Raw genomic sequence first — 57,671 nt, 5'->3', positions numbered from 1 at the left:
TTGAAGGAAACGTCAGTAAATTTTCAAAGTCTTTATTGACAATGGCAGCTTTTTGAAGTGATAAACCGGACACCGTCTGAGCCTTTTTCTTACTCACAGTACATTCATATAAATCACCTAAACCTATTATTTTAGCATCTTTGGCAGTTTGCTGAATATGAGCTAACACCGCCCTTGTATCTTCTATATTAGAATGTAAATCTCCTAAAAGTGCGTACTGCATTTTAACCAAGCCTTTCTTAAAATATTGTACAAGTATCATACACCTAACAGAAATTGATAGAAAAGTAAAATGTCTAAGTATATTTTGAAGCATGTCTTTCATATTTTCGAATAGGTAGAAAAATTGCCACCTTTTTGATAGCCTGCTAGAATATAATCATAATTTTCTGAAAATTATGCAGAGCCAAGACTAATTAGTGGTAGTTGATGTTAAAAATAAAAAATTGGGGGCTTATAATGACAATGCTAATGACGGATATTTTACAAAACTATGCTGTGCAACAACCTGAAGGAATTGCAACGTTGTATGATGGAAAAAGGTTAACCTATCAAGAATTTTTCAAATGTGCCGAAACTTTTGCGGCTTATTTACAAGAGCAAGGTTATAAGAAAGAAGATGTAATAGCCTTATATACATTGAATTCAGATTTATTTTTAATTGCGTATATCGGAGTTCAATTAGCAGGTTTTGTGGTTATGCCCATAAATACAAAATTAGCGGCTCCAGAAGTCGAATTTATTTTTAATCATTCAGAAGCAAAAGGACTCATTTATGATGAGCGATTAAATGAAATACTGGCGGATATTCCATATTCTTTTTCACATGCTGTTGGGTTTAAGGAAATGGAAAAAATTATAGAGAGTCATACTTGTCAGCGACGTTCTGTCAAATTGGTGAATGATGATACAGCAGTTGTTATGTATACATCTGGAACGACAGGTAAGCCAAAGGGAGTAATGCTAACACATCAAAATATTGTCTCAACGGCGAAAATATGGTCATCCTCGATGGATATGACGAAGGAAGATAGAATGTTTATTTGTACACCTTTATTTCACTGTGCAGGGCTTCATGTATTTGCAATGCCAATGTTTTATCAAGGCGGTACAGTTATCATTGAAGAAGCCTTTTCACCAGTAAATACATTAAAACAGCTTGCTACGACAGATGCGACAATCTTTTTCGGTGTTCCGTCGATGTATACGATGATTTTAAATACACCTGGCTTTATGGAACATACTTTTAAGCATTTGCGTTTATTATGTTATGGAGCAGCTCCGATGCCTTATGAGCTTGTGAAGCAAGTGAAAGAGGCATTTCTAAATGTCAAAGTTCAAAACCTATATGGTCAAACTGAAAATTCCCCCGCGGCTACTTCTCTTTTAGATATGGACGCATTAACAAAAATTGGGTCAGTAGGAAAACCATTGGCACAAACAGAGGTACGTGTAGTGGATAGCTTTGGAGAGTCTGTGCCGGCAGGTGAGGTAGGAGAAATTTGTGTAAGAGGACCACAAGTAATGAAGGGCTATCTTCGAAATACAGAAGAAACAGCTAGAACGATTAGAGATGGCTGGCTCTTATCAGGAGATTTAGGCCGTTTTGATGAAGAGGGCTACCTTTACATTGTTGATCGTAAAAAGGATATGATTATTCGCGGCGGCGAAAATATTTATCCAATTGAGGTAGAAGAAGTTTTATATCAGCTGTCTGAAATTTTAGAGGCAGCGGTAGTTGGACTGCCACATGAGGTATATGGTGAAGTACCAAAGGCATTTGTCGTATTAAAGGAAGGAAAAGCCCTTGATGAAGAATCCATATTGGCCTATTGTCAAAAGCAGCTTGCAAAATATAAAGTACCTTATGAGATTGAATTTTTAGCTGAACTGCCGCGTAATGCCTCAGGAAAGGTTTTAAAACATACCTTGCGTCCAAAGGTAAGTACGCATTAAATATTGTTAAAATAGAAAAAGGAAATCTCTGTGGATTGCGTTTCTTTAAAAAGACATAGATATTGTGTCTTGGGCTTCCGCTACCCTGTGTAAAAGCCTTGCAGAAAAGCAAAAAAAGTCGCAACATACACAAAGATTTCCTTGCGCATTTTGAAGCAGGTTCATTAAAGAAAGATAAAATAGGAACGACTATGAAATTAGCGTATAATAGAGTCTACGACAAATTGAAATATAGATTTGAAGTGAAGGTCTTCAAAATAGAATAGGAGCGGAATTTGTCTTGTGGACGGGGTATAAACGCTTTTTATTAATAAGTATTATCATCATTATGCTACTTTCAGGCTGTAATCAATTTTCGCAGCAGGAAAAGCAAAAAAGTGAACTAACTGTTTTAACTGTAGAGTTTAATAGTGGTGCACCTATCCCGAATCTTTATATAACGGTCACTGATGTGAAGACGGGAAAAATAGTTGAGGATGTAATTGGCTCTGATGAGGGAGAGGCAACCTTTTCAAAGTTAGTAGAGGGACAGAAATATGCTATTGCTGCAACTACGCTTGAAAATAGTATGGAAAATAACGGTTATACAACAATCGAAAATTTTACATACGATTCAACAAAGCCATATTATCGATTACAAACACACTTTTCAAGAGATGAGCAGGAATTGGATGTACCAGTTGTTATGCAAAATCCTGAGCTGCCACATGGCTGTGAAATTACATCGTTAACAGCTGTCTTAAATTATTATGGTATGAAAGTTACGAAGCTTGAAATGACTGATACGTATTTACCAAAGAAAAAAATTGACACTGAAAATGGGCAACGAATTGGCCCAAATCCAAATCAGGCTTTTGCAGGTGATCCTAGAGATAAAGCAAATGGTATGTATGTCTTTGCAGCTCCAATTGTCAAAGCAGCAGAGGCAGCAATAGCTGATAAACAGGCAAATTTACGTGTTACAAATATGAGTGGAGCCTCACAGGACGAAATTTTACAGCTTGTTCGGGAGGGCGTTCCCGTTGTGACTTGGGTTACATTGGATTTATCAGAGCCAAAGATAAAGTCAGACAAGGGCTGGATCTATGAGGGTGAATCAAAGTCGAGTGCCGCGTATATGAACTTGCATGCGGTTGTTTTAACAGGGCATTTAGGCGATAAAGTAGTTGTGATGGACCCATTAAAAGGCTATGTTACATACAATGTCGATCAATTTTTCAAAAGCTATAAAGAGCTAAGAAAACAAGCTGTTGCTGTGCATAAATAGATTCTAAGAAGCGTCAAAATGCAGGAGTATGTTAAACTTAGAAAAAAAGCTAAAGTGAGTTGAGTAGAATGGCTGTTACCCATGCTTTTTTACCGGTTTTATTAGGAGATGAAATGAATGCTTATGGCATGGCTAGAGCATTTTACGAATCCTATGGTGTAAAACCACTTGCAGTAAATCATACAAATATGGCGAAAATACAACAAAGTGATTTACTCACATTTCGTGAAGTACCAAGACTGAATATTGAAGAACGTTTTGTAATTGCTTTAAAGGCAATCGCAGAGGAATTTGCTGATAAAAAACTACTATTGTTGGCCTGTGATGAATTTTATGTGAAAAAAATAGTGCAACATAAAGAGGAGCTAGCAGAGCTTTTTATCATACCTTATGTAGATATTACACTAGCCAATCAACTATTAACGCGTGAGAGTATGTATGAGCTTTCAGCAAAATTTGGCTTTCAGTATCCTGCGATGCATGTTTGTACGGTTAATGACTATGAGGAATTTGAAATTCCCTTTGAATATCCAGTTGTCATTAAACCAATGAATATGACAAAGTATGCTACATGTATTTTTCCAGGTAAGAAAAAGGTATATATTGCATATGATAATGAGGAAAAGGATGCAATTTTCCAGGCTATATATAAGGAATCTGCCTATAGAGATGACTTGATGGTACAGCAATATATTCCAGGTGAGGATGCCAATATGCGTGTCGTTAATGCCTATGTAGGGCAAGATGGACAAGCGAAGCTACTAGCTATAGGTAATCCCATTTTAGAGGAGCATTCTCCCGATGGAATAGGTCGCTATGTAGCGATTATGACGATATATGATAGGGATTTAATGGATCAAGTCAAAGAATTTTTGGAGGAAATACAATTTCAGGGCTTTGCCACGTTTGATATGAAGTATGATGAACGTGATGGGCAATATAAGCTATTAAGTATTGAATTACATAATGAGCTTTCAAATTATTATGTGACAGCAAGCGGTTATAATTTAATGCAATACGTTGCAGATGATTTTATCCGTGGTAGCAAGCTACAGCTGACTTATGTGCAAAACAAGCATCTTTGGACAATTGTGCCAAACGGTGTACTTTTTAAATATGTTCAAAATGAACAACTTGTGATTGAGGCAAAGAGCCTGATTCGACAAGGGCTAGCAACTGACTCCATTTTCAATTATAAGGATATGAATGCTAGGCGTTGGCTGAACATAACGCTCGATAATTTAAGTTTTTATCGAAAATATAAGAAATATTTTAACAACAAAGGTCTGTCTAACTCATGAAAAAACAAACTTTAGGTATTATTGGTGGCGTCGGTCCACTTGCAACAATGTTTATCGGTGAAATGATTGTAAGACGTACAAAGGCAACGAAGGATCAGGAGCATCTGCATACTATTATTGATAATGATACAAATATTCCTGATCGTACTGCCTTTATTTTAGATCAAACAAAAGAAAATCCTGTTCCAGTAATTATAGATGATGCAAGAAAGCTTGCTTCAATTGGGGCAAATATGATTGCTATTCCGTGTAATACGGCACATACCTTTTATGATGAAATTGCTGAGGGCTCTCCAGTTCCAGTGCTTCATATGATACGAGAAACAGCAAAACGAGCCTATGATTTAGGTGCAAAGCGTGTGGGTATTTTAGCAACAACCGGCACTTTAACATCACGTATGTATCAGACTGCATTAGAGGAATACGATCTAACACCTGTTGTTCCAGATGAGCCAATCAAGGAAAAAGTGATGTCAATTATTTACGACTTTGTTAAGGCTGGAAAGGATGTCTCTTCAGAGGAATGGCAGCCGATAGAAGAGGCCATGCTAGCACTTAATTGTGATCGTATTGTTTTAGGCTGTACTGAATTATCGATTGTAAATAGAGATTTAAAACTAAGTGACAAATATATTGATTCATTAATTGTTTTGGCAGAATGTGCAATTTTGTCATGCGGCTATGAATTAGTAGATTAACCAGATAAAAATCTGCTCGCTTTTCGCAGGTAAGCCCCAAGCCTTCAATAGAGCGCAAGAGGCTTACATTCCATGCGTGAGGTTTGCAGATTTTTTAGTTATTAGGTTTCACTTAATGAATTTGTGAAACGATTATCAAATGGTTTACGTACATATGAAGTAGGAAAATGCTTAGTGTGTTAAACTAGTCTCAAGCAGATAGAAGGTGGGAAATAACATGTCAGTAATAAACTTATTAAATGAAGTATTACAAGCAAAATGGAAATTTGAAGAACCGATGAAAATTCAAGAGGAAATGATTCCAGCAATGCTTGATGGGAAAGATATTGTGGCAGAATCGCCGACTGGATCGGGAAAGACTTTAGCCTATGTGTTGCCTTTGTTAAATAAGGTAAATGGTGCAAAAAAACAAACACAAGGACTTATTGTAGCCCCATCACAGGAGCTGGCTATGCAAATCGTAGAGGTTATCCGTGAATGGACAGTAGGCTCAGATATTACAGTTCAGCAATTAATTGGTGGCGCAAATGCTGCACGTCAAATTGAAAAGCTAAAGAAAAAACCGACAATCGTTGTTGGAACGCCTGGTCGATTAAATGAATTAGCACGTGCAGGAAAATTAAAGCTTAAAGAAATTGAAACAATTATTCTAGATGAATGTGACCAGTTGCTTAGCCGAGAATATCGTGTGGTTGTAAAATCCTTTATCGAAGGCTCAGCATATGGGCGACAAGTAGTTGTTGTCTCTGCAACGATTACAGAGGAGATTGAGTTAGTGGCTAGCCGCATGATGTTCGAGCCAGTACGCTTTAAAATAAAGCCAGAGGATATGGTGAAGGTTGGTAAGGTAGTACATTCCTTTATCAAGGTCGAAGAGCGAGATAAAACTGATTTCCTACGTCGCTTATCACATACAGAAGGGTTACGTGCATTAGCTTTTGTAAACAATATCGACCAATTATTAATGAAAGAAACGAAGCTACAATATCGTTCTGCACCAATTGTGACACTACATTCTGACATGAAAAAAGAAGAGCGTAAAAAGGCATTAGATGCATTCCGCAAGGGAGAGGCACGTATTTTAATTGCTACAGATATTGCAGCACGAGGTTTAGATATTGCAGGTTTAACACATGTTATTCATGTTGATGTACCAAGAACGATCGAGCAATACTTACATCGTTCAGGACGTACAGGGCGTGCAGGAGCAGATGGTGAGGTATTAACGTTATTAGCTTATCGAGATGAAAAAACGTATAAAAAATGGACAAGAGAAATTCCAGGCAAACCTGTGCAAAAGGTATGGCATGATGCCAAGCTAGTAGAAGGAAATTCAAAAACAATTGGACAAAAGCGAGGTTAACTAATATGACATTTGAAGAAAAATTACAAGCATATGCAGAGCTTGCAGTAAAAGTTGGTGTTAATATTCAACCAGGGCAATACTTATTAGTCAATACTTCAGTGGAAGCACTAGATTTTGCTCGTTTGGTAGTGAAAGAGGCTTATAAGGCTGGAGCAGGACGTGTTCACGTAAACTTTTCTGATGATGTAATGGATCGAGCTTATTTCGAGCATGCCTCAGATGAAGAATTCAATCGTTTCCCTGAATGGGTAGTGAAAATGCGTGATGAGCTAATCGAACGTAAGGGTGCTTTATTGTGGATTGATGCAGCAGATCCAGATAAATTAACAGGTATTCCAGCTGAACGTCTTGCAACACATCAAAAAGTATCTGGAGCAGCACTGAAAAATTATCGCAATGCTGTGATGAAGGATTTAATCGCGTGGTCTATTGTTGCAGTTCCTTCTCCGAAATGGGCAGCGAAGGTTTTCCCAAATTTAACAACTGAGGAACAGGTGCCAGCTTTATGGGAGGCAATTTTTAAAACTGTTCATATTGGTGAGGGCAATGCGGTTGAAAATTGGCGTGGACATGTTGTGAATTTAGAATCTCGTGCGGCGCTGCTTAATCAAAAAAAATATGCAAAGCTTCACTATACAGCACCTAGTACTGATTTAACAATTGCATTAGCTCCACAGCATAAATGGCTTACTGGTGGAAGTAAAACACCAGAGGATACTGTCTTTATTGCGAATATGCCGACAGAAGAGGTATATACGTTACCATTAAAGCAAGGTGTAAATGGTTATGTAAGCAATACAAAGCCATTAGTATACCAAGGTAATATTATTGATGGCTTTAAACTGACATTTGAAGAAGGCAAAATTATCAAGGCTGAGGCACAGGTAGGCCATGATTTATTACAGGAACTTATTCAGGTAGATGAGGGCTCATGCTATTTAGGTGAAGTAGCGCTAGTACCACATGAGTCTCCAATTTCAGCATCTGAGATTTTATATTTTAATACATTATTTGATGAAAATGCATCCAACCATTTGGCCATCGGTGAGGCGTATCCAACTTGCCTAGAAGGTGGCAGAGATTTAGAAAATGGACAGCTTGAGGCATTAGGTGCAAATATTTCAGTCACACATGAAGATTTTATGATTGGCAGTGGAGAGATGGATATTGACGGTATTTTACCAGATGGTACTGTGGAGCCAATTTTCCGCAAAGGTAGCTGGGCTTTTTAAATTCTGTTGATGTAAGGGAGAGGAGTTGAGCAGATGAAGCACTTACTAATGTTTGGTATAGCTCTATTTACAATGGTATTTGGTGTTTCATCTGCCTTTGCTCAAAGTGAAAATTACGTGGCTATCGGAGATTCCTTGGCAGCCGGTCAAACGCCCTATCAAGAGATTGATCGCGGCTATAGTGATTTTATTGCCATGAGGTTGGGCATGACTGGGCAATTAAGTAACTATACAAAGGAGCTCGCTTTCCCAGGCTTTACAACAACAGATGTACTGAAACGGATAAAATCTAAGGAAGCAAGTGATCTTTTAGCAGATGCTACTCTAATTACAATTTCGGCAGGCGCCAATGATTTATTGCGTCTTGTGCAGGTCAATCCAACTGCTGGTACTTTAGCCTTTTCACAGCTGCAAACGGATTATGCGTTAAACATTGCCAGAAAAAATATGGTGGAGATCTTAAAGGAATTAACAGTACGTGCACCTAAAGCAAAGGTCTATGTGATGGGGTATTATTTTGCTTATCCAAATGTGCACACTACGCAAAAAGAAGGCACAAATAAACAGCTAATAAAGCTAAATACAATTTTACAACAGCAGGCAGAACATGCTGGAGCAACTTATGTAAATGTGTATGATGCTTTTGGCTTAAACGCTACAAATTTTTTACCAAATATTGCTGATGTACATCCGAATTTTGAGGGTTATCGTCAAATGGCCAATGCATTTTTGTATGAATTTAGTGGAGGAAGTGCATTAGCAATATCCTCTAATGAATTGCCTAAGCCTCATCCTAAATCGTTTGAGGAGATTTTAGAAAAACAAGAAGAATCTCCGGATACGCGAGAAGAGAAGGAGAAATCTGATCCTATAGCACGAACCATTCGAGGATTTATCGGATATGCAGCCTTTATAGAAAAAGTGAGAGCAATTTAATAAAAAATTAAAAGGGTATCTATTTAATTAGAGATGCTCTTTTTTTCATGGAATATTGGATAGAAGAGCAAAAGTGACGGATAGAACTTTCAAATCAACGGATAGAAGAACTGAAATGATGGATAAAACAATACTAATAAAAGGTAAATCAAACATTCTAGTAGTCGTGATAGAATGGAGATAGATTGGAGGCGCAAAGAATGAAAATATTTCATACAGCAGATTGGCATTTAGGAAAGCTGGTACAGGGAGTCTATATGACGGATGATCAGCGCTATATTTTACAGCAATTTATGCAAGCCATTGATGAAGAAAAGCCTGATGTTATCATTATAGCAGGTGATTTATATGACCGTTCAATGCCCCCTATAGAGGCCGTTAATTTACTAAATGATGTTTTGGCAGAAATTGTGCTTGATAAAAAAATTCCGGTGTTAGCGGTTGCTGGGAACCATGATAGTGCTGGTCGATTGAATTTTGGTAGCAGCCTGATGCGTGATAGTGGATTACATATAAAAGGTCAATTTACGAAGGATCATGCTCCAATTATTTTAACTGATGACTTTGGTGATGTACATTTTCATCTTGTACCATATGCTGAGCCTGCGTCAGTACGTACAATTTTAGGAGATGATACAATTCGTTCTCACCAAGATGCGATGCAAAAAATTATCGACCATATTGGACAGAGCTTAGATTCAACAAAACGACATGTATTTGTAGGGCATGCCTTTGTAACGAAGTATGGTGAGGAGGAAGCGAATACGAGTGATTCAGAGCGCCCGCTATCAATAGGAGGCTCTGATTGTATAGATGCAACGTTATTTAAGCCATTTCATTACACGGCACTTGGCCATTTACATAAAGCACATTTTGTGTTGAATGAAAAAATTCGCTATGCTGGCTCTCCATTGAAATATTCATTGTCTGAGCATTTACATGAGAAGGGTTTTTTAATCGTTGAGCTAGATGCACAGGGAGATATTACTGTTACAAAACGAAAGCTTCTACCGAGACGAGATTTACGCGTAGTAGAGGGCTTGATGGATGATTTATTAACATTACCTTCAAATGAAGATTATATATTTGTCCGTTTAACAGATACGACGCCAGTGGCTTCACCGATGGAACGTATTCGTACGGTGTTTCCTCATGCAATGCATGTCGAGCGTAAAGCCATGCGTCCAGAAATACGACATGAAATTCAAGCAGTTGAGACGGAAAAGGTAGATGACATTGATTTATTCCGTTCATTTTTTACAGATATAATTGGTATAGAGCCGGATCAAGATACAGAGCGTCTATTTACAGAGATGTTGCAGGAATTATTAGATGAGGAGCGAGAAACAGTAAAATGAAGCCATTAATGTTAACAATTACTGCATTCGGTCCATATAAAAACACAGAAATAATTGATTTTCAACAGCTTGGTGACCATCGCTTATTTGCGATTTCTGGTAAAACAGGTGCTGGCAAAACAACTATTTTCGATGCTATTTGTTATGCACTTTATGGATCAGGCAGCGGTGAGGATCGTCAGGATACAGCTATGCTACGAAGCGGTTTTGCAGAGGATGATGTTTACACTGCGGTAGAGCTCACTTTTGAAATGGATGGTAGAGTTTATCAAATTTTACGCCAGCCTGGCCATATCAAAGCAAAAAATAAAAGTGTTACAGGTAAGAAAATTGAATTGGCTGAAGTTAAAGAAGGTAAACTTGATTTTGGTATTGTAGAAAAGCAGCAAACACTTGAGGTAGATAAAAAGTTACAGGAAATAATAGGTCTGACAAAGGATCAGTTTAGTCAAATTGTTATGCTGCCACAAGGAGAGTTCCGTAAGCTATTAACCTCTGATTCTACAAACAAAGAGGTTATATTACGTAAAATATTTAAAACAGATCGCTTCGGTGCAATGACTAAAAAACTAGATGCAAAACGGAAAGAAGCAGAAAGTGATTTACTACGAGCTCAACAATTAAAGGAACATTTACTTGGTCAAATTGCAGGAGCCTTACCACAGCGAGCATCCTTTTTATTTACTTGTATAAATGATAATACCGAAAACATGCATCAAGTGAAAAAGGCACTAGAAGAGGAACATGCCTACTATGTCGAGTGTATTCAAGTAGAACAGCAACGCTATGATGAAGCCTATGCTCATCACCAAAAAGAACAAGAATATTATAGTATGGCAAAAACGCTGAATGAGCAGTTTGATGAGCAATCCAAACGCCAAAACAAACTGCAAGCATTACTACAGGAACAGGATGTGTATGCTGTAAAGGAACGTGAGATTGCTTTGGCAGAGAAAGCTGAACGTCTAGTGTTACTTGAGCAACAATGCATTGATTTACGCAATGAGCAAAATAGAAAAGAACAATCCTATCAGCAAGCGGTGATAGAACAGCAAAAGGCGGAGACTCAGCTGATAGTTGCACAGGAACAGTTTAACGTTGAAGAGGAAAAAGAGCCTGAACGTCAGCAACTTCTACAGCAAGAAATACAACTCCAAGCATTATTACCGAAATTTGAAGCGTATGAACATAATCTTCAGCAAATGCAAATAGCTGAGCAATACGTCGTAACAGCCAAACGGGCACTGGCAGATAATGTTGCATTGCTAGAAAATGAACAAAACCAATTAAAGCAATTAACAATAACAATGGAACAATATGAAAAACAACTAGAACCGTATGAAGGATATTTAGAGCAGCTGCCGAAGCTAAAGGAGCAAGTATCATTATTAGCGCAAGTTGAAAAATATACGAAAGCAGTAGAGACAATAGAGCAGGATGTAATGACTGCTAATGTCCATAACCGAGAAAGTAAACAAGCACTTCAAAAGCTGGAGCAGCAATGGATTACTAGCCAGGCAAGTATTTTAGCACAGCAACTTAAAGATGGGGAGCCATGCCCAGTTTGCGGTAGCACAACACACCTCGAAACACATTTAGAACAATTTGAGGGTATTGAATTAGCACAAGTGGAAGCTCTACGGTTAAGGGCAGCAACCGATGAACGTAAGTTTTTGGAAAAAGAAGCTTTATTGAATTCAACCAAGGAGCTTTTACACGGTGCACTTGCGCAGTTGGAGACTAATCATATCGATCAATCCAATCAAACAGAAATAGTTACTTCCTTACAAAATGTAGAGCAGCAAATTACCATTTTAAAAGTAGTGAATCAGCAATTAGCTAGTGTACGCATAAAACAAAAGCATCAACGTGGAAGTCTGGAGTTGCTACAAGAAAAGAACATAAAGCTGGAACAATACTTTGTTGATCAGACGAAGGAATTAACAAAACAACAGGCAATTGTGGAGGAGCAGCAAAATCATATCCCTAAAAATATTAAGACGTTACAGGCGTTAAAACAGGCAATTGGGGATATATCGTCACAAAAGGCAGTATTACAAACTGCATGGCATGCCAGCCAGCAAAACCTACAATCTTCGAAGGAAGCAGCGAATAGTGCTAAAATGGCTGTAGAAATAACTAAACAGACTTTCGAGGAATTAAAGCTGAAAATGGATGAAAAGCACGAGCATTTTTCAGAAAGTATGAAGAAGGCAGGCTTTGGAAGTTTTGAAGAGTTTACTGTAGCAAAGCGTAGTGAGTTTCAATTAGAGGCTTTACGGAAGGCTTGTAGCGATTATGCTCTACAAATACACACATTGCAGGTACAAATTACTGAGGGAACAAAACATCTTCAAGGAAAAGAAAAGCAAGATTTAACGTTAATGGAAGAAAGGCTAGAAATGCACCGTGCAGCATATGAGGAAGCATTTAAAATATTGCAGCAAATGAAGGGATTTGCAAAAGCTTGCGAAGATTTTGTTGAAAGAATTGAAGAAACAGCACAAGAGATTCGTTTACTTGAAAAAGAAGCGGGGCGAGTAAAGGAGCTTTATGCAATGCTAAATGGTCAGAATACGAAAAAGCTATCCTTTGAACGCTATATTCAAATTAACTATTTAGATAAAATTACAGAAGCAGCAAATGTACGTTTACTGCATTTATCCAATGGACAATTTGAGCTTCGACGTTCTGATCGATTAGAGAAGCATGCTAAGCAAAGTGGTTTAGGGCTAGACGTTTATGATGCCTATACAGATCAATTACGAGATGTGAAAACATTATCTGGTGGAGAAAAGTTCAATGCATCATTAAGTCTTGCTCTCGGTATGGCAGATGTGATTCAAAGCTTTCAGGGGAATATTCATATTGAAACAATGTTTATCGATGAGGGCTTCGGGTCACTTGATGAAGAAGCGTTAAATAAAGCAATTGATACATTGATTGATTTACAGGATTCTGGACGCATGATCGGTGTCATATCTCACGTTGCAGAGTTAAAGGCTACAATGCCTGCTGTGTTACATGTTGAAAAAACAATGAATGGCTATAGTCAAACTTATTTTGAAGTGAAATAGAGGCTGGGACATAACTAAATGGTTCTTTAATAAAGTCGAATAATCTCTAAATTAACAAAACAGAAAAATAGATAAACCGAACTATTCCGAAACACTTCATGAGCGTTTCATAGGATAGTTCGGTATTTTTGTTGGCTGAAAAACTTTTGTTCCTGCCTCTTTATTCTATAAATCCTCAATAATAATATAGGTCATGTAAATTGGACCATGAACTCCAACGACTAAAATCATTTCAATATCAGCAGAGTTACTAGGACCAGAAATAAAATTAACGCAAGAGGCGAGAGTTTCTCCATTTTGTAGACGCTCTCGAATTTGTATTGCTGCCTGTGTCATTCGAGGCACAATAGAGCTTTTTGGTATTAGGATAATAGACTTGGTAGGTAAGAAACTAACAGTACGACCGTGATTTGGATTGCTAAAAAGTACAGCTGTACCGGATTCCGCTAGCGTAATATCACTAATTGTAATTCCAATATTTGATTTCTCTACTAGTGCTATATTATCCCTGCCAATCGTTGGGTCCCAAGTGTGTAGTTCGATTTGCTTTTTAGGTAATGTATCTGAAAACAGCCCCGTCAGACCATAAGCGTCAAATCGTTCATCCTGCCAAGTCATAATTGACCCACCATCATATTCGTCAATGACTTTTTCCAGTGTCATAGCTAAATCAGAAGAGGATGTGACAACGCAGTTCGTATTGATACGTGTGCATTGTTTTTGTAAGATGATCAACAGCTCATCCTGAGATAAGTTTTGTAATGTTTTATGTTGTGGTGAATATCGCCATTGAGGACGCTCTACATGCACTGGTATAGATAATCGTTGAAGTCTAGAAGATAATTGACGAATAAATGTCTCACGATTTTGAATTTTGCCTACCATTCCTTATTCATCTCCTTTTTGTCGATTTTCGAACCAGTCACGGAAGCGCTCTTTTTTAGGCGCAGGGAATTCACGAATATTTGTCCAATTTTTTAACGGACCGATACCTTTTGATAAATGGTCATTTTTTGTTAATGGCTTTAAAACACTTGAAGCAACCTTAGATCCAAATTTATACATACCGCTTGATGAGGTACCAATACCGAAAATAGACATAAGGAAGCGTTCCGATACAGGTGCACGACCTTCTTTTTCGACAATGGTTTGTCGATGCTTATGCAATAATTCATGTAAAGGAATTTTTACTGGGCAAACATCTGTGCAAGCGCCACAAAGTGTTGAAGCAAACGGTAGTTCCTTATAGTCATCATAGCCACCTAGCAATGGCGATAAGACCGCTCCTACTGGTCCAGAGTAAATTGAGCCGTATGAATGGCCACCTACATGTCGATAAACAGGACAAATATTAGCGCAAGCACCACAGCGAATACATTGTAAGATAGCTTGGAATTCACTACCTAAAATTTCAGATCGCCCATTATCAACAATAACTAAATGAAACTCTTCTGGCCCATCTACATCACCATCTTGACGAGGACCACTTAAAACAGTTACATAACTAGGAAGTTTTTGACCAACTGCACTTCTTGTTAGCATATTGACGAGTACTTCAAGCTCTTCAAATGTTGGTACAAGTCTTTCCATTCCCATTACAGTAATTTGAGTTTTTGGTAGTGCTGTTGATAAGTCAGCATTTCCTTCATTTGTTACGATGCAAACAGAGCCAGTTTCAGCCACCGCAAAGTTACAACCCGTAATGCCGATATCAGCTGATAAATAATCATCTCGCAGCATTTTACGAGCATGCTTTGTTAGCTCCTCAGGACGTGCAGAGCCTTCATATTGGTGATGAGATTGGAAGCTTTCCCGCACCTGCTCTTTCTTGCGGTGTAAAGCGGGTGCCACGATATGTGAGGGTAAATCATTATCTAGCTGTAAAATATATTCTCCTAAATCGGTTTCAACAACCTGACAGCCAACATGTTTTTCTAAATAATGATTTAAGTCTATTTCCTCTGTTACCATTGATTTTGATTTGACAATTTTTTTAGCCTCTTTTTCCTTAGCGACATTAGCAATATAAGCTTGGGCTTCCTCAGCAGTAGTCGCAAAGAAAACATGTCCACCTCGTGCAGCAACCTGTTCACTTAATTTCGTTAAGTAATAATCAAGATTTGCAAGTACATGCTGACGGATCTCCTCACCAAGAGAACGCCACTCCTCCCAATGACCAAGCTCATCTGTAGCCAATTGACGATTTGTTTCTAAACGATCTTGTGCACCTGAAACGGCACTGCGCATAAATGTATTTTGAATACCTTCTCCAACACGATTGTTAAATGGCTCATTACCGACCTTCATTGGCATTATGCACGCACCTCCGTTTTGCGAGAATTCAAAATTTCAGCTATATGAAGTACTTGTATATGGGTACCTAATCGTTCTGCACGCCCACGAATATTCATTAAACAGCCTTCATCCGCACCTACTAAATAAGTGGCACCAGTTTCAATGATATGTTGTACCTTTTCATCAACCATTTGCTCGGAAATAGGTGTCATTTTTACTGAGAAGGTTCCACCAAATCCACAACAAGTTGTTTTATTAGGAAGCTCAGTATATGTTAAGCCTTTAACATTTTCTAGTAACGTTAAAGGTGCGCTTTTTACACCAAGCAAACGTGTCATATGGCAAGACATATGATAGGTCACATTTCCGTTGAAGCTAGCACCCACATCCGTAATACCAAGAACTGCTACGATAAATTGTGTTAATTCATACGTTTTTTCAGCTAATTGCTTTGCATTAGATGCCCATTCAGCATCGTTCACAAAAACCTTTTCATATTCTCGGAACATGTAAGCACAGGAACCAGAAGGGCAAACCACGTAATCAGCACCATCAAATGCTTTTATCATATTTTTCATGGCTTCCTTTGCTTCCTGAACATAGCCTGAGTTATAGGCAGGTTGTCCACAGCAAATTTGCCCCTTTGGAAAAATAACTTCACAGCCAAGATGTTCTAGAAGTTCTACAGTTGCTTTGCCCACATTTGTTTGAAACATATCTACTAAACATGTTGCGAAAAGTGAGACTTTCATGTTTGTTCATCTCCTACTGTTTAAATAATAATTGAGAGTATTTACTTAAGAATAAAGTAAGATCGCAGTAATTAATGCTGGTATTGCCGCAATAATGGGCCCAATTACTGAAACAAAAAAGATATGTTTGTAGGCATCTTTATGTGTTAATCCTATAACAGCCAATACAGTAATAACGGCACCATTGTGCGGTAATGAATCTAAACTACCGGAGGCAATTGTCGCAACGCGATGAAGTGCCTCTGGATCAACCCCTAAATCTAAATACGTTTGAGCAAGTGTTTCCATTGCGATTCCAAGTCCACCAGAGGCAGTACCTGTAATCCCTGCAAGTGCTGCAATAGCGACATAAAGAGAAATTAAGGGACTTCCAGGTATGTTGGCAAGCATTTCTGTTATCACACCAAAGCCTGCAGTTGCTGCAATAACTGTACCGTACCCGACATCAGCACTTGTGTTGACAATTGGTAGAACGGTATTTGTTGCACCCACATTAATTGCTTGTAGCTTGTTGTCTATGTATTTCCAAAAAATAATGATAGAAAGAAGCACAGTAAGCATCAATGTATAAAGGATATCTACCTTAAAAACGTTTAACGTAACAATTAAGAAGATAGGTGGCAAAATACTTAAGATAAATGGCGGATATCTTCTAACACTTGCCTCAAAAGCTTTTGAATCTTGTTTTTCGGGATTTTTCATATTTTCATATGTTTCACCACGTGCCTCTGTTTTAGATAATTGTCTTTTTAAATAGAAGCAATTAAAAAGAATAATGGTAATAGTAGCAACAATTCCAACAACAGGTGCTGCAGTAGCTGTTGTATCTAAATATTTTGTTGGAATGATATTTTGTACAGATGGTGAACCAGGTAGCATGGTCATTGTAAATGTTGCCATTCCGAAGAAAAATGCCCCCGTAAATAAATGCCAAGGTATATTCATAGCTTTAAATAATGGTTTAGCAATTGGTAAAATGGCGAAAATTACGACATATGTATTAATGCCACCTAATGTTAAAAAGGCACATATAATTACGACTGCCATTAGCGCGTTAAATTTACTATGACGTCCCATAATATTCAAAAGTTTTTCAGCTATTGAACGAGCAGCACCACTTTCTTCCATAAATTTTCCGAAAATTGCGGCAAATAAGAAGATAAGGTAGTAATTTTTCATAAAATTTATAAACCCACTCATATAGTTGCCTTGTAATGAATCTAAAATAGGCATTTGATTTAAAATGATGACGATTAAACTTGCTACTGGCGCAATAATAATGATACTGAAGCCACGTAATGCTAAAAATATTAATAAAGCCAGTGACGCAATAATCGTAAATAAACTCCATATTTCCATACCTAGACAGCCCTCCTGCTTAATAAAAATATTCTGAAAATTCAACAAGTAGGGTTTAGTATAACAATGAATACTATGAAAATACTATGTAAAAACAGACAAAGATAAGAACTATCCTTTGTCTGTTTTGGCTAATTTTATATTTTGTAAGTAAGAAAACATATAGATAGCAAGATTTAATTCGAACATAGTTTTCCCATTCTGCTCGTCAATCCCTATTAATGAAAAAATCGTTTGGAGTCTATATTTAATGGTGTTTAGGTGTACAAAGCATGCCTCAGCTGTTTTTTTTCGGTTTTGATTATGTTCAAAAAATAGCTTTAGTGTATATAACAAATCAGTTTTATGTTGATTATCGTATTCCATAATTGGTCCAAGCTTCAACTCAACATATTCTGCCATTTCCTGTGGGTCATTATTTAAAAAAAGTGTATAAGGTCCAAGCTTATCATAGGAAATGATGAATGGTGCCTGTTCTAGTGTCTGTAAATAGTCAATACACTTTGTGGAGTCCCGATATGAACTGAAAATGTTTTCAATTGTGTCAAAGTGTCTTCCGAGACCAACCATAAACGATAGTGAATTGTACTTTGTCGAGTCTTTTTCGAGGAGTACAAAAAAATATTGAATACGCTCTTTAAACTGTTCGACTGAAACTCGCAAATTGTTCATAAATAAAAAATGATAGTGTAAATCATGCTCCGAGATGAAAACTGGTAAGGAAAATAAGCGAGTTAAACGATATAGTAGTTTACTAAATTGGTGCTGCATTTTATTAGTCTGAGCAACATGATATGTTCTTCCATCAAGTTGTAGAGTAGCACATAAGTAATGAGAAGTTTGTTGCACTTCTTGACGTTTATAAAAGGCATTGAAATTTGAGTTTAAAAGCTGTTGTAACAAATATCCGTCGTATTTAAAGGAATTTTCTAGCTCCTTTTCCTCCTCAGCTAACTGTAAGGCAAATAATGCACCTGCCTGTTCTACTGCAAATAAATCTAAAGGATCCATTTGTAAATGTTGATTCATCACAATCAGTAGTATTCCTATAACACCTCGTTCTGTATGGATAGGAAATAAGTAACTTACATACGTTTCATCTTTAAATGGTATGTATACTTGATGTCTTACACATTGCTGTACAACTGTATCAAGATGCTGTGATTTTTGCTCTTTTAAAATGTCAGTAGCAAGTTTAGCTACAGGAGATGATGCAAACAATAGATCGTAAAAATCTGTCATAATTGCTACAGATTGGTCTAGTAATGATGCAAGCGTATCAATCATATCGCTGAGTCGGCCACGTGTTAAGGAAACCTGTGTTAAAGCATTATAAATGCGCTTAGAGCGTTCGTTTTGAGTAAATAATTTTGCATTTTCAATAGCAATTGAGGATTGGTTTGCAAATGCCTGTAACATCGTTAAATCACTATTTTCAAACTGTGTATCTCCTGAAAAATTGACAATTGTTAAAACGCCTATACATGAATTACTTTTATCAAGAAGTGGAGCACAAACAGCACTTTTGGGATAAGTTAAATCACCAACTGCTTTTGTATAGTTTTCTTCATACTGTGGAAATAAATCCGCCATGCTTTCTGTAACATCATTGCTAGAGTGAAATCTAAATGCTTGTTTTTGAGAGAATACCTTTCCAGTCATCCCTTCATTTGAGGCAAGGTGAATCTTTTTTAAATAAGCCAGGTTATAACCAATGGCATGCTTGGCAACTAGACGATTAGTTTCTGTATTTAACATAAACAATACCCCTGCATCAGCACCGTCTATCACATGAAGTACCTCATTCATTAATTTTTCTAATACTTGGTTAATATCGAGTGTTGAAGTAAGAACCTGTGCTGCCTTAACCAAGCTCATTAATTGTTTTTCACTATTTATTTTTAACAACCCCTCATCTGTAGTGCTAAACCCTATTTTAATATAAATCTGCTATGCCAAGTACAAATTAGAAAAAAGTTATAGAGTCAAAAAAAAGAATCTGCTGGGAAAAAGATGAGCAGATTCTTTATTTGGGATGTATTATTTCTTATAGCTGTTTTTTGGAGAAGAGGGGGCTCCTTTTTTCGCAGCAATTACTTTTTTGACAATTGGTATAACGATAGGTGCTAATTTTACGGCGGTTTTGACAACTTTAGATACTTTCATAAAAAAACAGCTCCTTTTACTAAAAGTTCTACCTGTTTATCTTCATTCAGCAGAAGACTCCCACCTCTATAGGGTGAGATGAATGCGGTTTTGGTTTCTTTTCAGTGGGTGTCCAAACACCTACTGAAATAGAGGAACTCAGTCTAAGAACGCCACGTCCTGTGGCAATTTATCTGTGCGAAAGCGAAGCGACAGCAACACACAACTGAGTGACCAACATCATGTTGCTGCCGCTGCGTTAGCACTACACTTTCGCACAAAAAACATCATGTTGCTGCCGCTGCGTTAGCACTACACTTTCGCACAAAAAACATCATGTTGCTGCCGCTGCGTTAGCACTACGCTTTCGCACAAAAAACATCTGTTGGCCCAAAGCCTCCAGCGGATGTCACGGATTTTCAAAAGAATGAATTGTGCCTGCACAATTCAAAATCCGGACGCAATTACGCCAAGGCGAAATTGATATTAAAAATGAAACATTAACGAATAACGCGAACAGCTTGCACTATATTCCAAATAACAATCCCTAGTGAGACAAGTAAGTAAATGGCAAATGATGCAAACCAAACGATCATAAACGTATTGCTACCTGATTGTGGATCAAAGGTGTTAAACGATATGGTTGAGAAGACAAAGACAGCAAAGAAGATGATACCAAATACAAACGGGATTAAATGCGATATAAGTGCTCGAATAGAGTGTCTTTTTACGTCGCTATCTTTAGAAACAAAGTAAACAATTAATGGCACAATAAAGGGTGCAAAAAAAACGCTGAGATAACTAAAGGCAGATAAAATTTTTTGGTTCTCCATAGTTGTACCTCCTTTTTTAATATTTACGCATGAAAAACAGCAAAGTTTCAAAAAATATTGTGAAAGAGAGTTGTAATCATATCCATGTTTGCGTACAATGAGGTTGTTCAAATAAAAAAGATGTAACGACCACAAGGGGAGCTGATGATGTCAGCTGAGACTAGGCACGTAATGCCTTAACTCTTTGAACCTGTAAGTTAACACTTGCGTAGGGATGTGGATAGAAACCGACACTTGTACGATGTGAGGCTCTGTCCTGGCATTGTTTTTTTTTGCCAGATAGAGTCAAAAAGTAATTTGATTTCTATTCCTGCTCTTGTATCCTACATCGGAACAAAGGAGAGAATAATATGGACAAAAAAAGACTTTTAATGCTTGTGGAGATCGCGATATTCGCAGCGATTGGCCTTGTGCTTGATCAGATTTCCTTTAAAGTATGGGCACAAGGCGGCTCTGTTAGTCTAGTGATGGTACCAATAATTTTAATAGCCTTTCGCTGGGGTCTTTTACCTGGTCTGACAACGGGCTTACTTATTGGTGTTATGCAAACAATGTTTGGTGCTACAGTTGTGCATTGGTTACAAGGCTTACTCGATTATGGCGTTGCCTTCACAATAGTAGGCTTGGCTGCAATCGTACGTCAACCAGTTCTTGAGGCTGCAAACAATCTAAACAAAACGAAAATGGCGGTATATATTATTGTTGGAACTGTATTAGCAGGATTTTTACGCTATGCAGCACATACCATTGCTGGCGCTGTATTTTTCTCGGAGTATGCTGGCGATCAAAATGCATGGATTTATTCAATTATTTATAATGGAACATATATGCTACCAGCAACAGTTTTAACTGCCATTGTTGGTGTTCTGTTATTTACAGCAGCACCACAATTAATGCAGCGAAAATCATAAATAATCTACCCTTCACAGTAGTGGAGGGTTTTTGTATCGTATTTAACTACTCGCTGTGAAATATTGCTACATTTTAGCACTTTGCAATTTATGAGGGCATACAATATTTAAAGCGTTTAACGTTTTATGTCAAACAAGTTATGTTATATTAAAGAGTAGATATTAGATGAAAGGGACGTTAAAAATGATTGTAAAAACGCAAGAAGAGATTGAAGCCTTTAAAAAAATCGGTCGTATTTGTGCTGAAATTCGTGAGGCAATGAAGGCTGCGACAAAACCTGGTGTAACAACACTTGAACTCGATGAAATTGCTGGCCGTATGTTTGCTGAGGCAGGAGCAATTTCTGGACCTAAAGGAGAATATGACTTCCCAGGATACACATGTATTAGTGTCAACGAGGAGGTAGCACATGGTATTCCAGGAAAACGCGTGATTAAAGAAGGAGACATCGTCAACATCGATGTATCTGGTTCATTAAATGGCTACTTTGCAGATACAGGCATTTCATTTGTAGTGGGAGAAGGCTACGAAGATAAAGAAAAGCTCTGTCGTGTGGCAAAAAGTGCCTTTGATCGTGCCATGACAAAAGTAAAGGCTGGATCAAAATTAAATCAAATTGGTAAAGCTGTTGAGCGTGAAGCATATGCTAATGATTTAACAGTCATTATGAACCTAACAGGTCATGGCTTAGGGCTTTCCTTACATGATGAGCCAAATCATATTTTAAACTATTATGATGCATGGGATTCTACAATCATGAAAGAGGGCATGGTACTTGCGGTTGAGCCTTTTATCTCAGCAAAAGCAGAGCATATTGTTGAAGCTGGTGATGGCTGGACATTCGTTACTCCAGATAAATCACTAGTTGCCCAAATCGAACATTCAATTATTGTGACAAAAGACAAACCAATTATTTTAACTTCATTGGATGAGGCATAAATTAAAAATCCTGCTGCCCAATTATTTGGGGGAGGCAGGATTTTTTTTTATGAAAAGTATACCGACTAATAGTACACCACATAAAAATAAAGCAGCTGTTGTTACAAGTAGCTCTTCAAAACCATTATGTAACGCGATTCCGATATAAGCCCAAATAAATACAGATGGATACATAATATCGAAATGATGGAAGCGCATATGTAATGCGATGGCAACACCGATTGTCAATAAAATTACTGCCCATAGAGGGTTGCTAAGACCAAAGCCGTTCCATCCATAAGCTGTCAATGTAAAGCTTGTATCTGTCATCAAAATAAATGTCGACCATGCATAATAAATAGAGAAAGGGATACGTCCTGCCAACGATTTATCGCTTAGAGGATATGTATTGTACAGCGAAAACACACAGAAAACTAAAAGTAGTGTATTGCCAAGAGATGCGATAAATAGCTCCTGATGCCAAACGACTATCGTGATTATCTGCAATATACATATGCTGCTAAAAAGAACAGTCTGTTTAATTGTTGTCTTTTTAAAATTCATGACTAACCAAAAACCAAGTAACATGTAAATGACGATCCAAATTACATGACTGACATTAAAAGGTGCAAATACAACAGGAAAACGATTAGAGATGTCTAACGAAGATTGACCATTTATTTTCATGAAAAAGGATGAAAAGGTTAGGATGACTGAGACAATATAAGTGATTGTCATCAAAATAAATTGAGGCATGTTTTCCTCTCCCTTCGTATTAAATTGTATAGGGAAAAGACAATTAAGTATAGGACTGCACTCTTTCCATTATAACGGAAATTCCCAATAATGTATCGCGTTGTTTCATATAAACTATCTACAATTTACCATTTGTATAGGCATCTAAATGATTCTTTAGTACAATAGGAATAATCCAAATAGAAGGAGTGAAGTTTTAATGGCTCAAAATTTAACAGATTTAGATTTATCTATTGAACTAGATAAAAAAATGTATAAAAAGAAATTAAAAGTACTCCAATATGAAATGTTAAATGCACAGCAATTTTTATTAAAAAATAAAATTGGGCTAATATTAGTATTTGAAGGTATGGATGCAGCAGGTAAGGGAGGGGCCATCAAACGTTTAATTGAACGTGTTGATCCGCGAGGCTATGTGGTACATCCAATTTCTGCACCTCAGCCCCATGAACTGCGCTACAACTATTTACAACGATTTTGGAGAAAGCTTCCACAACATGGACAAATAGCTATTTTCGATCGTTCATGGTATGGACGAGTTTTAGTGGAACGTATTGAAGGATTTGCAACAAAGGATGAATGGTCACGAGCTTTTGAGGAGATTAATAACTTTGAAAAGATCTTAACTGCAGGGGATTACATAATCATCAAGTTTTGGCTCCATGTCTCAGATGAAGAGCAGCTCAAACGTTTTACTGAACGTGAGCAAAACCCTTATAAGGCTTGGAAGTTAACAGAGGAAGATTGGCGTAATCGTGAGAAAACACCTAAGTATGTAGAAGCAGCAAATGATATGTTTGAGAAAACAGACAAAAAGAATGCGCCATGGATTCTAGTTGCAGGGGACGATAAAAAATATGCACGTGTGCAGGTACTGCAAGAAACAATAGCGCATATTGAACGGGAAGCACAAAGGCGCGGGCTTCATTTAACAAATGTTTTAGATAAGGCTCAGTTAGAGGATGAGGAATCACCAAACCTTGAAGTACTAAATGATAATTCGAAGAAGAAAAAAACAAAATAATAATTGTAAGATGCTGTGCAAACAAGACGAGCTGTTTTAGTTGTAGCAGCATCTTTTTTTACATACAATAAAGTGACTAACTGATTTTTGGGTGAAGCAAGTAACAAGTAAGACAATTATCGGAAGGCTAGTGTGGAAAAATGGTGCTTAAAATTTGGAATTTAATAAGGAAAAAGGGTGGAAATGTGGTATCAATTCAAGGAGAGAAATGCTACATTCGCACATTCCAAGAAAAAGATGCACAAAGTTTAACTGGTCTCGTAAGCCGTAATAAATACTTTTGGTCTACATACGAGCCATTACAACGACCGGAATATTATACAGTTGATGCCCAATACAAAAAAATTCAAGAAAGCCTATACTTAATGGACTCGAAAAGGGAATTTACTTTTGGTATTTATGAGCCAGGAACTAATAATCTAATTGGGCATATTGCGCTTTACGCAGTCAAACGATTACCTTACTCAAGTGCTTTTGTCGGCTATGCGATGGATGAGATTTATATTGGGAAAGGGATTGTAACAGAGGCTGTGAAAATGGTCGTGCGTTTTGCGTTTGAGCAAGTAGGCTTACATCGTGTAGAGGCCTATGTTTCAACGCAAAATAGTGCTTCTATTCGAGTATTAGAAAAATCAGGATTTCAGCGTGAGGGATTGTTAAGAAAGCTTTTGTATATCAATGGTCAATGGGTAGATCATTACATGTATGCCTGTTTAGAGGATGAATAAAAGAAGGGTCTATCTTTCAAACAATGAAGGATAGACTCTTTCTATCTGCATTGACTGTTGATCTTTTGTCTCAAAGTTTTGGCAGAGTATAAAAATGGTGTTTAGCCTTGATAATAACTGCCATCTTCGATTAAATCAAGACGGCCTGTATTTGGATCAATGACTAATCCATGGACAGGAACATCCTTCACCATTAATGGGTGATTGCGAATAGTATCAACACTTTTCTTTACACTTGTCGCAACGTCGCCAAAGCCACGTAAAAATTCCTTTAAATCTAGACCAGAGTATTCCATCATCTTGATAGTCTCTGGATTAATTCCACGATCCACCATTTTGCTAAGCATTGCTTCAGGATCGACTGCGCTCATACCACAGTCGTAATGGCCAACAACATACACCTCATCTGCTTGCAGCTCATAAACTGCTACAAGTAGACTACGCATAATTGCACCAAAAGGATGACTTACTAATGCGCCAGCACTTTTAACAATTTTTACATCACCATTACGTAAATTCATCGCTTTAGGTAATAGCTCTACAAGACGAGTATCCATACATGATAAAACAACGATGCGTTTATCAGGATACTTAGTTGTAATAAAAGGCTCATATTTTTTTTCTTGAACGAAATCTACATTAAACTTCAGAATATCTTGTAACATTGTCATGAAAGTTTGCTCCCTTCCCTACAAAAATATTTTAGAGCAAAACTTTAAATATGCAAATAATAATGACAATATTCACGCAATTTTTACGAAAAAGAAAGAAGTTTAGTAAATTATTTAGCGAATCGAAAGAAAGTTCATAAAAAAACAGCTACTAGAAAGCAGCTGTTTTTCAATAATATTAATATTTTTCTTTTGGTTTTGGATCTACAGTGACTGAAGATTTAGAATCTAAACCAACTTGTAGATAGTGGATGAAGAATGCCGTAGCAATTAATAGAACGGCTGAAAAGCCTAGGACAGTCGTTAAAAACATGATAAAAGTTCCTCCTTACTAAAAATAATCAAGTATATTATCTAAATTAATTATACAATAGGTTACTAGGAAAATCTAAGGATAATTTATGACATCAATAACATACCTTACCTAGAAGAAAATTAGTAGGAATGAATTATTTAAATTGCCCAATTCCCATTGCGGAAAATAGGTTCTGTTTGGTCATCTTTTGTAATGCCGTCTATATTCATTTGCTCAGAACCAATCATAAAGTCCACATGTGTCAAACTATGATTCAGTCCCTTTGCAAGTAGTTCTTCAGAGGACATCTCTTTGCCACCTTCAATGCAAAAGGCATAGGCATTACCTAGAGCTAAATGATTAGAGGCATTTTCATCGAATAATGTATTGTAAAATAATAAACCAGATTGCGAAATAGGTGATTTGTGTGCAACTAATGCTATTTCACCAAGATAATGTGCCCCCTCATCTGTTTCGATTAGAGAGGTTAAAATTTCTTGTCCTTGCTCAGCTACTATATCAACAATTCGACCATCCTTAAATGTTAGCTTGAAATTATTAATAATATTTCCACCATAGCTCAAAGGCTTAGTGCTTGATACATAGCCGTTAACACCTGTTTTAAGTGGTGCGGTAAAGATTTCTTCAGTCGGCATATTAGCCATAAATGTTTGCCCTTGTACGTTTGCGCTACTTCCGCCAGTCCATATATGTTTTGACGGTAATTCAATCGTCAAATCTGTGCCAGGTGCCAAATAGTGCAACGCTTTATATTGTTTGCTAGTTAAATAATCAGCTTTGCTATGTAATTGCTGGTCATGCTCTAGCCAAGCAGCAACTGGATTTTCGAGATTTATACGTGTAGCCTCAAATATAGCTTCCCATAAAGCATTCATTTGTTGATCTTCTGGCAAATTTGGAAATACCTTTGCTGCCCATTGTTCTGATGGAGCGGCAATAACTGTCCAACTGAATTTATCTGCCTGTAACCAACTATAATAATTAGCTAATGCTTTTCCTGAGGCTTTTTGGAAAGCCATAATTTTTTCCTGCTCAATGCCCTTTAGTAAATCAGGATTTTGCGAAGTAATGCTTAAAAAGGCAGCCCCATTCTCAGCAAGCCATTCGCGCTCCTGTACCTTCCACGGTGGGAAAAAATCAAATGAGTCTTTTGGGGCTTTTTCGTATCGAGTACGTACAAGTTCATCGTCAGATAAATCTACAAATACCTGTTTTGCACCATTTTCATAGGATAATTTAGTAATAATTTGTGCTAGTTTTAAATTATCGGTCGAACAGCTTATATAGAGGTACTGTTTTTTTTGGATATTTACTCCTACTTTCACAGCTAATTCGGCATATTTTAGTAATTTTGTGTCAAAAGATAATAACAAATTCTTAACTCCTTCCTAATAAAAACAATTTAGTGTACTATTCTTAATTCAATATAATCAAATATGACCTTAAAGTGAATAAAAAGCATTTATTACATCGAAAAATTAGTGAAATACATTTATACTATATAATATATTTAAAAATATGGAAAAAAGACGAAAAAAACATTAATAGTAGATTTGGAGGTTCTAGAATGGATATATCGTCGATTGTAGGGTTAATACTTGCGTTTATAGCGCTATTAACAGGGATGGTGCTAAAAGGAGTAAGCTTAGGTGCATTTTATAACCCAGCAGCCATTCTAATTATCATCTTCGGTACTATTTCCGCTGTAACAATCGCCTTCCCTATGAAGGAATTGAAGCGAGTACCAAAGCTATTTAAAATTCTTTTTAAAGAAACTAAATTAGCGGATGATATAGAAATTATTAAGATGTTTTCACAATGGGCAGATTTAGCTCGACGTGAAGGATTACTAGCACTTGAAAGTAAGGCTTCAGAAATTGAAGATCCATTTTTGAAAAATGGTCTTACATTAGCGATTGATGGACAAAATGCTGACTATATCCGTGATGTTTTAACGGAAGAGGTTGAGGCAATGGAAGATCGTCATGCTAGTGGTTCCGCAATCTTTACTCAAGCAGGTACATATGCTCCGACTTTAGGGGTACTTGGTGCGGTAGTAGGGTTAATTGCCGCATTAGCAGATATGAATGATATCGAAAAATTGGGGCACGCTATTTCCGCTGCCTTCATGGCAACATTATTAGGTATCTTTACAGGTTATGTTTTATGGCATCCATTTGCAAATAAGCTTAAACGTAAATCTGCTATAGAAGTTAAGCAAAAAAGAATGATGATTGAGGGGATTCTTTCGGTTTTAGAAGGGGAGGCTCCACGTGTTATTGAACAAAAACTAGCTTCTTATTTAACGATGGAAGAACGTCGTCAAATTTCGGGTGAAAGCGGGGCGGGTGGCCTTGGCAAAGAAAGCTAAGAAAAAAAAGCATGATGAGCATATTGATGAGTCCTGGCTAGTACCATATGCAGATATTTTAACATTGCTATTAGCTGTGTTTATTATACTATTTGCATCTAGTTCCGTAGATCAAGAGAAATTGCAAAGAATGTCAGCGGTTTTTAATCAAGTATTCGATGGTGGCACAAGCTTTTTAGAGCAGCCTTCGCCAGTACAAACTCCGAATGCAGAAAGTGATAAAACGCCACAACAATCACAGCAAAATTCAGCCTATTTAAAGGATCAGCAGGAGCTAGCAGAAATTAAAGAGAGTGTTGAAAATTTTATTGCTGTTCATGAGATGGAAGGTCAATTTGCAACAGAAATGACAGATGAAGGTTTACTAGTAACAATTCGTGATAGTATTCTATTCGATTCAGGTAAAGCAACCATTAAACCAGAATATAAAACAATTGCGAAGGAGCTTGCGGACGTATTAGTATCGGATCCTGCTCGTAATATAGTTATTACTGGTCATACTGATAATGTTCCAGCTGGACCTGCCTTCTCGTCTAACTTTGAATTATCGGGAATGCGAGCAATAAACTTCCTTAATATTTTATTGATTAGCAATTCGAAGTTAGATCCTATAAACTTCAGTTTTAAAGGCTACGGCGAAAACCGTGCTATCGCGCCAAACGATACTGCAGAAGGGCGTGCGAAAAACCGCCGAGTTGAAGTATTAATATTACCATTTGTTACTGAGGATGGTTCAGAAGCAAAAAGTACACAATAGAAAAAAGCTATTAGCAAAGGCTTTTGCCCCTGCTAATAGCTTTTTCTCTAATAATTATTATTTGCGTAATGACCCTAATTCTGCAACAATGGCCTGCATCTCACTTGGGCTAAATGATTCTCGTTTCATCACCATTTCGTATAAATAAACTAAGTCTTCATAATTTGCTTCATCAAAATTTTCCGATTTCATGGCATCAACATTTACCATTCGTAGCTTGTCTTTCATTTGGTCAACCATATAAATAACGTTCTCTTTTGACGGTACTGATAAATCCATTTTTTTGAAACCTTCCTTTCGTCATCCTCGCACATATCATTTCATTGAATAAAAAAAATGTCAACACTGTATTTGGGCATTGCTTTAAAAATAGACTGTTATTGGGTAGAATAAGGGCAGTAAGTCGTTATTGGCTCATTATCAAAATTTAGGTTAAATGTACAACGTGTATAAAAAATATTCTGAATACTTCTTTGTAGTGGGAACGAAAAATCAATCCTAAGTAATGGTAATGAGCTCGTTTATTGTTTAATGATAAAATTTTAGGGAATATACATTTACACAAACGCAGGGGGTTTTTATTATGGGTCAAAGTAAATTATTAATTTCTGTTGTAACAGGCGCTGTAGTTGGTGCTGCTTTAAGTATGCTTGATCGTACTACTCGCGAAAAAACAATAGCTTCAACACAAAAGATGAAGGATGCGATTTCGTATTATGCGACTAATCGTGATGAATTACAGGTTCTAGTTGAGGAAAAAGTATTGGCAGCTAAAGTACTTTGTGAAAGTGTATCAGAAAATGTCAACACAATTGCTGAAAAAGTGGATGAATTCAAAGAACTCCCTTCCACGATTCAGGAAATGATAAATGATACAAAATCAGCCTTTTCTCTACCTCATAAAGAATAGTTTGTCCGATAGGAGGGGAATTGTATGGAAAAGAATAAAACATCCATGCATACAGCATTTGGTGTGGTGAAATCATTTGTTATGCCTGATGAGGGTACTGTAGATGTAACGACCTCAAAAGGCTTTCTGCAAGATTTAATACTACGCTTACAACGGGTTGATATATCGGCTCTTGCTGCCCAGTTGGCTTATTTCTTTTTACTATCTTTCTTCCCACTACTGATTTTTTTAGTCACTTTACTACCGTATTTAAATTTAGAGACGACGCAGGTCTATTCGTTTTTAGTAAATGTCATGCCAGATGAAGTATATAGACTTATCGAGAATACATTAAACGAAATTTTAAATAATCGTAATAGTAGTTTATTGTCCATTGGGGTATTGGGTACAATATGGTCTGCATCAAAAGGCATTAATGCATTAATTAGAGCCTTAAATAAGGCTTATGATACGAAGGAGAGTAGGGCGGGTATATTGGATCGAGGATTGTCTCTTGTTTTCACTATAGCCCTTGTTTTAGTATTTGCTGTTGCACTTTTATTACCTGTATTTGGACAACAAATTGGTCATTTCTTGTTTTCCATTGTCGGTATTGAGGAGCAGTTTGAAATAATATGGCAGAGGTTACGCTGGTCGATGCCGCCACTATTAATTTTTCTTGTATTAATGGCGATTTATAGATTTGTTCCAAATACAAATCCAAGATTGAAGTTAATGGGCGTTTGGCCGGGAGCTCTGTTTTCAACCTTTGCTTGGTTAGCTGTAACGTATGCTTTCTCGTTTTATATTAGTAATTTTGCAAATTATTCTGCTACATATGGAAGTATTGGTGGAGTTATTATTTTAATGCTCTGGTTATATTTCACAGGTATTATTTTAATTTTTGGCGGCGTTCTCAATGCGACGATGCAGAAAAAGGCTTTACAAAAGGAAGATCTTAAACAAAATACACTAATGGATAGCTAGAAATAAAACAGCCTCATGATCACTTTTTGTGATACGAGGCTGTTTGTTTAAATATTTTTATTAAGCATGCGTAAGCCATTTAGAATAACTAAAATAGTACTACCCTCATGTCCAATTACACCTAATGGTAAATCGACAACTTGTAGAAAGTTTGAGGCAATTAATAATACGATAATACCAATAGAGAAGAAGATGTTTTGTTTGACGATACGTTGCATTTTACGTGATAAGCGTACTGCATAGGCAATTTTTGATAAATCGTTTTTCATAAGGACAACATCTGCAGTTTCCAAGGCTACATCCGTGCCTTCTCCCATTGCGATACCAGTAGTTGCTGTTGCTAATGCTGGCGCATCATTAATCCCATCTCCAACCATTCCTACAAATTGATGTTGCGAAAGTAGTCGTTTCATCTCAGTAACTTTTGTTTCAGGAAGACATTCTGCAACGTATTCTGTAACACCCGATTCTTTAGCAATAGCCTTGGCAGTTTTCTCGTTGTCTCCTGTTAGCATGATAACATTAATACCAAGCTCTTTAAGTAATGTGACAGCTTTCTTTGCCTCATCACGAACAGTATCCTTAAGGGCTGTTAATGCGACAATACCGTCTTTATCACGAATGAAAATAACGGTTTTACCCTCTGTTGCTAATTTTGCTGCAGCACTATCTGCGAAGGAATTAGCCTCTTCTGCCCCCACAAAATCAGGTTTCCCAACAAGATACTCCATATCATTTACGTAACCCTTTATACCCCAACCTGGAATATCTTTAATAGTGACCTGAGAAAAAACAGTTACTTCCTCAGCTTTAGCAAAGGAAGTGATTGCTTGTGCTAGCGGATGATTTGATTGCGATTCAATCCCTGCTAGGATAGACAATGCTGCTTCTCTATCTATTCCTTTACGAACAATAAAGTCAGTCACAACTGGTTTTCCCTGTGTTAATGTGCCTGTTTTATCGACTGCTATTGCACGTAATACACTTAAATGCTCTAAATGTAAGCCGCCTTTAAATAGTATGCCGTTTTTGGCACCATTTGAAATAGCTGCTAAAGTAGCAGGCATAATAGATGCTACAAGAGCACATGGTGATGCAACTACTAATAGTACCATTGCACGGTAGAACGTTGTTGTCCAGTCCCACTCAAGCAAAAAGTGTGGTAGGAACATCATTAACGCAACACTGAGTAAAACGAACTTTACGTAAGTACCCTCAAATTTTTCAATAAACTGTTGAGAAGGAGATTTCTCACTTTGAGCACTTTGTACAAGCTGAATAATTTTTTGGAACAATGTTTCTGAATTTGGCTTTGTCATTTCCATGGTAATCGCACCATTTAAGTTAACTGTACCTGCAAATACTTCATCACCATTACGTTTTGCCACTGGAAGAGGTTCGCCACTAATAGCTGATTCGTCAATAGAAGATTGCCCTTTAAATATGATACCGTCCGCTGGTACACGTTCACCAGGTTTTACAAGTAGATGATCTCCGATTTGTAAAGTAGAAACGGCAACCTTCATTGGTTCAAAGCCACCGCGTACTAGCCAAGCCTCCTCAGGTTGTAAATTCATAAGTGCTGATATTTCACGATTACTTTTATTCATTGCATATGTTTCGAGAGCACCACTTACTGCGAAAATGAAAATAAGAATGGCGCCTTCAGTCCAATAACCAATTGCTGCTGAACCAATTGCTGCTAACACCATTAGTAATTCAACATTTAATTTCTTATCTTCGATTGTTTCTTCAATACCTTCTTTTGCTTTAGCAAATCCGCCAACACAAAATGCAACAATATATAAAAGTACTGATGCTGTAGTTTGCCCGCTAGTATCTAAACGCCATGCTAGTAGGATAAACAAGCCTGCAATAAGGGCAGCAAGTAATTCAGCATGCTCTTTTATTTTCTCAATTAAATTTATATTTTCTCGATTAGAATATTCCAACTTTATCCCTCCTGATAATGAAAATCAATATCAAAAACCTTATAATATAATGTTTTTGTGAAGTTTTTAAATGAAAAACAATTTCATTTAACTTCTTTTTAATTTAGAATTATTATAACAAAGGTTTCTGGAAAAAGAAAGCCAAAAGTTTTTTAAGATGGATTTCCGAGGGGCAATAATAATGATGTGAAGTTTTTAAACATACAAAAAGCACAGTCCATTCACTAGGAATATTCTGTGCCTTTCAAATTGGTGCAGTAAAATTAGTAATACTGCACTCAGAAAATATATGATGTTATTTTTTACATAGCGGATGCTTTACTTAATTATTAGAATACTCTTTCTGCGTGCATAGCTAGTTTTTCTAAAGATGATTTATCTACATCGGCATGTAAAGAGTTACCATGAGAGTCCATTGTGACTACAGCTGTGAATTTCTCTACATTTAAGTGCCACATTGCTTCTGGTACACCAAATTCCATTAAATCAACACCGTCTACACCTTTAATGCAGTCAGCGTAGTATTGAGCTGCTCCACCGATAGCGTTTAAGTATACGCCACCATGCTCTTGTAATGCAGCAAGTGTTTTTGGTCCCATACCACCCTTACCAATAACAGCACGGATACCGAATTTTTTCATGATGTCACCTTGATATGGCTCCTCACGAATAGAAGTAGTTGGACCAGCAGCTTTTACTGTCCAGTTGCCTTCTTCGTCTTTAGCCATAACAGGACCACAGTGATAAATAACCTGTCCATTTAAATCAACAGGTGCATCATGGCTCATTAAATGATGGTGAATCGCATCACGGCCTGTATACATACGACCAGTAATAGATACAACATCTCCAACTTTTAGAGTACGGATTTGCTCCTCTGTAATCGGTGCAGTAAGTTCAACTACATCTGTAGTCGTATCTTCTGTCGTTGCGGCAACTTCATCTTTAAATGTAATTTTTTCGCCTTCTTGATAGTGCCAATTAGTGATTTCTCCAGTTTGTGGGTCAATGTCCACAGCCATACGACGATAAGCCCAACAGTTATAAGCTACTGATACGTAGAATGATGCAGGAATACGGTGCATAACCCCGATTTTACAGCCAAGTAATGTTGCTTCTCCACCAAAGCCCATTGTGCCAATACCAAATGTGTTAGCTGTTTTTACTACATATTCTTCTAATTTAGCAAGATCTGCATTTGGATTTGTATCTTCCACATGACGGAATAATTGTTCTTTCGCTAAGTCGTAACCAGAAGAGCGATCTCCACCAATTCCTACACCGATGAAGCCAGCTGAACAGCCTTGACCTTGAGCTTGGTATACAGAGTGCAGGATACATTTACGAATACCATCTAAGTCACGACCAGCACGGCCAAGACCATCTAGTTCACAAGGTAGGCTGTATTGGATATTTTTGTTTTCACAGCCGCCACCTTTAAGAATTAATTTAATCGTAATATAGTCATTTTCCCATTGTTCAAATTTAATAACAGGTAAACCTTCTCCAAGGTTATTACCACTATTTGCACCAGTTAATGAATCAACTGCATTAGGACGTAATTTTGCATCAGCTGATGTATCGTTGATTGCTTTTTTGATAGCAGCCTTAATTTCTAATTGATTAACGCCTACAGGAGTGTAGACTTTAAATGTTGGCAGACCTGTATCTTGACAGATAGGTGATACATTATCTTCTGCCATAACAATATTATTTGCAATTGTGTCTAAGCTCATTGCAGCACGCGTGCCAGCATTTTCAGCATCTTTTGCTTTTTTAATAGCACGACGCACGTCTTTCGGTAGGTTCGTAGATGTTTCAGTAATTAAATTGTATAGACTTTTCTCCAAAGTTTGTACATTCATTTTTGTATTGCCCCCCATAGAAAATTTAATTATTTCCACGTTACATTATACTCTTTTCAACTACTGAAAAAAAGAGCCCATCTTTTGGAGGTCGGAATTAAAGGGTGTTCTTCCAAATTATTGAAAGGTAAAAGGTGATAGCATCTAATTGAAAAGAGTATGAAGGTGATTAAAAAAGTGTAGGACCTGATTAAAAAGAGTGTAAAGGTGATCAAAAAAGTGTAGGACCTGATCAAAAAGAGGGTAAAGGTGATCAAAAAGTGTAGGACCTGATCAAAAAGAGTGTGAAGGTGATCAAAAAAGCGTAGGACCTGATCGAAAAAAGTGTGAAGGTGATCAAAAAGTGTAGAACCTGATCAAAAAGAGTGTGAAGGTGATCAAAAAGTGTAGGACCTGATCAAAAAGAGTGTAAAGGTGATCAAAAAGTGTAGAACCTGATCAAAAAGAGTGTGAAGGTGATCAAAAAAGCGTAGGACTTGATCAAAAAGAGCGTGAAGGTGATCAAAAAAGTGTAGGACCTGATCGAAAAAAGTGTGAAGGTGATCAAAAAGTGTAGAACCTGATCAAAAAGAGTGTAAAGGCGATCAAAAAAGTGTAGGACCTGATCAAAAAGAGGGTAAAGGTGATCAAAAAAGTGTAGGACCTGATCAAAAAGAGTGTAAAGGCGATCAAAAACCTAAAGGACCTGATCAAAAAGAGGATAAAGGTGATCAAAAAAGTGTAGAACCTGATCAAAAAGAGTGTAAAGGCGATCAAAAACCTGTAGGACCTGATCAAAAAGAGTGTAAAGGTGATCAAAAAGTATAGGACCTGATCAAAAAGAGCGTGAAGGTGATCAAAAACCTTAATAACCTGATCAAAAAAAGGACGAAGGTGATCCTAAACCCAAAGAGCTTGGTCAAAAAATCCGAGCCTCTAATAAAATCCCAACTATATGAAGCAGGTTATTTATATGCATCCAACCTAGAATACTTTTCCTTTGGAAATCATTGATAAAAAGGAACGTTTGTTCTATAATGAGGGTAAATCTACTTTAGGAGGGAATAATATGTCTGAAAAGAGCGTTCTTATGTTACCTGAAGCATTTGAAGTATACCGAAAAACTATAGAGGAAACATTACAGTCGGTTATAAATATTGAAACAACAGTGCGGAAAACATCGTTATTTGAAAGTAAGTTTGCTGGTGATCCATATTTTCCATTGTCAATGGAGTATCCTAAAAATTCATCTGGACAACCATTAAAATTACTAGCGCAAATTAATTTTAAAGAAGTACCTAATCATTTATCAAAATTCCCTGAAGAGGGGATTATACAGTTTTATATTGATTCCTTTGACGATGTATTCGGATTGGACTTTGGTAATGCTCAAAACCAAAAGGGGTTTCGTGTTCTTTATCATGAACGTATCGTTGATGATGCATCACAATTAATTCAAGATTTTTCGTTTATTGAAGCGGAAAAGGATGAAATGTATTTTCCTGTTGAGAAGGAGATGGCGTTGTCCTTTGAGGCATCATATGAACCTTTATCAATAGATGATTTTAGAAGTAATGATCATTATGCAAGCATTTTAGATAATATGGAAGATGATGCTCTAGAGGATGCTTTTTACGAAGCATTATCAGGTGATGGTCATAAAATTGGCGGCTATCCATTTTTTACACAGGATGATCCAAGAGCATACGGGGATCACCAACAATCTACTGTTTTGCTACTACAAATTGATAGTGTCGGTGACCATATAATGTGGGGCGATTGTGGTGTAGCGAATTTTTTCATTACTGAGGAAGAGCTTCAAAACAAGGATTTTAGTAAGGTTTTGTATAACTGGGACTGTCATTAGACAGGCTAGCAAAACTGATCAAAATCTTAAAAAGCGCGAGGAATCAAACGTTGATTTTTCGCGCTTTTTGCCCAAACTCTTTTTCAACTATTGTTCACGAGCGTTAAACTGCTCCATTTTGTCTTCTAAATCATCCATCATTTCTATTAAACGATCAATGTCCTCTAATTCAGTTGTTTCAGGATCAATTGCATCTAATACTTCTAAAAATATTTCAAGACGTTCTCTTAAGTAATTTACTTGCTGCTTTTTATCAGTAATTGGCTTAGACATTCGTACACCTCATTTCATCACCTTTATCGTAGCTGAATTAGGTCTAAATTTCAATGTTTAGGTAAACACCTAGGACTTAACGATTAATTTTTAAAAAACAATAGACAGAATATTTACAATATTGATTACCTGTGTTAAAGTTGTATTAAGAAATCGTAAAGGAGCTGATTATCAAAAATCTTACGAACTCTAACTCGAAAAGGAGGGAGTTTAAACAAGTTCTCGGCGAAAGTAAATGCTGAAATTCGTGTTTATACAATTAAATGAAAATAAGTATTCGTTAAGCCTTAGCGTAAAATCACATGTGGTGAGCGCTAAGGCTTTTTGGTATGCTGTTCTTTGGAAGAATGACTTGATGTTGGAGGAAAAGATGACGTACTTCTCAGATTACAGCAAAAAAAGATTTGCCATTCTAGTGTTAATTGTATCAATTTCCGGCTTTTCACAAGGGATGCTATTACCACTAATTTCAATTATTTTCGAGCGGGATGGTGTATCCTCTGCATTGAATGGATTGAATGCAACAGGTTTATACATAGGAACTTTATTAATCTCCCCGTTTATTGAGCAACCTTTAAGAAAATGGGGCTATAAACCAATTATTTTAATAGGTGGGGCATTAGTGTTTGTATCTCTTCTCGCATTTCCTCTATGGAAAAGTGTGACCTTTTGGTTTATTCTTCGTTTACTCATTGGGGTAGGGGATCATGCATTACACTATGCGACACAAACGTGGATTACTAGCACAGCAGATCATAAAAGCTTAGGGAAGGGTATGGCCATTTACGGCTTATCCTTTAGTACAGGTTTTGCAGTAGGACCGTTAATGGTAAAGCTTATTCAAATTACAGAAGCATTGCCGTTTATAGTCTCCTCGATTCTGTGCTTATTGGCATGGTCGTTTGTATTTTTATTGAAAAATGAAAAGCCTGAGCGTTTAACGGGTGATTTACATGCAAGAGGCTGGCAGCGTTATAAAATGGCCTTTATTTTTGGGTGGATTGCGTTTTTAGGTCCATTTGTTTATGGGTTTTTAGAATCGTCTTTAAATGCTTTATTTCCAGTCTATGCTTTACGTAAAGGTTTTGAGGTTGGAATGATTCCTATTATTTTATCTGTCTTTACTTTCGGAGGAATTTTAACACAGGTGCCTCTTGGAGCGATAGGAGATAAAGTTGGGCGTCGAAAGGTATTGATGATAGGTTCTTTTGGCGGAGCTATTATTTTTGCAATTGCTAGCTTTTTAGAGCATTCACAAATTGCAGTAGCCATCGCATTTTTCTTTACAGGTACATTGGTAGGCTCAATGTTTTCATTAGGAATCACATATATGGCTGATTTAACACCGAAGGAATTACTGCCAACTGGAAATCTATTGTGTGGTATTGCTCTAAGTATTGGAAGTTTAACAGGACCGTTTCTTGGCGGGGTGTATATAGAATATGTAAAAAATTATAGCTTCTTATTATTAGTTTCAATGCTATTACTTGTGGTATCAATCGTGTTAATGCTATTTGGTGGAAATAAAAATAAACAATCCGCGACAATGTAGGTAAAAATCAGGAAGAGGAAACTTTCAAAGAAAAAGAGCGGGGCTCATCTTCCCGCTCATAAAACAAAAAACGCCCAGCAAATCCGTGCTGTATTGGCGTTTTTTGCGTGATAAGGATGTTCCGTCCCTATCACTTAGGTTTGGCACCTAGTTTGATATTATACAGATAAGGAATCATAAAATCAAATACTATTATTATAGGTAATATTTGTACTTTAAATAGCTAACTGGATATAATAGAAGAACATTGCGTTTAGATTACAAATTATGGGGAGAATAAAACATGACTGAATATAAAAAGTTATCCATTCACCGTGCATTAACAGAATTAAAGATGCTCAATCATCGTATAGAAGCAGCAACAAATGAAGTTAGTACAGTTTTAGCTAATCGTAAAAGTAATAGCAAAATTAATGGTGTTGAGATTCAAGAATATGAAAAACAGATGCAATCCTCATACGATAAAGTAGTCGGTTTAATTGACTATCGCAACCGTATTAAATCGTTAGTTGTAGAATCCAATGCTAGAACAACGGTGACTGTAGGGAAAGAAGAAATGACTGTCGCAGAGGCAATAGAACGCAAACAGTCCATTCATTTTGAAAAGAAATTATTAGAAGCTATGCAGCAGCAATACCGTTCAGCAATCAATATGGTAGCTAAAGAAAATGATGCGTTGCCTGCAAAGCTTGAAACATATTTAATCAATATTTTAGGTAATAAAGATAAACAATCTCCAGAAGAGGTTAAATTACATACTGAGACATTTATGAAAAGAAACGAATTCGAGTTAATTGATCCGATGAATGTTAAAAAGAAAATTGAAGCATTAAGTAGTAGAATTGAGGAATTTGAGTCAGAGGTAGACGCTGTGTTATCAGAATCAAATGCCACGACATTTATTGAAGTGCAAGCTTAATGAAATATGCATGGTCTAGCGAAAATGGAAAACGAAAAATCGCTCGCGCTTCAAGGCATGTGTGCGAGTTAAAACCTTAAACATGTCTTATTACAAAGGAACTTTAAACAATCTAAAATAAAAGTTCAAAGGTTAAAATTAAAAGCACAAAGTTCACGTTTCAAAGTTTTTTTTAATCAAAGATAAAAATTTAACGCATAAAAATCTTTTAAATCCTGGGTTATTGGTTAAGGTGTTGATTTTTCTGGACCATCCATCATCCACCAGGCAGCTTGAGCTGTGCATCAAAAAAAGGACGTCTCTAACTTCTGAGACGTCCTTTTTACTTATTTTTCAACACAAGCTTTGCCACACATTCCACCTGAATTGAGTACTTGGGCATTTTCTATTTATATTTTTGGTATATTTATAATTAAAAGGATAATGGTAAATATTAGGGTGAATGAAGCGTGGTTAAAGCTTTAAAACTGTGGTAGTTACATCATTACGTCAGAAGCAAAATAGATCGATTTAAACCTATACAAAATATTTTTCCATGAAATTGGAAGAAATAGAACATGCTTTACACAAAATAGGGTAGCTTCAGAAAAATGTGGATTTACAACGTTAAGTAAATATTCTTCCAAAACGACACTTTGGTAACGATTTATACTACAATTCTCGGTGCAAAGGAGTTAAAGTATGTGATATAATTCAAAAAAATGTTTAGGAGGCATAATATGGTTACTTGTTATTTGAAATATATTATTGACCCTTATAAAGCAAAAGAGTTTGAAGAATACGGTAAAATGTGGATTCCTCTTGTAAATAAACTGGGTGGAACACATCATGGTTATTTCCTTCCGCATGAGGGGGCTAATAATATTGCTTATGCCTTATTCACTTTTCCAAGTTTAGCAGCATATGAAGAGTACCGAGATAAAATGGCATTAGATGAAGAATGTCAAGCTGCATTCAAGTTTGCAGAAGATAATAAATGCATTTTAAGTTATGAAAGAAGTTTTATGCGACCTATTTTTTAACGTTGTAAATCCGCATAAATCTGACGTGACCCCAAAATTAAATAAAGTTTCGAAATAGAATGTACCAGGGGCATTTTAAAAATGAGCACCTGGTCTTTTTTTTGCTCAGAATTACCACTTGATAAAATGCGTACGTTTGTTCTTGAAAAAGGGAGTGTAGAGGGATGAAAGAACAATTAGTTAAAGCAATGCTGCGTAATCAATTTGTAAATATGATGTATATGGATTAAAATTCGTTTCAAGCACTTTGTTTTCCAAGACATGCTAAATGTACATTTGTTATCAGTAATGTTTTAGCGATTGATTCCATTCTCCATAAGGAGCACACAAACGCAATTACTTATTTTAATTTTCAGTAGTATAATTTGATTCTGCTTCTACCCAAAAATTGTTGTTAAAATTTTGAGGAAGTGGGCGATGAAAACGAACTTAAAGAATAGAAGAGAATAAAAAAACAAGACCTCTATTATTGAAGTGGTCTTGTAATTATTGCTAAACATTACAATCTCATTTTTGGTATTCGGGTTTTAAAACCATGTTGCAAACACATTCCACCTGTGCCGTTTGTGCAAACATATCCACTGGCTGAATATACTTAACATCATAAATTTTCGATAATTCGTTTAAATCCTTCGCCAAAGTTGATGGATTACACGATGTATAGACAAAGCGCTTCGGTTTTAGCTTCAATACAGTACGGATAAATTCAGGTGCAAGTCCTGTGCGAGGTGGATCTACTGTAATTACATCTGGTGTAAAGCCTTCCTTACGCCATTTTGCTAAGACGCTTTCTGCTGTACCGACTGCATATTTTGTATGCTTGAAGCCGTGGTTACGTGCATTTTTGCGTGCATCCTGAATACTTTCAGGAATAACATCCATTCCACGAACTTCTTTAGCTTTGTCTGCTAGCCATAAACCAATTGTCCCAACGCCACAGTAAGCATCCACCACTGTTTCTTTGCCTGTTAATGCAGCGGCTTTTTTGATTTCATCATATAGATGTACTGTCTGTGTTGGATTCAACTGGAAAAAGGCGCGTGCAGATAAGTCAAAGGCTAATTCGCCAAGCTCCTCATGGATTGTTTCCTTGCCATCAAGAACATTCGTTTCATCACCAAAAATAAGCGATGTTTTCTCACGATTAATATTTTGTGCAATGGACACAATACTTGGGTCGATTTTTTTTATACGTGAAATAAGCTCAGCTAAATGAGGAATTTCTTTACGTGTTGTAACAAGCACAACCTGCGTTTCTCCAGTACGAATTCCTGTACGCACAACAATCGTACGCACTAAACCATCAAGCGTACGACCATCGTAAATCGTAATATTCAGCTTTTGTAAAATCTTACGAGTGGCAACAGTTATTTTAGACGTGATTGGGTGCTGCACAAGGCAATCATTAATATTAAGTAGCTTGTTGCTCCCTTCAGCAAATAAGCCTGCATATACACGTTTGCCTTCTTTCCTTACTTGGAATTGACTTTTATTACGGTAATGCCAAGGATTATCCATCCCAAGCGTTTTTCGTACTTCAACAGTTGCAGCTAAGGGTTTTGCATAACGCTCTAATGCTTGGATAACAATATCACGCTTTTCCATTAGCTGCTTGTCATATGTCATATGTTGAAGCTGACAGCCGCCACATTCATTGTAAACTGGACAAGGTGCCTCCTGGCGATATTTTGAAGCTTTGCGAATCGTTATTATTTCTGCCTCGGCAAAATTTCGTTGAGTTTTCGTTACCTGAGCTGTAATTTCTTCGCCGGGTATTGCGCCCTTTACGAATACAACATTGCGCTTATAAAAGCCTACACCTTCGCCATTAATACCGAGTCTTTTTATTGTTAAAGGGAATTTTTGTCCCACTTCCATTGTTGTTTGCTGTGTCAAGCATTCCACGTCCCTGTTCGTTTAATATCATCCCATTATAACTAAGGAGTGGACGATTGCAAAGCTACAGGGAAATCTTCATATTCTAAAACTAAATCGTCAAGGGATAAAAATGTATATCCTTGTTTTTTCGCTTCGGCAATAAACATAGGAAGTGCTTCTGCATTATCCTGTGCCACAGTATGCATTAATATGACAGCACCAGGGTGTAGCTGCTCCATTAAAGCATTATATGCATAGTCTGCGCCACGGCGTTCATCTCTCATCCAATCCTTAAAGGCAACAGACCAAAAAATATGGCGGTAGCCTTCAGCATTTCCTACCTCTAATAATTTTGCATTAAATGTACCTTCAGGTGGACGAGCATAGGTTGTACGTTCAATCCCTGTTAATTCACGGAGCTTATCGTCAAGTTTTTTCCATTCCGCACGCATAGTTTCTGGTGTTATTCTCGCCATGTTTGGATGCCCATATGAATGATTGCCAATCGTATGACCATCTTTAACCATACGCCTCACTAAATCGGGGGCACTTTCTAAATAATGACCCGTTAAAAAGAAAGTTGCTGGTGCATCTTCCTTCTTCAATGTATCCAAAATACTTTCTGTAAACCCATTTTCATATCCATTATCAAAGGTTAAATAAGCAACTTTTTTATCAGGCTTACCTTTATAAATAGCACCATATTTCTCAAGTAGCTGATCAAGCTGTGCTCCCGCCTCAGCCTGCTCACCATTTTTTGCTCGTTTAAAGCCCCAATTGTGTTCATCAGAGCCAGAAGCAAAATACGGATTAAAGCTAATTGCCCCGGCAATAATAAAAGTAGCAATCACTGCTCCAACTATATGTTGTTTCCACATAAAAAAACGCATCCTTTCTTTTTCATTAGAATGCGTTGTTTTTTAAAATTTATCCTACTACAATTTTTAGAACAAATCTTGAAGTGCTTCTTTTAAATGAGGGTAATTAAATGTAAAATGCTGTTCTTCTAATACAGCAGGTAATACATGTTGCCCTTCTAATACCAGCACACTTTGTTCTCCAAGTGCTAAACGCATAGCAATGCTAGGTACAGGCATCCAATGACTTCTTCCCATTATCATAGCAATTGTTTTTCCGAAATCTTTCATGCGAGTTGCATGGGGGGCAGTGACATTAAAGGGACCTTTAATGTTCTCATTTGTAATAGCGAAATAAATGGCACGGGCTACATCCTCCACATGAACCCATGACAGCCATTGTTCACCAGAACCGATAGTGCCTCCAATATGCATTTTATAGGGTAGCAGCATTGAAGGAAGTGCGCCTTGATCACGTCCTAAAATTACACCAAATCGAGCAAGCGCAACTCGTACTCCTAATTTTTCTGCACGTTTAGCCTGTCTTTCCCAATCTTGAACTGTCGTACCTAAAAAATCAGTTGCATAGTCCATGGAATCTTCTGTATAGGTTGTTATTGTAGATGTAGGATAAATCCCAACTGCACTGGCATTAATTAATACTTTTGGCTTTGAGGTAAGTTGCTCCATAATTCTCACGATTTCAAGTGTTGCATCCATACGGCTTGTATAAATGGCTTTTTTTTGTTTTTTTGTCCAACGTCCATTATTTAGAGAAATTCCTGCTAAATTAACAAATGCATCAACTGTATTTAATAACTGCTCAGGTCGTGCACCCTGCTGAAGCCATTGTACATATTGGATATCTTTTTCTTGCACGATTTTGTTTCGAGTTAAAATAATGATTTCGTGTCCATTATCTTGTAACAGCCTAGTTAGCACTTTCCCTACAAAGCCAGTCCCACCTGCGATAACGATTTTCATAAGAGCTTCCTCCTTTTTAAAGCAATATATAGTTTCTAGTTTATCATCTTATGGTTTGTTATAGGCTATTGATAAAAGTAAAATATCGTAAAAATGCAGTACTATGAAACATGTTATAATTGTAATTAGTGAGGTGTTTTATATGCGTATTATTACAAAAATTGCACGTCAAAAAAACAATCCAGAACGTTATAATATATATTTGAATGAGGAGTACGCCTTTCCTGTAGACGAGGCTATTCTTATTCAATTTGGTTTAACAAAGGGCAAAATGCTAGAAGAATTTGATATTCAGGAAATTGCCTATGAGGATGAAATTCGGAAGGCTTTCAATAAAGCATTAAATTTTTTATCTTATCAAATGCGGAGCGAGCATGAAGTGAAGAAAAAGCTTCTGACATTAGAGTTTGGAGAAGCGGTGATTTTAGAAGCCATACAAAAACTGAAATCATATGGCTTTTTAAATGATGAAACATATTCCAAGGCTTTACTCGATACGAAAAAAGCTACGATGAAAAAGGGACCTAAGGCAATTAGACAGGACCTTATAAAAAAGGGAATTGATAAGGATTTACAGGATGAGGTACTTGCAACCTTTAGTCATGGGGAACAGGTAAAGCTTGCGACACAGTTGGCTGAAAAGGTTGTTCGATCTGAAAAAAGGAAAACACCAACACAAATCAAGGCTAAAATTCAGGATTTTCTTATGCGCAAAGGCTATTCATTTGCAATTGTAGACGAGGTGCTTAGTCAAATTGTCATCGAACAAGAGGAAGATGAATGGCAGCAATTGCTTGATGTTCAAGGCGAAAAGGTTTGGAAAAAGTACGCGTCAAAGTATACTGGTTATGAACGAAAAATGAAGATAAAACAGGCGCTCTATCAAAAGGGCTTTCCCATTGAAGTTATAGACCGTTTTATAGAAGAAAAGGAGAATGAGGAATGAGTGAAAAAAACTACGCGACCATGTCAGAGCATGAATTACGCGAAGAAATAGCTATGCTAAAGGAAAAGGCCCGTAAAGCAGAACAGCTAGGTATTATTAATGAGTTTGCAGTGTATGAACGAAAAGCTTTAATGGCGGCTGCTTATTTAGTGGATTTAGATACTATCATTCCTGGTGAAATGTATCGTATAGATAGCTCGGATAACGAATTTTTCCAAGTAGATTATTTAAAGGGTCGCTTTGCTTGGGGACATCGATTAGGCGGCGATAAATATCAAGAAGCTCTGCCAGTTTCGATGCTATCTCCTGTAAAGGTGGGAAAATAAGTGGAAGAAAAGATAGAAAAATTGACTAGGGAGTTACTTGCAAAAAATCCACAGATGTCAGTAGGGCGTGCACGTGTTTGGATTGAGCTTTTATGGAGTGATTTTGAATCAACTTCAGCAAAGGCGGGCTACGACTATCGTGGTGCTGATTACACAGAAAATCTGGTACGTCAATTAATTACCAGCTATGGTGATAAGCTGCATAACTTTGCAGGACGCAATCCCAAATATGCTCATTTATTAGATGCTAGTGATGATATGATGCAATAACGAAACCCTGACCAACATTGGTCAGGGTTTACCTGTTCAATTACTTGCGCCGATTTGTAATTTTTTTTGTAGTTTATCTTCAGTAAAAATCCAGCCTGTATAGGAGGTAATAATCTCGTTATCATCATTTAAATGAGCAACAGCCACAAAAGGATAGCGATTATCACTACGATAGCGAAGGTCAATTAACCTCACTTCCGTTAAGCTATTTTCTAGCTCAGAAATTTCCCATCGATATAGCGGCGAGAATGACACGAATGCATCGAGATTACGGTCCTTCATGGCTTTTTCTATAAGAGGCGTTTTTGGTAAAGGCTTTATTTCAAATTTATCGTAAATATTGACTGTTCGACCATAGGCACGACCAACGTAATAATGTGTTTTCGACTTCGCTGCAATGCGCCAGTGAAAGAATCTCATTGTCGGTGCTACAATAACATATTCCTCATCTTGAATAGTATGATGTACAGCCTTTTTAACGGATTTTTGGACTGCAAATCGTAATATATAATACATGATAATGATGAGGTACATGATGCTAAATGTCCAAACGGGATTTGCACCAAAAGCCCATAATAAAATGCCGACGCAATGAATCGAAAAGATAATAGGATCAAATGTATTGATGACACCTAATGCTACCCATTTTCTGGAGAATGGGCGAATGGCTTGTGTGCCATATGCATTAAAAATATCAACAAACACATGAAGAGCTACAGCTAAAAATGTCCAGAGCCATAAATGAAACACATTTGCGTCTTGAATAATGAATGATAGAACCGCCGTAATTAAGATAGGCCAGATAGCTACTGCTGGGAGCGAATGTGTAATTCCTCGATGATGCCGAATATAAATTGCATTGTTGCGCAGTTTTAAAACAGTATCGACATCAGGTGCCTGTGAGCCAATAATCGTGCCTGCCATTACTGCAGTAAATGTCATTGAATGATTTGCTACCACGGGATCAGCTAAAGCAAGACCACCGAGGGCTATACCCATAACGAAATGTGTACCTGAATCCAAAAATATCCACTCCTAGTATGCATGTAAATAGAGTACAATTGCATACATGTATTTCAATAATCCATAATTAACAAGTCAAGATATTCGATAGAAAGAGTATCTTTAAAATAACGATTTTTGTCGTTATAGATAAATGAGCTTTTCTTAATTGTATACCCTTTTTACCATAATTTAAATCGTAAAAACACTGGAGGTCACTGTGAATTATCCATATGTAACAGAATTTCGACAATCGTTAGTCGAATGGTTTAATGTTGAGAAACGTGATTTACCTTGGAGACATACGAAGGACCCTTATAAAATTTGGGTATCTGAGGTGATGCTGCAGCAAACACGTGTCGACACTGTTATTCCTTATTACAATCGTTTTATAGAAAGTTTCCCAACATTAGAATTACTTGCGGAAGCACCACAAGAATATTTATTAAAACACTGGGAAGGTCTTGGTTATTATTCCCGAGCCCGTAATCTACAGGCTGGTGTAAGAGAGGTATTGGAGAACTACGGAGGAATAGTACCCAATAATCGACATGAGATTTCAACATTAAAAGGTGTAGGTCCATATACAGCTGGTGCTATTTTAAGTATTGCCTATGATAAGCCAGAACATGCAGTTGACGGAAATGTGATGCGTGTGTTAAGCCGTGTACTCGATATTCATGAGGATATAGCCATTCCTAAAACAAAAAAGATTTTTGAAGTAGCTATAGAAGAGCTGATAGACCCTGAAAATGCATCCTCTTTCAATCAAGGCTTAATGGAGCTTGGTGCACTAATTTGTACACCTACTTCACCAAAGTGTTTATTATGTCCAGTTCGCGAATATTGTATTGCATTTAATGATGGTGAACCAGAAAAACTGCCTGTTAAATCAAAAAAAGTAAAGATGAAGCATATTACATATGATGTCCTTGTATGTGAAGATCAAAATGGCCGAATTTTAATGGAACAGCGACCATCTGAAGGTTTATTGGCAAATCTATGGCAATTTCCAATGATAGAGCATGGGAAAGATTCCATTGACACTTTTATAAATGAATATTCTTTAGATGTTCAATCACAGAAGGATTTACTTATGTTTAAACATGTTTTTTCACATTTAACATGGCATCTAAATAGTTATTTCATGACATGTCATTCTACTGAAAAAGGCGTTTGGCTAACTCGAGAACAAATAGAGCAAATACCTATGCCAGTGCCAATGCTTAAAATATGGAGAGAATTGGGAAAGTAAAATAAAATAATTTATAAGCATAAAAGCATTCACCTCGGTACACAATAATTATCGTGGAGGTGAATGAAAATGAAAAAGCAAAACAACGCAAATTTCCAACCAAATAAAAACATGCAACGTCAAAGTCAAGAGTTTGGTTATGAGACTGATGTGAATGAAGTGCAAAAGCAAAATGCTAAAGCAGAGCAAAAGAAAGCTCAAGCTTCAGGAAACCTCTCAAAAACGAACCAAGATCTTGGTGAATAACACTTTGTAATTGCATATTTGCATTTACCTCTAAGGAGCTGTCAAAATCGAAAAGATTACAAAAGACAGCTCCTTTATATTATTAAAAACTTCCAAACTGCTCTAGGCCAGAAGAGAATAGCTCAGGTCGTGAGAAGAATCGCTCAGGTCGCCAAGAAATTCGCTCGGGTCGAAGGAAGAATCGCTCAGGTCACCAAGAAATTCGCTCGGGTCGCGAGAAGAACTGCTCAGGTCACCAAGAAATTCGCTCGGGTCGTGAGAAGAATCGCTCAGGTCGCCAAGGAATTCGCTCAGGTCGCGAGAAGAACTGCTCAGGTCGCCAAGAAATTCGCTCGGGTCGTGAGAAGAACTGCTCAGGTCGCCAAGAAATTCGCTCAGGTCGTGAGAAGAATCGCTCAGGTCGCCAAGAAATTCGCTCGGGTCGTGAGAAGAACTGCTCAGGTCGCCAAGAAATTCGCTCGGGTCGCGAGAAGAATCGCTCAGGTCACCGAAGGATACGCTCAGGCAGATAAAATCATTGATACACATTAAAAGTTCTAATTAGATAATGGGTATAATAAAATTCTCTTTAAATTTATGATTTTTTGTAAAATTTGAAAAGGACGCAGGGAAATTTGTGGTTTTCTAACTACACCTTTCGCCTACACATTGCTATAATATACTAGAGACTGCTAGATTTAGGTAGCATAGACGAAAAGGTGGGCTTCAAAAATGGCAATACCGGTAGAAGGAGAAACGATACAAATACATAGTTATAAGCACAATGGCCGTATCCACCGGGTTTGGCAAGAAACAATGGTGTTAAAAGGAACAAAAAATATCATTATCGGTGCGAATGAACGGACACTTGTGACAGAATCCGATGGTCGTACTTGGCTAACAAGAGAGCCTTCTATTTGTTATTTCCATGCGGAGCACTGGTTTAATATCATCTGCATGCTGCGTGAGGACGGTGTGTATTATTATTGTAATCTAAGCTCACCATTTGTTTTCGATAATAATGCCATTAAATATATTGACTATGATTTAGACATTAAAGTATTCCCTGACATGTCTTATTCACTTTTAGATGAGGATGAATATGAGCTACATCGTAAGGAAATGTCTTATCCAGATGTCATTGATAAAATTCTAAAGCGCAATGTCGATAAATTAATTGGCTGGATTCAACAAAAAAGAGGACCTTTTGCACCTGATTTCATCGACGCTTGGACAAACCGTTATAAGTTTCAGCTCGATATGCAAGCAGATGATTGTTAAGAAGCACCTATTAGTTTTTACTAATGGGTGTTTTTTTATCTGTTAAGTGAATGGAAAATAGTTAGCGAAAAAAACATATTACATGTACTTAAAACGAAATATTGCTATAATTACGTTTGGGCATTCAATTTGGAATGTCCATTTATTTTTGCCCCGTTTAAACGGGACTTTATCAAGAATGTTCTCTATTAAGGATGTGATTGGAAGTGGGTAGTATAAAGCGGTATATGCGATTTGTAAAACCATATACCTGGGAAATAATTTTAACGATATTAATTGGTATAGTGAAGTTTGCCATTCCATTATTTATCCCCTTGCTTATAAAAATTGTGTTAGATGATATTATTGCTGCAAATGATCTATCGGATGCAGAGAAAACAAAAGAGTTATTTTATTGGTTAGGTGGCACCATCATTGTGTTTTTTATCGTGCGGCCACCAATTGAGTATTACCGTCAATATTTTGCACAACATGTTAGTAATAAGGTGCTTTTTGATATTCGAAAGCAAATCTATGCCCATTTACAGCGACTAAGTTTAAAATACTATGCAAATACAAGAGCTGGCGATGTTATTTCAAGAGTGATTAATGATGTGGAACAAACAAAAAACTTTATCATGACAGGCTTGATGAATGTGTGGCTAGATTTTGCCACAATTGTTATTGCTATCGTGATTATGCTGACAATGGATGTTAAGCTGACACTTGTAGCATTGATTGCGTTCCCATTCTATGCCTTTAGTGTGAAGTACTTTTTTGGTAAGCTGAGGGATTTAACTAGAAAGCGCTCCAAGGCACTTGCAGGTGTGCAAAGTTATTTGCATGAACGAGTAGCTGGAATGAGCATAATTAAAAGCTTTACACTCGAAAAGCATGAACAAAAATTATTTGATCATGCAAATGGTGAATTTTTAGAGAAGGCATTGGATCATACAAAATGGAATGCGAAATCCTTTGCCGTGGTGAATACTATTACGGATGTAGCCCCGTTGTTAGTAATTGCCTATGCAGGCTATCAGGTTATTAATGGCCCTCTGTCTATAGGAACGATGGTTGCCTTTATTGCCTATATTGAAAGACTTTATGGTCCACTTCGTCGTTTAGTTAGTTCATCTACTACATTAACGCAGTCAATTGCTTCAATGGACCGAATGTTTGAACTAATAGATGAACCGTATGAAGTGAAAAATAAGTCTGATGCCGTAGAGTTGAAACGGGTAAATGGTGAGGTCCACTTTGACAATGTGAATTTTCAATATGAGGCTGATGGCTCAAAAATTTTAAACAATATTCATTTTACCATCAACCCTGGAGAAACAGTGGCATTTGTAGGTATGAGTGGTGGCGGTAAATCCACGATAATAAGTTTGATTCCACGCTTTTATGATACAACCAGTGGTACAGTGCGTATTGATGGCTATGATGTGAAGGACGTAACATTGCATTCATTACGTTCACAAATCGGCATCGTGCTACAGGATAATATCTTATTTAGTGATTCCGTAAAAGAGAATATTTTAATGGGCAAACCAGATGCTACTGATGAAGAGGTCATTTCTGCAGCGAAGGCAGCAAACGCACACGACTTTATTATGAGCTTACCAAATGGCTATGACACCAAGGTTGGGGAGCGTGGAGTAAAGTTATCTGGTGGTCAAAAGCAGCGTGTCGCTATCGCTCGTGTATTTTTAAAAAATCCACCTATTTTAATACTAGATGAAGCTACCTCTGCATTAGATTTAGAAAGTGAAGCACTTATTCAAGAATCATTAGAGCTGCTTGCACATGAACGTACAACAATAATTATTGCTCATCGACTTTCTACAATCACTCATGCTGATAAAATTATCGTCATTGATCATGGGCAATTAATTGAAAATGGAACACATGAAGAACTTATGCATAAGCAAGGAACATATTATAATTTATTTCAAGTGCAGCATTTAAATTGAAATTCTAAGTGAAATCCATTCGAAAACATAATAAAAAATTTTAAAAATAGTCTTCCATTTATTTTTTTATGGAGGGCTATTTTTTTGCGATTTATGTAAATTATTATCGTTTGTTAAGAAATAATTAGTATATAGGTCGAGTTTGGTAGAAAATTTATGTTCTATACAGAATAATAATGATTGAAAGAGAGAATCTTTTTAGTTAGAATTATCTGAAAATAGGGAATTTAATGATAGTTAGTGTATTCTATTAATAGAATTATACAGTTTAGTAAAATACAGGTAGGATGGAGCGATTGTGCATGAGGAAAAAGCTGCTAGAAATAAAAGGTTTAAAAACGACCTTTTTTACAGATGATGGGCAAATTCCTGCCGTTGATGATATTGATTTTTCTGTGCATGAAGGGGAGATATTGGGGATTGTTGGAGAATCGGGTAGTGGTAAAAGTGTCACATCTCTATCCATTATGGGATTAATACCATCACCACCCGGGAAAATAACAGGTGGAGAAATACTATTGGATGGAAAAAATCTGGCAACATTATCGGATAAACAAATGCAAAAAATTCGTGGAAAAGATGTAGCAATGATATTCCAAGAGCCAATGACCTCCTTAAATCCTTTATTTACAATTGGTGATCAGTTAAAGGAAGCCATATTAATTCATAATCCAAAGTGGTCAAAAAAGGAAGCGTTTACAAGAGCGGTAGAAATTATGAAGCTTGTGGGTTTGCCGCGTGCTGAATCATTGTTAAAAGATTATCCACATCAATTATCAGGAGGCATGCGACAGCGTGTTATGATTGCGATGGCACTTCTCTGCGATCCAAAGGTTTTGATAGCTGATGAACCAACTACCGCTCTTGATGTAACGATTCAGGCACAAATTTTGCAGTTGATGAAAGACTTGAATAAACGTTTAAATACAGCTGTATTATTAATTACCCACGATTTGGGTGTCGTAGCAGAAACATGTGAGCGTGTCATTGTTATGTATGCAGGACAAATTGTTGAAGAGGCGCCAATTCAGGAGATATTCACTAATCCTAAGCATCCTTATACGCAAGGGCTTATAAAATCTGTACCTGATATGCGTTATAAAAAGGACAACCTTTATTCGATACCTGGAAGTGTTCCAAAACCAGGAAGTATCAAGGTCGGCTGTCGTTTTGCAGCACGTTGTGAATTTGCAATGGATCGTTGTCAACAGGAAACACCACCTTTATATGAAACAGCAGAGCAACATAAATCGAGATGTTTTTTACTAGAGAAGCAGGAGGTGGCACAGCATGTCGAAAGTTTTATTGAAAGTTGATGGCTTAAAAAAATATTTTCCTATTCGGAAAGGCATTCTTAATACACAGGTTGGGGATGTGAAGGCAGTGGATGATGTTTCTTTTGAGGTTTTCGAAGGAGAAACATTAGGCATTGTAGGAGAATCGGGATGTGGCAAATCAACTACTGGGCGATTGTTAATGCGATTAATTGAGCCAACGGAAGGAAATATAGAATTCGCAGGGAAAAAAATTTCAGAATTATCCAATAATGAAATGCGTAAGGCACGAAGGGATGTTCAAATGATTTTCCAAGATCCCTATGCCTCCCTTAATCCAAGACACAATATTGGGAAGATATTAGAGGAGCCTCTTATTGTGCATGGTATGGGTAATGCTAAAGAACGTAAGCAGAAGGTTTTGGAGCTTCTAGAAACAGTAGGTCTAAATGAATATCATATCAAGCGATATCCACATCAATTTAGTGGTGGTCAAAGGCAGCGTATTGGTATTGCTCGAGCCTTGATGACCAATCCTCGTTTAATTATTGCGGATGAGCCAGTATCTGCACTCGATGTGTCGATACAGGCACAAGTTTTAAATTTATTACAAAAGCTGCAAAACGATTTAAAGCTGACTTATATTTTTATTTCACATGACTTAGGGGTAGTACGTCATATCAGTAATCGCGTTGGTGTGATGTATTTAGGTAAATTAGTAGAGTTGACAGCAAGTGAGGATTTATATGCAGAACCGCTTCATCCATATACACAGGCACTGCTATCCTCAGTACCTGTTCCAGATCCCACGTTCGAACGTGAACAACTAATTATTACTGGGGATATTCCGAGTGCTTCAAATGCGCCTAGTGGATGCACTTTCCATACAAGATGTCCGTTTAAAAAAGAAGAATGTTCTCAAATAGTTCCAAAAATGCAAGAAGTAAAACCGGGTCATTATGTTGCTTGCCATCTCTATGATGCTATTCAACATTAAATGATATAAAAAAACATAGGGGGAAATTTAATGAAGAAAAAGAAGCTATGGACTTTGGGTGTAATGTTTATCCTTGTTCTCTCGACAATCTTAGCGGCTTGTGGCGGCTCAGACACTAAGGATACGGGTAGTAAAGATGCTTCAACTGGTGGCGATAAAGCTAACAGTGGTGAACCAAAAATATTAGTCTATGGTCGTGGTGGAGATTCTGTAGCACTAGACCCTGCTGTTGTAACAGACGGTGAATCCTTTACAGTTACAGCAAATATTTATGAAACGCTAGTAAACTTTGGTGAACGAGATGTAACGATTCAACCAGGCTTGGCAAAATCATGGGAGCCGTCAGAGGATGGATTAACTTATACATTCCAATTACAAGAGGGTGTAAAATTCCATGATGGCACAGATTTCAACGCAGAGGCAGTTATCAAAAATATTGAACGTTGGAAATCAAGCAATGATAAATATCCATATTTTAAAACTCAATTTGTCGTTGGTGACAAGCAAATTATAGAATCTGCTACTGCTGAGGGTGACTATACGGTTGTTCTTAAGTTAAGCCAACCACAAGCACCATTCCTGAAAAATTTAGCGATGTCTCCATTTGCAATCGCTTCGCCAACAGCTTTTGAGGCAGATGAAGAAGGCTTATCAGCAAATCCTGTAGGGACAGGTCCATTCAAGTTTGTCAGCTGGGTACGTAATGATGCAATAACGATTGAGAAAAACCCAGATTACTATATTGATGGCTATCCAAAATTAGATAAAGTTATTTATCGTTCTATACCAGAAAACACTGCACGATTAACTGAATTAACGAGCGGCAATATTGATGTAGCTGATGGCTTAAGTCCATCTGATAAAGGAACAATCGAAGGAGATGCCAACTTACAGCTAATTGAACGTCCTTCTATGAACGTTGGGTATTTAGGTTTAACAGTTACTCGACCTCCATTTGATAATGTAAAAGTGCGTCAGGCAGTAAACTATGCTATTGATAAACAAGCACTAGTGGATGCATTTTATGAAGGGTTAGCGGAGCCAGCGAAGAACCCAATGCCACCAGTAATTTCTGGTTATAACGATGAAGTTACAGGCTATACGTATGATCCTGAAAAAGCGAAAGCATTACTTGCTGAAGCAGGCTATGATGGCAAAGAGATTGAGCTATGGGCAATGCCAGTACCACGACCATACATGCCAGATGGTCAAAAAGTTGCAGAAGCCATTCAAAAGAACTTAGAAGATGTAGGCATTAAATCTAAAATTGTGTCATATGAATGGGCTACTTATTTAGATAAAGCTGAAAAGGGTGAAGCAGATGCATTCTTACTTGGTTGGACAGGTGATAATGGAGATGCGGATAACTTCCTATATTCATTATTAGACGGCGATAATATCCATTCTAATAACTATACATTCTATGACAACAAAGAATTACACAAGCTATTAACAGCTGCTCAAACTGAAATTGATGAGGACAAGCGTAACGAGCTTTATAAGCAAGCTCAAGTAATTATTTCTGAGGATGCTCCATGGGTTCCACTTGCTCACTCTATTCCAATTTTAGCTGCTAACAAGAAAGTTACAAATTATATTGCGCATCCTACTGGCTCTGACCGTTTAGATGCAGTAGATATTCAATAGTAAAGTTCATTTTTTAATTGAATAGAGAAGTTTAAAAGAATCTGCTTGCTTTTCTGCGGGTAAGCCGTGGAATTCTCGCAGATTCTTTTCTAATAAAGGAAAATCAAATCCTTTTCTTCTGTATGAAAGATCTCATCTAAACATTTAAAACCGTTTGGTGAAGACTCAACCTTTCAACAGTATATAAAGACTTCAAAGTATATTATGAAAATCATAGAGAGGTGATGAAAATGCTTCACTATATGGGGAGACGTTTACTTCAACTAATCCCAGTTTTGCTTGGAATGACTTTTATCGTTTTTATGTTGATACGTGCAATACCTGGTAATCCAGCTAAAGTTATTTTAGGACAACAGGCGACAAAAGAGGCGGTCGAGGCATTAAACGCAAGTTTAGGATTAGATAAACCCTGGTATACACAATATTTTAGTTATTTGTCAGGCATTTTCCAGGGAGATCTGGGAGTTTCCTTACGTACAAAATTACCTGTATCAGAAGAAATATTTCCATACTTAGCAGCAACGGCAGAGCTTGCACTTTTTGCTATGATTATTGCCATCGTTATTGGTGTTAATGCTGGCATTATTTCTGCATGGTTCCAAAATTCTTGGTTCGATTATATTGCGATGATCGTGGCATTAATTGGTGTATCTGTACCAGTATTCTGGCTAGGTTTGATGGAGCAATGGACATTTAGCAGTAAGCTTGGCTGGCTGCCTACTTCTGGTCGAGAAGATGTTCGAAATCCAATAACCGCCATAACCCATTTCTATTTACTTGATACCCTTATTCAAGGACGCTTTGATCAATTCATTGAAGTCTTAAAGAGATTAATATTACCAGGGGTAGCACTTGCAACTATTCCTATGGCTATCATTGCAAGAATCACCAGGTCTTCCATGCTAGAAGTAATGCGCTCAGATTATGTACGCACTGCAAGAGCGAAAGGCCAAAAAATGTTCATTGTTGTCTATAAGCATGCCTTAAAGAATGCTGTGATTCCTGTGTTAACGGTAATTGGTCTACAAACAGGATTACTGCTTGGTGGTGCCATTTTAACAGAGACTATTTTTAGTTGGCCAGGAATTGGTCGTTATATTTATGATGCGATTGGCTTCAGGGATTATCCTGTTATTCAATCAGGTATTCTAATCGTTGCATTTATTTTCATCATGATTAACTTAATTGTGGATTTACTGTATACAGTGATTGATCCGCGTATTAAATACAAATAGAAGGGAGCTGCAATGATGACTGGAGCAATGGATATCAAAAAAGAAGCAGCACCAGCTCGAGAACGTGCAGTAGGTCCGTGGCTCGAAGGCTGGCGTAGCTTTAAAAAGAGCAAAGTCTCCCTCGTAGGAGCAGGAATTGTTATATTTTTTATTTTACTTGCTATAGTGGGTCCGTACATTGCACCACAGGGTATCAATGAACAAAATTTTGCGAAGCGTTTATTGGCACCATCAAGTGAACATTGGTTTGGAACAGATGATTTTGGACGGGATATTCTCTCTAGAATCATACATGGAGCACGGATTTCGTTATGGGTAGGCTTTTTCTCGGTTATTTTATCCGTAATCATTGGCAGTTTACTTGGTATTATTGCAGGTTATTATGGAAAATGGATTGATACAATTATTTCACGTATTTTTGATATTATGTTAGCTTTCCCTAGTATGCTCTTAGCGATTGCAGTAGTGTCAGTGCTAGGTCCATCTTTACAAAATGCATTAATTGCTATAGCAATAATTAACGTACCGAATTTTGGTCGTCTAATTCGTTCTAAGGTATTGAGTGTTAAGGAAGAGGAATATATTGTAGCGGCAAAAGCAATTGGCATGCGTGATTCACGAATTTTATTCTCTCATATTTTACCGAATTCCATAACACCAATAATTGTACAAGGAACACTAGCTATTGCGACAGCCATTATTGAGGCGGCAGCACTAGGCTTCCTTGGACTAGGAGCTCAAGCACCAGCACCCGAGTGGGGAAAAATGTTAGCTGATGCTCGAAAATTTTTAATCAATGCTCCATGGACAATGATTTTCCCAGGTCTGGCTATTATGTTAACAGTTCTCGGATTTAACCTAATGGGTGATGGACTACGTGATGCACTTGATCCAAAAATGAAAAGCTAGTTTATCTTTATTTGGCAAATGTTTTTTGTATCGAAATCATAGCGGATGTTTTATGCGCGTAAGCGTAGCGACAGCGGCAGATACAGAAGACACCCACTTTTACAGGTGGTGAGATGAATGCGGTTTTAGTTCCTTTCAGTGGATGTCCAAACACCTACTGAAATAGAGGAACTTAGGCTAATATCTTCACATCCTGTGAAAACGCCTGAGTGACCAACATCATGTTGCTGCCGCTACGTTAGCACTACGCTTTCGCACAAAAAACATCATGTTGCTGCCGCTGCGTTAGCACTACGCTTT

General features: G+C 37.1%; 54 protein-coding genes and 1 riboswitch (1 of these 55 running past the window's edge). Of the genes, 34 read left to right on the top strand and 20 right to left on the bottom strand.

Annotation, left to right across the window (positions count from 1 at the left end; all coding sequences use genetic code 11):
- On the bottom strand, positions 1 to 223 hold the beginning of the coding sequence (locus ACQKIM_RS09705) for a metallophosphoesterase family protein (protein ID WP_427542674.1). The gene continues 383 nt to the left of window position 1, outside the view; only the first 223 of its 606 coding nucleotides appear in the window; its start codon is at positions 221 to 223; its stop codon lies off the left edge, out of view.
- A gap of 236 nt (positions 224 to 459) precedes the next feature.
- Here ACQKIM_RS09705 and ACQKIM_RS09700 point away from each other — a divergent pair, with 236 nt between their 5' ends.
- From ACQKIM_RS09700 to ACQKIM_RS09660, 9 genes are all read left to right on the top strand, one after another.
- Positions 460 to 1,956: a class I adenylate-forming enzyme family protein gene (locus tag ACQKIM_RS09700; RefSeq protein ID WP_427542600.1), complete on the top strand. Its 1,497-nt coding sequence runs from the start codon at positions 460 to 462 to the stop codon at positions 1,954 to 1,956.
- A gap of 280 nt (positions 1,957 to 2,236) precedes the next feature.
- On the top strand, positions 2,237 to 3,223 hold the full coding sequence (locus ACQKIM_RS09695) for a C39 family peptidase (protein ID WP_427542597.1): 987 nt from the start codon (positions 2,237 to 2,239) through the stop codon (positions 3,221 to 3,223).
- A gap of 68 nt (positions 3,224 to 3,291) precedes the next feature.
- A complete protein-coding gene (locus ACQKIM_RS09690) occupies positions 3,292 to 4,524 on the top strand; it encodes an ATP-grasp domain-containing protein (protein ID WP_427542594.1) in 1,233 nt (410 codons plus the stop codon).
- Positions 4,521 to 5,222 (top strand): aspartate/glutamate racemase family protein, encoded by a 702-nt coding sequence (locus ACQKIM_RS09685; RefSeq protein ID WP_427542591.1) that lies wholly within the window; start codon positions 4,521 to 4,523, stop codon positions 5,220 to 5,222. The genes ACQKIM_RS09690 and ACQKIM_RS09685 overlap by 4 nt, the downstream gene beginning before the upstream one ends.
- 217 nt (positions 5,223 to 5,439) lie before the next feature.
- Positions 5,440 to 6,585, top strand: coding sequence for a DEAD/DEAH box helicase (locus ACQKIM_RS09680; protein ID WP_427542588.1), 1,146 nt, complete (start codon positions 5,440 to 5,442; stop codon positions 6,583 to 6,585).
- Between the two features lie 5 nt (positions 6,586 to 6,590).
- A complete protein-coding gene (locus ACQKIM_RS09675) occupies positions 6,591 to 7,820 on the top strand; it encodes an aminopeptidase (RefSeq protein ID WP_427542585.1) in 1,230 nt (409 codons plus the stop codon).
- A 33-nt stretch (positions 7,821 to 7,853) separates the two neighbouring features.
- Positions 7,854 to 8,756, top strand: a complete 903-nt coding sequence (locus ACQKIM_RS09670) for an SGNH/GDSL hydrolase family protein (RefSeq protein WP_427542582.1) — start codon at positions 7,854 to 7,856, stop codon at positions 8,754 to 8,756.
- A gap of 200 nt (positions 8,757 to 8,956) precedes the next feature.
- Complete coding sequence (locus ACQKIM_RS09665) at positions 8,957 to 10,114, top strand: exonuclease SbcCD subunit D (protein WP_427542579.1); 1,158 nt, start codon at positions 8,957 to 8,959, stop codon at positions 10,112 to 10,114.
- Complete coding sequence (locus ACQKIM_RS09660) at positions 10,111 to 13,191, top strand: SbcC/MukB-like Walker B domain-containing protein (protein WP_427542576.1); 3,081 nt, start codon at positions 10,111 to 10,113, stop codon at positions 13,189 to 13,191. The genes ACQKIM_RS09665 and ACQKIM_RS09660 overlap by 4 nt, the downstream gene beginning before the upstream one ends.
- A 165-nt stretch (positions 13,192 to 13,356) precedes the next feature.
- On the opposite strand, the gene ACQKIM_RS09655 is transcribed toward ACQKIM_RS09660, so the two are convergent.
- The 7 genes from ACQKIM_RS09655 to ACQKIM_RS09625 form a co-directional block, all read right to left on the bottom strand.
- The gene (locus ACQKIM_RS09655) at positions 13,357 to 14,076 is read right to left on the bottom strand and encodes a LutC/YkgG family protein (protein WP_427542573.1); all 720 of its coding nucleotides are present in this window, start codon (positions 14,074 to 14,076) and stop codon (positions 13,357 to 13,359) included.
- A gap of 3 nt (positions 14,077 to 14,079) precedes the next feature.
- Positions 14,080 to 15,504 (bottom strand): LutB/LldF family L-lactate oxidation iron-sulfur protein, encoded by a 1,425-nt coding sequence (locus ACQKIM_RS09650; protein WP_427542570.1) that lies wholly within the window; start codon positions 15,502 to 15,504, stop codon positions 14,080 to 14,082.
- The gene (locus ACQKIM_RS09645; RefSeq protein ID WP_427542567.1) at positions 15,504 to 16,238 is read right to left on the bottom strand and encodes a (Fe-S)-binding protein; all 735 of its coding nucleotides are present in this window, start codon (positions 16,236 to 16,238) and stop codon (positions 15,504 to 15,506) included. Before ACQKIM_RS09645 ends, ACQKIM_RS09650 begins: the two co-directional genes overlap by 1 nt.
- Positions 16,239 to 16,283: 45 nt before the next feature.
- A complete protein-coding gene (locus ACQKIM_RS09640; RefSeq protein WP_427542564.1) occupies positions 16,284 to 17,597 on the bottom strand; it encodes a GntP family permease in 1,314 nt (437 codons plus the stop codon).
- Between the two features lie 111 nt (positions 17,598 to 17,708).
- A complete protein-coding gene (locus ACQKIM_RS09635) occupies positions 17,709 to 19,505 on the bottom strand; it encodes a helix-turn-helix domain-containing protein (RefSeq protein ID WP_427542561.1) in 1,797 nt (598 codons plus the stop codon).
- 132 nt (positions 19,506 to 19,637) lie between these two features.
- Positions 19,638 to 19,763 (bottom strand): hypothetical protein, encoded by a 126-nt coding sequence (locus ACQKIM_RS09630; RefSeq protein ID WP_427542558.1) that lies wholly within the window; start codon positions 19,761 to 19,763, stop codon positions 19,638 to 19,640.
- 479 nt (positions 19,764 to 20,242) lie between these two features.
- A complete protein-coding gene (locus ACQKIM_RS09625; RefSeq protein ID WP_427542555.1) occupies positions 20,243 to 20,575 on the bottom strand; it encodes a DUF4870 domain-containing protein in 333 nt (110 codons plus the stop codon).
- Between the two features lie 124 nt (positions 20,576 to 20,699).
- Positions 20,700 to 20,807: riboswitch (TPP riboswitch) on the top strand.
- Positions 20,808 to 20,925: 118 nt separating this feature from the next.
- On the opposite strand from ACQKIM_RS09625, the gene thiT reads away from it, so the two are divergent.
- Entirely contained in the window at positions 20,926 to 21,486 is a 561-nt protein-coding gene (gene thiT, locus ACQKIM_RS09620) for an energy-coupled thiamine transporter ThiT (protein WP_427542552.1), read from the top strand.
- A gap of 184 nt (positions 21,487 to 21,670) precedes the next feature.
- A complete protein-coding gene (gene map, locus ACQKIM_RS09615) occupies positions 21,671 to 22,426 on the top strand; it encodes a type I methionyl aminopeptidase (RefSeq protein WP_427542671.1) in 756 nt (251 codons plus the stop codon).
- 21 nt (positions 22,427 to 22,447) lie between these two features.
- On the opposite strand, the gene ACQKIM_RS09610 is transcribed toward map, so the two are convergent.
- The gene (locus ACQKIM_RS09610; RefSeq protein ID WP_427542549.1) at positions 22,448 to 23,161 is read right to left on the bottom strand and encodes a hypothetical protein; all 714 of its coding nucleotides are present in this window, start codon (positions 23,159 to 23,161) and stop codon (positions 22,448 to 22,450) included.
- A gap of 199 nt (positions 23,162 to 23,360) precedes the next feature.
- Here ACQKIM_RS09610 and ACQKIM_RS09605 point away from each other — a divergent pair, with 199 nt between their 5' ends.
- Together ACQKIM_RS09605 and ACQKIM_RS09600 are read left to right on the top strand one after the other, a co-directional pair.
- On the top strand, positions 23,361 to 24,185 hold the full coding sequence (locus ACQKIM_RS09605) for a polyphosphate kinase 2 family protein (RefSeq protein WP_427542547.1): 825 nt from the start codon (positions 23,361 to 23,363) through the stop codon (positions 24,183 to 24,185).
- A gap of 140 nt (positions 24,186 to 24,325) precedes the next feature.
- Positions 24,326 to 24,913, top strand: coding sequence for a GNAT family N-acetyltransferase (locus ACQKIM_RS09600; RefSeq protein WP_427542544.1), 588 nt, complete (start codon positions 24,326 to 24,328; stop codon positions 24,911 to 24,913).
- Positions 24,914 to 25,014: 101 nt separating this feature from the next.
- Here ACQKIM_RS09600 and ACQKIM_RS09595 read toward each other — a convergent pair whose 3' ends face one another.
- From ACQKIM_RS09595 to ACQKIM_RS09585, 3 genes are all read right to left on the bottom strand, one after another.
- Entirely contained in the window at positions 25,015 to 25,584 is a 570-nt protein-coding gene (locus tag ACQKIM_RS09595; RefSeq protein WP_427542541.1) for a beta-class carbonic anhydrase, read from the bottom strand.
- Between the two features lie 178 nt (positions 25,585 to 25,762).
- On the bottom strand, positions 25,763 to 25,897 hold the full coding sequence (locus tag ACQKIM_RS09590; protein WP_427542539.1) for a hypothetical protein: 135 nt from the start codon (positions 25,895 to 25,897) through the stop codon (positions 25,763 to 25,765).
- Positions 25,898 to 26,037: 140 nt separating this feature from the next.
- On the bottom strand, positions 26,038 to 27,273 hold the full coding sequence (locus ACQKIM_RS09585) for an aminopeptidase (protein ID WP_427542536.1): 1,236 nt from the start codon (positions 27,271 to 27,273) through the stop codon (positions 26,038 to 26,040).
- A gap of 194 nt (positions 27,274 to 27,467) precedes the next feature.
- Between ACQKIM_RS09585 and motA the strand changes: the two genes are divergently transcribed.
- Both motA and motB read left to right on the top strand, forming a co-directional pair.
- Positions 27,468 to 28,271: a flagellar motor stator protein MotA gene (motA, locus tag ACQKIM_RS09580; RefSeq protein ID WP_427542534.1), complete on the top strand. Its 804-nt coding sequence runs from the start codon at positions 27,468 to 27,470 to the stop codon at positions 28,269 to 28,271.
- On the top strand, positions 28,255 to 29,028 hold the full coding sequence (motB, locus tag ACQKIM_RS09575) for a flagellar motor protein MotB (protein ID WP_427542531.1): 774 nt from the start codon (positions 28,255 to 28,257) through the stop codon (positions 29,026 to 29,028). The genes motA and motB overlap by 17 nt, the downstream gene beginning before the upstream one ends.
- Positions 29,029 to 29,085: 57 nt before the next feature.
- Here motB and ACQKIM_RS09570 read toward each other — a convergent pair whose 3' ends face one another.
- Positions 29,086 to 29,307 (bottom strand): DUF1128 domain-containing protein, encoded by a 222-nt coding sequence (locus ACQKIM_RS09570; protein WP_283869628.1) that lies wholly within the window; start codon positions 29,305 to 29,307, stop codon positions 29,086 to 29,088.
- 304 nt (positions 29,308 to 29,611) lie between these two features.
- On the opposite strand from ACQKIM_RS09570, the gene ACQKIM_RS09565 reads away from it, so the two are divergent.
- Together ACQKIM_RS09565 and ACQKIM_RS09560 are read left to right on the top strand one after the other, a co-directional pair.
- Complete coding sequence (locus tag ACQKIM_RS09565) at positions 29,612 to 29,938, top strand: YtxH domain-containing protein (RefSeq protein ID WP_427542527.1); 327 nt, start codon at positions 29,612 to 29,614, stop codon at positions 29,936 to 29,938.
- Between the two features lie 24 nt (positions 29,939 to 29,962).
- Entirely contained in the window at positions 29,963 to 30,904 is a 942-nt protein-coding gene (locus ACQKIM_RS09560; protein ID WP_427542524.1) for a YihY/virulence factor BrkB family protein, read from the top strand.
- A gap of 47 nt (positions 30,905 to 30,951) precedes the next feature.
- Here ACQKIM_RS09560 and ACQKIM_RS09555 read toward each other — a convergent pair whose 3' ends face one another.
- Entirely contained in the window at positions 30,952 to 32,856 is a 1,905-nt protein-coding gene (locus tag ACQKIM_RS09555; protein WP_427542521.1) for a heavy metal translocating P-type ATPase, read from the bottom strand.
- A gap of 329 nt (positions 32,857 to 33,185) precedes the next feature.
- Complete coding sequence (locus ACQKIM_RS09550) at positions 33,186 to 34,721, bottom strand: fumarate hydratase (protein ID WP_427542518.1); 1,536 nt, start codon at positions 34,719 to 34,721, stop codon at positions 33,186 to 33,188.
- A gap of 1,048 nt (positions 34,722 to 35,769) precedes the next feature.
- Here ACQKIM_RS09550 and ACQKIM_RS09545 point away from each other — a divergent pair.
- Complete coding sequence (locus tag ACQKIM_RS09545) at positions 35,770 to 36,567, top strand: YwqG family protein (protein WP_427542515.1); 798 nt, start codon at positions 35,770 to 35,772, stop codon at positions 36,565 to 36,567.
- A gap of 87 nt (positions 36,568 to 36,654) precedes the next feature.
- On the opposite strand, the gene ACQKIM_RS09540 is transcribed toward ACQKIM_RS09545, so the two are convergent.
- A complete protein-coding gene (locus ACQKIM_RS09540) occupies positions 36,655 to 36,840 on the bottom strand; it encodes an SE1561 family protein (RefSeq protein ID WP_427542512.1) in 186 nt (61 codons plus the stop codon).
- A gap of 370 nt (positions 36,841 to 37,210) precedes the next feature.
- On the opposite strand from ACQKIM_RS09540, the gene ACQKIM_RS09535 reads away from it, so the two are divergent.
- The 3 genes from ACQKIM_RS09535 (at position 37,211) to ACQKIM_RS09525 (ending at position 40,333) form a co-directional block, all read left to right on the top strand.
- Complete coding sequence (locus ACQKIM_RS09535) at positions 37,211 to 38,392, top strand: MFS transporter (RefSeq protein WP_427542509.1); 1,182 nt, start codon at positions 37,211 to 37,213, stop codon at positions 38,390 to 38,392.
- 283 nt (positions 38,393 to 38,675) lie between these two features.
- Positions 38,676 to 39,311 carry a hypothetical protein gene (locus ACQKIM_RS09530; protein ID WP_427542506.1) on the top strand — a complete coding sequence of 212 codons (636 nt, stop codon included), beginning with the start codon at positions 38,676 to 38,678 and terminating at the stop codon, positions 39,309 to 39,311.
- 719 nt (positions 39,312 to 40,030) lie between these two features.
- Positions 40,031 to 40,333, top strand: a complete 303-nt coding sequence (locus tag ACQKIM_RS09525) for an NIPSNAP family protein (protein ID WP_427542504.1) — start codon at positions 40,031 to 40,033, stop codon at positions 40,331 to 40,333.
- 507 nt (positions 40,334 to 40,840) lie between these two features.
- On the opposite strand, the gene rlmD is transcribed toward ACQKIM_RS09525, so the two are convergent.
- From rlmD to ACQKIM_RS09510, 3 genes are all read right to left on the bottom strand, one after another.
- Positions 40,841 to 42,229 carry a 23S rRNA (uracil(1939)-C(5))-methyltransferase RlmD gene (rlmD, locus tag ACQKIM_RS09520; protein ID WP_427542501.1) on the bottom strand — a complete coding sequence of 463 codons (1,389 nt, stop codon included), beginning with the start codon at positions 42,227 to 42,229 and terminating at the stop codon, positions 40,841 to 40,843.
- A 41-nt stretch (positions 42,230 to 42,270) separates the two neighbouring features.
- Entirely contained in the window at positions 42,271 to 43,089 is an 819-nt protein-coding gene (locus ACQKIM_RS09515; protein ID WP_427542498.1) for a delta-lactam-biosynthetic de-N-acetylase, read from the bottom strand.
- Between the two features lie 66 nt (positions 43,090 to 43,155).
- Positions 43,156 to 44,052 carry a TIGR01777 family oxidoreductase gene (locus ACQKIM_RS09510; protein ID WP_427542495.1) on the bottom strand — a complete coding sequence of 299 codons (897 nt, stop codon included), beginning with the start codon at positions 44,050 to 44,052 and terminating at the stop codon, positions 43,156 to 43,158.
- Positions 44,053 to 44,194: 142 nt separating this feature from the next.
- Here ACQKIM_RS09510 and recX point away from each other — a divergent pair, with 142 nt between their 5' ends.
- Genes recX through ACQKIM_RS09495 form a run of 3 tightly spaced genes read left to right on the top strand, consistent with a single transcriptional unit; the run spans position 44,195 to position 45,594 of the window.
- On the top strand, positions 44,195 to 44,998 hold the full coding sequence (gene recX / locus ACQKIM_RS09505; RefSeq protein WP_427542491.1) for a recombination regulator RecX: 804 nt from the start codon (positions 44,195 to 44,197) through the stop codon (positions 44,996 to 44,998).
- Positions 44,995 to 45,324, top strand: a complete 330-nt coding sequence (locus ACQKIM_RS09500; RefSeq protein ID WP_427542488.1) for a YfhH family protein — start codon at positions 44,995 to 44,997, stop codon at positions 45,322 to 45,324. Before recX ends, ACQKIM_RS09500 begins: the two co-directional genes overlap by 4 nt.
- Positions 45,325 to 45,594 (top strand): YfhJ family protein, encoded by a 270-nt coding sequence (locus tag ACQKIM_RS09495; RefSeq protein WP_427542485.1) that lies wholly within the window; start codon positions 45,325 to 45,327, stop codon positions 45,592 to 45,594.
- Positions 45,595 to 45,630: 36 nt separating this feature from the next.
- On the opposite strand, the gene ACQKIM_RS09490 is transcribed toward ACQKIM_RS09495, so the two are convergent.
- Positions 45,631 to 46,617, bottom strand: a complete 987-nt coding sequence (locus tag ACQKIM_RS09490) for a metal-dependent hydrolase (protein WP_427542482.1) — start codon at positions 46,615 to 46,617, stop codon at positions 45,631 to 45,633.
- A 199-nt stretch (positions 46,618 to 46,816) separates the two neighbouring features.
- On the opposite strand from ACQKIM_RS09490, the gene mutY reads away from it, so the two are divergent.
- From mutY to nikC, 10 genes are all read left to right on the top strand, one after another.
- Positions 46,817 to 47,851, top strand: a complete 1,035-nt coding sequence (mutY, locus tag ACQKIM_RS09485; RefSeq protein ID WP_427542479.1) for an A/G-specific adenine glycosylase — start codon at positions 46,817 to 46,819, stop codon at positions 47,849 to 47,851.
- Positions 47,852 to 47,920: 69 nt separating this feature from the next.
- Complete coding sequence (locus ACQKIM_RS09480; protein ID WP_427542476.1) at positions 47,921 to 48,097, top strand: gamma-type small acid-soluble spore protein; 177 nt, start codon at positions 47,921 to 47,923, stop codon at positions 48,095 to 48,097.
- A 158-nt stretch (positions 48,098 to 48,255) separates the two neighbouring features.
- Positions 48,256 to 48,609 (top strand): hypothetical protein, encoded by a 354-nt coding sequence (locus ACQKIM_RS09475; RefSeq protein WP_427542668.1) that lies wholly within the window; start codon positions 48,256 to 48,258, stop codon positions 48,607 to 48,609.
- Between the two features lie 199 nt (positions 48,610 to 48,808).
- Positions 48,809 to 49,357 carry a nucleoside tri-diphosphate phosphatase gene (gene ntdP / locus ACQKIM_RS09470; protein ID WP_427542473.1) on the top strand — a complete coding sequence of 183 codons (549 nt, stop codon included), beginning with the start codon at positions 48,809 to 48,811 and terminating at the stop codon, positions 49,355 to 49,357.
- A 206-nt stretch (positions 49,358 to 49,563) separates the two neighbouring features.
- Positions 49,564 to 51,309, top strand: a complete 1,746-nt coding sequence (locus ACQKIM_RS09465) for an ABC transporter ATP-binding protein (protein WP_427542470.1) — start codon at positions 49,564 to 49,566, stop codon at positions 51,307 to 51,309.
- 302 nt (positions 51,310 to 51,611) lie between these two features.
- Positions 51,612 to 52,625, top strand: coding sequence for an ABC transporter ATP-binding protein (locus ACQKIM_RS09460; RefSeq protein WP_427542467.1), 1,014 nt, complete (start codon positions 51,612 to 51,614; stop codon positions 52,623 to 52,625).
- On the top strand, positions 52,600 to 53,580 hold the full coding sequence (locus ACQKIM_RS09455; protein WP_427542464.1) for an ABC transporter ATP-binding protein: 981 nt from the start codon (positions 52,600 to 52,602) through the stop codon (positions 53,578 to 53,580). The genes ACQKIM_RS09460 and ACQKIM_RS09455 overlap by 26 nt, the downstream gene beginning before the upstream one ends.
- Positions 53,581 to 53,610: 30 nt before the next feature.
- Positions 53,611 to 55,227, top strand: a complete 1,617-nt coding sequence (locus ACQKIM_RS09450) for an ABC transporter substrate-binding protein (RefSeq protein WP_427542461.1) — start codon at positions 53,611 to 53,613, stop codon at positions 55,225 to 55,227.
- Positions 55,228 to 55,457: 230 nt separating this feature from the next.
- Positions 55,458 to 56,462, top strand: a complete 1,005-nt coding sequence (locus ACQKIM_RS09445) for an ABC transporter permease (protein WP_427542458.1) — start codon at positions 55,458 to 55,460, stop codon at positions 56,460 to 56,462.
- A 12-nt stretch (positions 56,463 to 56,474) separates the two neighbouring features.
- On the top strand, positions 56,475 to 57,371 hold the full coding sequence (gene nikC / locus ACQKIM_RS09440) for a nickel transporter permease (protein WP_427542455.1): 897 nt from the start codon (positions 56,475 to 56,477) through the stop codon (positions 57,369 to 57,371).
- The last annotated feature ends 300 nt before the right edge of the window (positions 57,372 to 57,671 follow it).

It is taken from the genome of Lysinibacillus sp. NPDC047702, assembly GCF_050272555.1.
Classification (GTDB): Bacteria; Bacillota; Bacilli; order Bacillales_A; family Planococcaceae; genus Lysinibacillus.
This window is presented reverse-complemented; position numbering and strand designations above follow the sequence as displayed.

Bases quoted from the DNA above. Each gene is read 5' to 3' on its own strand.
- ACQKIM_RS09500 (WP_427542488.1), top strand. From the start codon at position 44,995: ATGAGTGAAAAAAACTACGCGACCATGTCAGAGCATGAATTACGCGAA.
- ACQKIM_RS09630 (WP_427542558.1), bottom strand. From the start codon at position 19,763: ATGAAAGTATCTAAAGTTGTCAAAACCGCCGTAAAATTAGCACCTATC.
- ACQKIM_RS09530 (WP_427542506.1), top strand. From the start codon at position 38,676: ATGACTGAATATAAAAAGTTATCCATTCACCGTGCATTAACAGAATTA.
- motA (WP_427542534.1), top strand. From the start codon at position 27,468: ATGGATATATCGTCGATTGTAGGGTTAATACTTGCGTTTATAGCGCTA.
- ACQKIM_RS09455 (WP_427542464.1), top strand. From the start codon at position 52,600: ATGTCGAAAGTTTTATTGAAAGTTGATGGCTTAAAAAAATATTTTCCT.
- ACQKIM_RS09540 (WP_427542512.1), bottom strand. From the start codon at position 36,840: ATGTCTAAGCCAATTACTGATAAAAAGCAGCAAGTAAATTACTTAAGA.
- ACQKIM_RS09590 (WP_427542539.1), bottom strand. From the start codon at position 25,897: ATGTTTTTAACGACTGTCCTAGGCTTTTCAGCCGTTCTATTAATTGCT.
- ACQKIM_RS09670 (WP_427542582.1), top strand. From the start codon at position 7,854: ATGAAGCACTTACTAATGTTTGGTATAGCTCTATTTACAATGGTATTT.
- ACQKIM_RS09445 (WP_427542458.1), top strand. From the start codon at position 55,458: ATGCTTCACTATATGGGGAGACGTTTACTTCAACTAATCCCAGTTTTG.
- ACQKIM_RS09550 (WP_427542518.1), bottom strand. From the start codon at position 34,721: ATGAATGTACAAACTTTGGAGAAAAGTCTATACAATTTAATTACTGAA.
- ACQKIM_RS09685 (WP_427542591.1), top strand. From the start codon at position 4,521: ATGAAAAAACAAACTTTAGGTATTATTGGTGGCGTCGGTCCACTTGCA.
- nikC (WP_427542455.1), top strand. From the start codon at position 56,475: ATGATGACTGGAGCAATGGATATCAAAAAAGAAGCAGCACCAGCTCGA.
- ACQKIM_RS09625 (WP_427542555.1), bottom strand. From the start codon at position 20,575: ATGGAGAACCAAAAAATTTTATCTGCCTTTAGTTATCTCAGCGTTTTT.
- ACQKIM_RS09570 (WP_283869628.1), bottom strand. From the start codon at position 29,307: ATGGATTTATCAGTACCGTCAAAAGAGAACGTTATTTATATGGTTGAC.
- ACQKIM_RS09605 (WP_427542547.1), top strand. From the start codon at position 23,361: ATGGCTCAAAATTTAACAGATTTAGATTTATCTATTGAACTAGATAAA.
- ACQKIM_RS09480 (WP_427542476.1), top strand. From the start codon at position 47,921: ATGAAAAAGCAAAACAACGCAAATTTCCAACCAAATAAAAACATGCAA.
- thiT (WP_427542552.1), top strand. From the start codon at position 20,926: ATGGACAAAAAAAGACTTTTAATGCTTGTGGAGATCGCGATATTCGCA.
- ACQKIM_RS09690 (WP_427542594.1), top strand. From the start codon at position 3,292: ATGGCTGTTACCCATGCTTTTTTACCGGTTTTATTAGGAGATGAAATG.
- ACQKIM_RS09650 (WP_427542570.1), bottom strand. From the start codon at position 15,504: ATGCCAATGAAGGTCGGTAATGAGCCATTTAACAATCGTGTTGGAGAA.
- ACQKIM_RS09535 (WP_427542509.1), top strand. From the start codon at position 37,211: ATGACGTACTTCTCAGATTACAGCAAAAAAAGATTTGCCATTCTAGTG.
- recX (WP_427542491.1), top strand. From the start codon at position 44,195: ATGCGTATTATTACAAAAATTGCACGTCAAAAAAACAATCCAGAACGT.
- ACQKIM_RS09660 (WP_427542576.1), top strand. From the start codon at position 10,111: ATGAAGCCATTAATGTTAACAATTACTGCATTCGGTCCATATAAAAAC.
- ACQKIM_RS09565 (WP_427542527.1), top strand. From the start codon at position 29,612: ATGGGTCAAAGTAAATTATTAATTTCTGTTGTAACAGGCGCTGTAGTT.
- ACQKIM_RS09675 (WP_427542585.1), top strand. From the start codon at position 6,591: ATGACATTTGAAGAAAAATTACAAGCATATGCAGAGCTTGCAGTAAAA.
- ACQKIM_RS09700 (WP_427542600.1), top strand. From the start codon at position 460: ATGACAATGCTAATGACGGATATTTTACAAAACTATGCTGTGCAACAA.
- ACQKIM_RS09655 (WP_427542573.1), bottom strand. From the start codon at position 14,076: ATGGTAGGCAAAATTCAAAATCGTGAGACATTTATTCGTCAATTATCT.
- ntdP (WP_427542473.1), top strand. From the start codon at position 48,809: ATGGCAATACCGGTAGAAGGAGAAACGATACAAATACATAGTTATAAG.
- ACQKIM_RS09600 (WP_427542544.1), top strand. From the start codon at position 24,326: ATGGTGCTTAAAATTTGGAATTTAATAAGGAAAAAGGGTGGAAATGTG.
- ACQKIM_RS09450 (WP_427542461.1), top strand. From the start codon at position 53,611: ATGAAGAAAAAGAAGCTATGGACTTTGGGTGTAATGTTTATCCTTGTT.
- ACQKIM_RS09640 (WP_427542564.1), bottom strand. From the start codon at position 17,597: ATGGAAATATGGAGTTTATTTACGATTATTGCGTCACTGGCTTTATTA.
- ACQKIM_RS09645 (WP_427542567.1), bottom strand. From the start codon at position 16,238: ATGAAAGTCTCACTTTTCGCAACATGTTTAGTAGATATGTTTCAAACA.
- ACQKIM_RS09560 (WP_427542524.1), top strand. From the start codon at position 29,963: ATGGAAAAGAATAAAACATCCATGCATACAGCATTTGGTGTGGTGAAA.
- ACQKIM_RS09510 (WP_427542495.1), bottom strand. From the start codon at position 44,052: ATGAAAATCGTTATCGCAGGTGGGACTGGCTTTGTAGGGAAAGTGCTA.
- map (WP_427542671.1), top strand. From the start codon at position 21,671: ATGATTGTAAAAACGCAAGAAGAGATTGAAGCCTTTAAAAAAATCGGT.
- ACQKIM_RS09460 (WP_427542467.1), top strand. From the start codon at position 51,612: ATGAGGAAAAAGCTGCTAGAAATAAAAGGTTTAAAAACGACCTTTTTT.
- ACQKIM_RS09525 (WP_427542504.1), top strand. From the start codon at position 40,031: ATGGTTACTTGTTATTTGAAATATATTATTGACCCTTATAAAGCAAAA.
- ACQKIM_RS09680 (WP_427542588.1), top strand. From the start codon at position 5,440: ATGTCAGTAATAAACTTATTAAATGAAGTATTACAAGCAAAATGGAAA.
- ACQKIM_RS09595 (WP_427542541.1), bottom strand. From the start codon at position 25,584: ATGACAATGTTACAAGATATTCTGAAGTTTAATGTAGATTTCGTTCAA.
- ACQKIM_RS09545 (WP_427542515.1), top strand. From the start codon at position 35,770: ATGTCTGAAAAGAGCGTTCTTATGTTACCTGAAGCATTTGAAGTATAC.
- ACQKIM_RS09610 (WP_427542549.1), bottom strand. From the start codon at position 23,161: ATGCCTCAATTTATTTTGATGACAATCACTTATATTGTCTCAGTCATC.
- ACQKIM_RS09515 (WP_427542498.1), bottom strand. From the start codon at position 43,089: ATGTGGAAACAACATATAGTTGGAGCAGTGATTGCTACTTTTATTATT.
- ACQKIM_RS09665 (WP_427542579.1), top strand. From the start codon at position 8,957: ATGAAAATATTTCATACAGCAGATTGGCATTTAGGAAAGCTGGTACAG.